Origin of the sequence: uncultured Albimonas sp. (assembly GCF_963977235.1) — a bacterium.
Lineage (GTDB): Bacteria > Pseudomonadota > Alphaproteobacteria > Rhodobacterales > Rhodobacteraceae > Albimonas.
On the sequence record NZ_CAXBOD010000003.1, the window covers coordinates 168,245 to 223,925 of the forward strand.

Annotated in this window: 52 protein-coding genes, 1 tRNA gene, 1 pseudogene and 1 riboswitch (2 of these 55 cut by a window edge); of the genes and pseudogenes, 11 read left to right on the forward strand and 43 right to left on the reverse strand. The window is 73.3% G+C overall.

Translation table 11 applies throughout. The features are described from left to right. Window positions 1-188: the start of a hydantoinase/oxoprolinase family protein gene (locus AAC134_RS04405; protein ID WP_339947841.1), read on the reverse strand. 1,945 nt of this gene lie to the left of the window's left edge; the window shows 188 of its 2,133 coding nt (coding positions 1-188); its start codon is at window positions 186-188; its stop codon lies off the left edge, out of view. Window positions 189-398: 210 nt separating this feature from the next. Here AAC134_RS04405 and AAC134_RS04410 point away from each other — a divergent pair, with 210 nt between their 5' ends. Continuing rightward, window positions 399-1,739 carry a PQQ-dependent sugar dehydrogenase gene (locus AAC134_RS04410; protein ID WP_339947842.1) on the forward strand — a complete coding sequence of 447 codons (1,341 nt, stop codon included), beginning with the start codon at window positions 399-401 and terminating at the stop codon, window positions 1,737-1,739. Here AAC134_RS04410 and AAC134_RS04415 read toward each other — a convergent pair. From AAC134_RS04415 to cobU, 8 genes are all read right to left on the reverse strand, one after another. Further along, window positions 1,678-2,457: an SDR family NAD(P)-dependent oxidoreductase gene (locus tag AAC134_RS04415; protein ID WP_339947843.1), complete on the reverse strand. Its 780-nt coding sequence runs from the start codon at window positions 2,455-2,457 to the stop codon at window positions 1,678-1,680. The genes AAC134_RS04410 and AAC134_RS04415 overlap by 62 nt on opposite strands. A 280-nt stretch (window positions 2,458-2,737) precedes the next feature. Beyond that, complete coding sequence (locus AAC134_RS04420; protein ID WP_339947844.1) at window positions 2,738-3,001, reverse strand: nitrilase-related carbon-nitrogen hydrolase; 264 nt, start codon at window positions 2,999-3,001, stop codon at window positions 2,738-2,740. A gap of 226 nt (window positions 3,002-3,227) precedes the next feature. Continuing rightward, window positions 3,228-4,463 (reverse strand): diaminopropionate ammonia-lyase, encoded by a 1,236-nt coding sequence (locus tag AAC134_RS04425; RefSeq protein WP_339947845.1) that lies wholly within the window; start codon window positions 4,461-4,463, stop codon window positions 3,228-3,230. A 102-nt stretch (window positions 4,464-4,565) separates the two neighbouring features. Further along, on the reverse strand, window positions 4,566-4,712 hold the full coding sequence (locus AAC134_RS04430) for a hypothetical protein (RefSeq protein WP_339947846.1): 147 nt from the start codon (window positions 4,710-4,712) through the stop codon (window positions 4,566-4,568). Between the two features lie 199 nt (window positions 4,713-4,911). Continuing rightward, window positions 4,912-5,331, reverse strand: coding sequence for a hypothetical protein (locus AAC134_RS04435; RefSeq protein WP_339947847.1), 420 nt, complete (start codon window positions 5,329-5,331; stop codon window positions 4,912-4,914). Between the two features lie 38 nt (window positions 5,332-5,369). Beyond that, the gene (locus tag AAC134_RS04440) at window positions 5,370-6,086 is read right to left on the reverse strand and encodes a TRAP transporter large permease subunit (RefSeq protein ID WP_339947848.1); all 717 of its coding nucleotides are present in this window, start codon (window positions 6,084-6,086) and stop codon (window positions 5,370-5,372) included. Continuing rightward, window positions 6,083-6,250, reverse strand: coding sequence for a hypothetical protein (locus AAC134_RS04445; RefSeq protein ID WP_339947849.1), 168 nt, complete (start codon window positions 6,248-6,250; stop codon window positions 6,083-6,085). Before AAC134_RS04445 ends, AAC134_RS04440 begins: the two co-directional genes overlap by 4 nt. Before the next feature lie 484 nt (window positions 6,251-6,734). Beyond that, window positions 6,735-7,349, reverse strand: a complete 615-nt coding sequence (gene cobU, locus AAC134_RS04450; protein WP_339947850.1) for a bifunctional adenosylcobinamide kinase/adenosylcobinamide-phosphate guanylyltransferase — start codon at window positions 7,347-7,349, stop codon at window positions 6,735-6,737. 142 nt (window positions 7,350-7,491) lie between these two features. Here cobU and cobT point away from each other — a divergent pair, with 142 nt between their 5' ends. Beyond that, a complete protein-coding gene (gene cobT, locus AAC134_RS04455) occupies window positions 7,492-8,523 on the forward strand; it encodes a nicotinate-nucleotide--dimethylbenzimidazole phosphoribosyltransferase (protein ID WP_339947851.1) in 1,032 nt (343 codons plus the stop codon). A 66-nt stretch (window positions 8,524-8,589) separates the two neighbouring features. Then, on the forward strand, window positions 8,590-9,537 hold the full coding sequence (gene cbiB, locus AAC134_RS04460) for an adenosylcobinamide-phosphate synthase CbiB (protein ID WP_339947852.1): 948 nt from the start codon (window positions 8,590-8,592) through the stop codon (window positions 9,535-9,537). A gap of 25 nt (window positions 9,538-9,562) precedes the next feature. Here the strand turns inward: cbiB and AAC134_RS04465 are convergent, their stop codons facing one another. The 12 genes from AAC134_RS04465 to AAC134_RS04520 form a co-directional block, all read right to left on the reverse strand. Further along, window positions 9,563-11,023, reverse strand: coding sequence for a cobyric acid synthase (locus tag AAC134_RS04465; protein WP_339947853.1), 1,461 nt, complete (start codon window positions 11,021-11,023; stop codon window positions 9,563-9,565). 7 nt (window positions 11,024-11,030) lie between these two features. After that, window positions 11,031-11,576, reverse strand: coding sequence for a hypothetical protein (locus AAC134_RS04470; protein ID WP_339947854.1), 546 nt, complete (start codon window positions 11,574-11,576; stop codon window positions 11,031-11,033). A gap of 52 nt (window positions 11,577-11,628) precedes the next feature. Beyond that, complete coding sequence (gene cobO / locus AAC134_RS04475) at window positions 11,629-12,249, reverse strand: cob(I)yrinic acid a,c-diamide adenosyltransferase (RefSeq protein WP_339947855.1); 621 nt, start codon at window positions 12,247-12,249, stop codon at window positions 11,629-11,631. A 12-nt stretch (window positions 12,250-12,261) separates the two neighbouring features. Next, the gene (locus tag AAC134_RS04480; RefSeq protein WP_339947856.1) at window positions 12,262-12,591 is read right to left on the reverse strand and encodes a phosphotyrosine protein phosphatase; all 330 of its coding nucleotides are present in this window, start codon (window positions 12,589-12,591) and stop codon (window positions 12,262-12,264) included. Beyond that, complete coding sequence (gene cobN, locus AAC134_RS04485; protein ID WP_339947857.1) at window positions 12,588-16,328, reverse strand: cobaltochelatase subunit CobN; 3,741 nt, start codon at window positions 16,326-16,328, stop codon at window positions 12,588-12,590. The genes AAC134_RS04480 and cobN overlap by 4 nt, the downstream gene beginning before the upstream one ends. Continuing rightward, on the reverse strand, window positions 16,328-17,425 hold the full coding sequence (cobW, locus tag AAC134_RS04490; RefSeq protein WP_339947858.1) for a cobalamin biosynthesis protein CobW: 1,098 nt from the start codon (window positions 17,423-17,425) through the stop codon (window positions 16,328-16,330). Before cobW ends, cobN begins: the two co-directional genes overlap by 1 nt. Before the next feature lie 100 nt (window positions 17,426-17,525). Next, window positions 17,526-18,203 carry an energy-coupling factor ABC transporter permease gene (locus tag AAC134_RS04495; RefSeq protein WP_339947859.1) on the reverse strand — a complete coding sequence of 226 codons (678 nt, stop codon included), beginning with the start codon at window positions 18,201-18,203 and terminating at the stop codon, window positions 17,526-17,528. Between the two features lie 36 nt (window positions 18,204-18,239). After that, window positions 18,240-18,472, reverse strand: a riboswitch (cobalamin riboswitch). A 50-nt stretch (window positions 18,473-18,522) separates the two neighbouring features. Continuing rightward, entirely contained in the window at window positions 18,523-19,485 is a 963-nt protein-coding gene (locus AAC134_RS04500) for a DMT family transporter (RefSeq protein WP_339947860.1), read from the reverse strand. 245 nt (window positions 19,486-19,730) lie between these two features. Next, window positions 19,731-20,453: a beta-ketoacyl-ACP reductase gene (locus AAC134_RS04505; protein ID WP_339947861.1), complete on the reverse strand. Its 723-nt coding sequence runs from the start codon at window positions 20,451-20,453 to the stop codon at window positions 19,731-19,733. 201 nt (window positions 20,454-20,654) lie between these two features. Continuing rightward, the gene (locus AAC134_RS04510) at window positions 20,655-21,188 is read right to left on the reverse strand and encodes a hypothetical protein (protein ID WP_339947862.1); all 534 of its coding nucleotides are present in this window, start codon (window positions 21,186-21,188) and stop codon (window positions 20,655-20,657) included. Window positions 21,189-21,283: 95 nt separating this feature from the next. Continuing rightward, window positions 21,284-22,459, reverse strand: a complete 1,176-nt coding sequence (locus AAC134_RS04515) for an acetyl-CoA C-acetyltransferase (RefSeq protein WP_339947863.1) — start codon at window positions 22,457-22,459, stop codon at window positions 21,284-21,286. A 266-nt stretch (window positions 22,460-22,725) separates the two neighbouring features. Continuing rightward, window positions 22,726-23,931, reverse strand: a complete 1,206-nt coding sequence (locus AAC134_RS04520; protein WP_339947864.1) for an alpha/beta fold hydrolase — start codon at window positions 23,929-23,931, stop codon at window positions 22,726-22,728. 639 nt (window positions 23,932-24,570) lie between these two features. On the opposite strand from AAC134_RS04520, the gene phaR reads away from it, so the two are divergent. Next, on the forward strand, window positions 24,571-25,170 hold the full coding sequence (phaR, locus tag AAC134_RS04525; protein ID WP_339947865.1) for a polyhydroxyalkanoate synthesis repressor PhaR: 600 nt from the start codon (window positions 24,571-24,573) through the stop codon (window positions 25,168-25,170). 297 nt (window positions 25,171-25,467) lie between these two features. Here phaR and AAC134_RS04530 read toward each other — a convergent pair whose 3' ends face one another. Continuing rightward, entirely contained in the window at window positions 25,468-26,196 is a 729-nt protein-coding gene (locus AAC134_RS04530; protein ID WP_339947866.1) for an EAL domain-containing protein, read from the reverse strand. A gap of 220 nt (window positions 26,197-26,416) precedes the next feature. On the opposite strand from AAC134_RS04530, the gene AAC134_RS04535 reads away from it, so the two are divergent. From AAC134_RS04535 to AAC134_RS04545, 3 genes are all read left to right on the forward strand, one after another. Further along, complete coding sequence (locus AAC134_RS04535) at window positions 26,417-26,986, forward strand: DNA-3-methyladenine glycosylase I (protein WP_339947867.1); 570 nt, start codon at window positions 26,417-26,419, stop codon at window positions 26,984-26,986. Between the two features lie 67 nt (window positions 26,987-27,053). Further along, the gene (locus tag AAC134_RS04540; RefSeq protein ID WP_339947868.1) at window positions 27,054-28,727 is read left to right on the forward strand and encodes a hypothetical protein; all 1,674 of its coding nucleotides are present in this window, start codon (window positions 27,054-27,056) and stop codon (window positions 28,725-28,727) included. 138 nt (window positions 28,728-28,865) lie between these two features. Beyond that, a complete protein-coding gene (locus AAC134_RS04545) occupies window positions 28,866-30,266 on the forward strand; it encodes a mechanosensitive ion channel family protein (protein ID WP_339947869.1) in 1,401 nt (466 codons plus the stop codon). A 229-nt stretch (window positions 30,267-30,495) separates the two neighbouring features. Here the strand turns inward: AAC134_RS04545 and AAC134_RS04550 are convergent, their stop codons facing one another. From AAC134_RS04550 to AAC134_RS04575, 6 genes are all read right to left on the reverse strand, one after another. Further along, window positions 30,496-32,229: an SLC13 family permease gene (locus AAC134_RS04550; protein WP_339947870.1), complete on the reverse strand. Its 1,734-nt coding sequence runs from the start codon at window positions 32,227-32,229 to the stop codon at window positions 30,496-30,498. A gap of 126 nt (window positions 32,230-32,355) precedes the next feature. Beyond that, the gene (locus AAC134_RS04555) at window positions 32,356-33,825 is read right to left on the reverse strand and encodes an FAD/NAD(P)-binding protein (protein ID WP_339947871.1); all 1,470 of its coding nucleotides are present in this window, start codon (window positions 33,823-33,825) and stop codon (window positions 32,356-32,358) included. After that, window positions 33,818-34,900 carry a sulfate/molybdate ABC transporter ATP-binding protein gene (locus AAC134_RS04560; protein ID WP_339947872.1) on the reverse strand — a complete coding sequence of 361 codons (1,083 nt, stop codon included), beginning with the start codon at window positions 34,898-34,900 and terminating at the stop codon, window positions 33,818-33,820. The genes AAC134_RS04555 and AAC134_RS04560 overlap by 8 nt, the downstream gene beginning before the upstream one ends. 10 nt (window positions 34,901-34,910) lie before the next feature. After that, on the reverse strand, window positions 34,911-35,744 hold the full coding sequence (gene cysW, locus AAC134_RS04565) for a sulfate ABC transporter permease subunit CysW (RefSeq protein ID WP_339947905.1): 834 nt from the start codon (window positions 35,742-35,744) through the stop codon (window positions 34,911-34,913). A gap of 46 nt (window positions 35,745-35,790) precedes the next feature. After that, on the reverse strand, window positions 35,791-36,642 hold the full coding sequence (cysT, locus tag AAC134_RS04570) for a sulfate ABC transporter permease subunit CysT (RefSeq protein ID WP_339947873.1): 852 nt from the start codon (window positions 36,640-36,642) through the stop codon (window positions 35,791-35,793). Window position 36,643: 1 nt separating this feature from the next. Beyond that, a complete protein-coding gene (locus AAC134_RS04575) occupies window positions 36,644-37,654 on the reverse strand; it encodes a sulfate ABC transporter substrate-binding protein (protein WP_339947874.1) in 1,011 nt (336 codons plus the stop codon). 178 nt (window positions 37,655-37,832) lie between these two features. Between AAC134_RS04575 and AAC134_RS04580 the strand changes: the two genes are divergently transcribed. Continuing rightward, entirely contained in the window at window positions 37,833-38,291 is a 459-nt protein-coding gene (locus tag AAC134_RS04580) for an Rrf2 family transcriptional regulator (RefSeq protein WP_339947875.1), read from the forward strand. A gap of 166 nt (window positions 38,292-38,457) precedes the next feature. Here AAC134_RS04580 and AAC134_RS04585 read toward each other — a convergent pair whose 3' ends face one another. From AAC134_RS04585 to AAC134_RS04655, 15 genes and pseudogenes are all read right to left on the reverse strand, one after another. Then, on the reverse strand, window positions 38,458-39,426 hold the full coding sequence (locus AAC134_RS04585) for an alpha/beta hydrolase (RefSeq protein WP_339947876.1): 969 nt from the start codon (window positions 39,424-39,426) through the stop codon (window positions 38,458-38,460). After that, window positions 39,423-40,244 carry an MBL fold metallo-hydrolase gene (locus tag AAC134_RS04590; protein ID WP_339947877.1) on the reverse strand — a complete coding sequence of 274 codons (822 nt, stop codon included), beginning with the start codon at window positions 40,242-40,244 and terminating at the stop codon, window positions 39,423-39,425. Before AAC134_RS04590 ends, AAC134_RS04585 begins: the two co-directional genes overlap by 4 nt. Before the next feature lie 160 nt (window positions 40,245-40,404). Beyond that, complete coding sequence (locus AAC134_RS04595) at window positions 40,405-41,397, reverse strand: alpha/beta hydrolase (protein ID WP_339947878.1); 993 nt, start codon at window positions 41,395-41,397, stop codon at window positions 40,405-40,407. Window positions 41,398-41,654: 257 nt separating this feature from the next. Continuing rightward, window positions 41,655-43,376 carry an ATP-binding protein gene (locus tag AAC134_RS04600; protein WP_339947879.1) on the reverse strand — a complete coding sequence of 574 codons (1,722 nt, stop codon included), beginning with the start codon at window positions 43,374-43,376 and terminating at the stop codon, window positions 41,655-41,657. A 28-nt stretch (window positions 43,377-43,404) separates the two neighbouring features. Continuing rightward, window positions 43,405-43,782, reverse strand: coding sequence for a response regulator (locus AAC134_RS04605; protein WP_339947880.1), 378 nt, complete (start codon window positions 43,780-43,782; stop codon window positions 43,405-43,407). Window positions 43,783-43,857: 75 nt separating this feature from the next. After that, window positions 43,858-44,499 (reverse strand): response regulator transcription factor, encoded by a 642-nt coding sequence (locus AAC134_RS04610; protein WP_339947881.1) that lies wholly within the window; start codon window positions 44,497-44,499, stop codon window positions 43,858-43,860. 8 nt (window positions 44,500-44,507) lie between these two features. Beyond that, a complete protein-coding gene (locus tag AAC134_RS04615; RefSeq protein WP_339947882.1) occupies window positions 44,508-45,218 on the reverse strand; it encodes a TRAP transporter large permease subunit in 711 nt (236 codons plus the stop codon). Between the two features lie 157 nt (window positions 45,219-45,375). After that, a pseudogene (locus tag AAC134_RS04620) lies at window positions 45,376-45,828 on the reverse strand (hypothetical protein); the annotation flags it as partial. Window positions 45,829-46,501: 673 nt separating this feature from the next. Then, window positions 46,502-46,591, reverse strand: a tRNA-Ser gene (locus AAC134_RS04625). A gap of 295 nt (window positions 46,592-46,886) precedes the next feature. Then, window positions 46,887-47,438, reverse strand: a complete 552-nt coding sequence (locus AAC134_RS04630) for a hypothetical protein (protein WP_339947883.1) — start codon at window positions 47,436-47,438, stop codon at window positions 46,887-46,889. A 1-nt stretch (window position 47,439) separates the two neighbouring features. Then, window positions 47,440-48,699: an agmatinase family protein gene (locus tag AAC134_RS04635; protein ID WP_339947884.1), complete on the reverse strand. Its 1,260-nt coding sequence runs from the start codon at window positions 48,697-48,699 to the stop codon at window positions 47,440-47,442. Continuing rightward, window positions 48,683-49,489: an ABC transporter ATP-binding protein gene (locus AAC134_RS04640; RefSeq protein ID WP_339947885.1), complete on the reverse strand. Its 807-nt coding sequence runs from the start codon at window positions 49,487-49,489 to the stop codon at window positions 48,683-48,685. Before AAC134_RS04640 ends, AAC134_RS04635 begins: the two co-directional genes overlap by 17 nt. Further along, window positions 49,486-50,298: an ABC transporter permease subunit gene (locus AAC134_RS04645; RefSeq protein ID WP_339947886.1), complete on the reverse strand. Its 813-nt coding sequence runs from the start codon at window positions 50,296-50,298 to the stop codon at window positions 49,486-49,488. Before AAC134_RS04645 ends, AAC134_RS04640 begins: the two co-directional genes overlap by 4 nt. 144 nt (window positions 50,299-50,442) lie before the next feature. Continuing rightward, entirely contained in the window at window positions 50,443-51,543 is a 1,101-nt protein-coding gene (locus AAC134_RS04650) for a putative urea ABC transporter substrate-binding protein (protein WP_339947887.1), read from the reverse strand. Between the two features lie 380 nt (window positions 51,544-51,923). Next, a complete protein-coding gene (locus AAC134_RS04655) occupies window positions 51,924-53,645 on the reverse strand; it encodes a peroxidase family protein (RefSeq protein WP_339947888.1) in 1,722 nt (573 codons plus the stop codon). Between the two features lie 280 nt (window positions 53,646-53,925). Between AAC134_RS04655 and AAC134_RS04660 the strand changes: the two genes are divergently transcribed. The 3 genes from AAC134_RS04660 to AAC134_RS04670 all read left to right on the forward strand — a co-directional run. Next, window positions 53,926-54,432 (forward strand): hypothetical protein, encoded by a 507-nt coding sequence (locus tag AAC134_RS04660; RefSeq protein WP_339947889.1) that lies wholly within the window; start codon window positions 53,926-53,928, stop codon window positions 54,430-54,432. Window positions 54,433-54,821: 389 nt separating this feature from the next. Further along, complete coding sequence (gene greA, locus AAC134_RS04665; RefSeq protein ID WP_339947890.1) at window positions 54,822-55,292, forward strand: transcription elongation factor GreA; 471 nt, start codon at window positions 54,822-54,824, stop codon at window positions 55,290-55,292. Window positions 55,293-55,384: 92 nt separating this feature from the next. Continuing rightward, a protein-coding gene (locus AAC134_RS04670; protein ID WP_339947891.1) for a hypothetical protein crosses the window boundary here: on the forward strand, window positions 55,385-55,681 show its 5' end (the start). The gene runs 1,095 nt beyond the window's last position; 297 of the gene's 1,392 nt are visible here — the first part of the coding sequence; it begins with the start codon at window positions 55,385-55,387; its stop codon lies beyond the right edge, outside the window.

A 55,681-nucleotide genomic window follows, 5' to 3' on the forward strand; every position in this document is an offset into this window, starting at 1 on the left:
ACCTCCCCCCAGCCGGCGCCGGCGCGGGCGAGCGCCTGCTCGGCCCCCTCCAGCAGCGCGCGCTCGGGCGCGTCGTGGGTGGTGAGCACCTTGGTCGAGATGCGCTGCGGGCCGTTAGGGCCCGCACGCTCGACCACGATGTCGGTGAAGGTGCCGCCGATGTCGGCGGCGAGGCCAAGCGCGGTCACTTCGGCCCCTCCGCCAGGGGCGCGAGGCGCGGGCGGCGGGACGGGCGAGGGGCGGGGCTGCGGGAGGGGCGCGTCATGGCCTCATCCTAGCAAGCCTCGTGCCATGGGGAAGCGCGGCGCCGGGATCGGGCGACAGCAAAAGGCTGGCCCGGCGGGCGCCGCCACGGCATCATGAACGCCGCAAGGGGTGGGCTTGAAAGGGACATCCGCATGAGGGTCGAACTTGCGCGCGCAGCCGCGGTCGCTCTGGCTCTGGTCGCGACGGGCGGCGGAGCGCGGGCGGGGACGCTGGATCTCGCGCCCGTGGCGGGGCTCGACGTCGAGAGCTTCGTGATCGACGCCGTCGCCCTGCCCGGCGCGCCCGACAAGATCGTGATGCTGGAATACTCCGGCCGCGTGGTCGTGGTCGACCGGGCGCTGGGCACCTCTGCGGTGATGCTCGACGCGCTGGTGGTCGAGGGGCAGGACCTGGCCGGCGTGGCGAACGCCGGCGCCTTCTCGATCGCGCTGGCGCCGGATTTCGCAAGCTCGGGCCGGTTCTATGTCTCGGCCAACACCGGCGACCGGCGCAACGTGCTGGTGGAGTTCGCCTCGACCGGGCTGGCGGCGGACCCCGCCTCCCAACGCCGCGTGCTGACGCTCGCGGGGCATCCCGACGGCGAGCTCGGGCTGCACTACGGCGGGGCGATCAGCTTCGACGAGGCGGGCATGCTGTTCATGACCACCGGCGACAGCAACGCGCCCCATGAGGCGGGCCTTGGCAATCCCGCGCAGGACCTGGGCAGCCGGCTCGGGAAGGTGCTGCGCATCGATCCGGGCGGGGACGCCTATCCGGGCGACGCCGACAACAACTACGCGATCCCCGCGGGGAACCCCGACTTCGGCCCCGGGGCGGATCCCGCGCTGTGGGCCATCGGCCTGCGCAACCCGTTCAAGGGCAAGCACGATCCGCTCTCGGGTCTGTTCCCCGTCGCCGACGTCGGCGAGGACTCGCGCGAGGAGGTGAACCTGGTCGCGCCGGGCGCCAACTTCGGCTGGTCGGCGTTCGAGGGCTCGGCCCCCGGCGCGGGCGCCCTGAACCCGGATCTGGCCCCCGTGGATCCGGCGTTCGAGCTGGTCTGGGCCGGCGGCGGCGCGCGCGCCTCGATCACCGGAGGGCTGGTCTACCACGGGCCGCTGGCGGCGCTCGACGGGCGCTACCTGTTCGGCGACTACCTCGGCTGGGGCGCGATCGGGGACGGCCCGCCGGTCTGGTCGTTGGACTTCGACGGGGGCGCGGTCGCCGCCTCGACCCTGTGGGAGACGACCGAGCTGTCGGGCGACCTCGCGCGCACCATGGGTTTCGGGCAGGACGGGGCGGGGCGGCTCTACCTGTTCGACCAGGACGGCGACGTGTTCGAGGTCGCCTCCGCCGCCGCCGCCGCCGCGCCCCTGCCCGCCGCCGGCGCGATGCTGGCCGCGGGCGCGGGGCTGCTGGGGGCCGCCGGCCTCAGGCGAAGGCGGCGGGGCCGAGCAGGGCGCCGGCGTCCATGTTCATCAGCTCCCCCGTGATCGTGCGCGCGTCGAGCGCGAGGTAGACCGCGCCGGCCGCCACATCCTCGGCCGTGCAGACGTCGGCCAGCGCCGAGCCCTTGGCCGCGCGGTCGCGGATCGAGACGGCGGATTTCTCGCCCAGGCTCTGCCGGAACCAGCGGGTGTCGATCATGCCGGGCAGGATCGCGTTGACCCGCACCTTGGGGGCAAGCGCGCGGGCCAGCGACAGGGTCATCGTGTTCAGCGCCCCCTTCGAGGCCGCGTAGGGGATCGAGCTGCCCATCCCGGTGACCGCCGACATCGAGGAGATCGAGACCACCGCCCCCGAGGGCGCCGCCTTGAGCATCTCGGCCGCCGCGCGGGTCATCCAGAACGCCCCCTTCAGGTTGACGTCCATGATCGCGTCGAAATCGTCCTCGGTCACGGTCTCGAGGTCGCCCAGGCTGATGAAGCGCGTCGTGCCCGCGGCGTTGATCAGCACGTCGAGCCGCCCCCAGCGATCGCGCGCCTCGGCCGCCATGCGCCGGCAGTCGGCGTCCGAGCCGACGCTGCCCTGGATCGCGAACGCCTCGACGCCCTTGGCGCGGCAGGCCTCGGCAGTGGCCTCGGCCTCGTCGGCCGAGCGGGAGTAGTTGACCGCGACCGCAAGCCCGCGCGCGGCCAGCATCAGCGCCGTGGCGGCGCCCACGCCGGTGCCGCCGCCGGTGACGAAGGCGACGGGGGTGGAATGGGACATGGGGGATCCTCCTGCAGGCGCGGCTCTGGGTCGGCCGCTCCGGGCGCGCAGGATGGCCGCCCCGAGGCGCGGACGCCAGCCCCCACGGACCGGCCGGCAGGCAGGTGCCCGTTTCCGCCCGCCGCGCGCGCCCCGCTCCGAAAGGCCGCGCGCCCGCGCCCGGCGGGCCGGGGTGGGCGGGCGGGAGGCCTGCCGGGCGCGGGCGCTCGGCCGGCCGCGGGCGCGGACCTCGCCGGCCGTCCCCGACCTCCGGCGCCGCGCCCCTCAGCGACGACGCGCCTCAGCCCTTGCTGGCGGTGATCGCCCCGTAGGCGCCCGGCTCCCGGTGCATCTCGAAGTCGAAGATGTTCGCCCGGATCTCGGCGCAGCGGTCGAGGTCGATCTCGGCCACGATCACCTCGTCGGCCACGGTCTGGGCCTTCGCCACGATCTCCCCCGTTGGCGCCACGATCAGCGAGCCGCCGATCAGCGCCGAGCCCTCCTCGATCCCGGCCTTCGCCACCGCCACCGCCCACATCCCGTTCTGGTAGCAGCCGGCCTGCACCGAGAGCTCGTTGTGGAAATACTGCAGATGGTCGTGCTCGGGCGCCGGGGGTAGTGGGCGGGCGTGTTGTAGCCCAGCACCACCAGCTCCGCCCCGCGGGCATGGGCCCTGCGCATCAGCGCGCACAGGCGGGCGACGGCCGAGGCGCGGCTCTCGTCCCTGGCGACGGGACCCATCTGCGCGCCGGCGACGATCAGTTTGCGGGAAATCGGCGGTCTCCTGCGGGTCAGACGGCGCGCACCTGGTCGGCGCTCAGGCCGACGAGGTCGCGGTAGAGCGCGGGGTCGGTGTCGCCCTCGGTGCCAAACAGCAGCACCCGGCTGTCGGCTCCCAGCCCCAACGCCTGCGCGGCCCGCGGATCGGCCAGCGCGTTCTCCAGCGCCGCGAGCCCGGCCACCGCGCTTTCGCCCGCCACGATCGCGGGATCGTCGCCCGCGGGCCGGGCGAGCCGGTTCATCGCCGCCACCGCCGCCGCGTCGGGCACCGCCATCGCCGCGTCGCCGTGATCCCTCAGCACCTCCCAGGCCAGCGCCGAGACCTCGCCGCACGCAAGCCCCGCCATCAGCGTGTCGAGGTCGCCCTCGACCGCCGTCGGCGCCCCGGCCGCCATCGACTCGAGCCAGCAGGCCGAGCGGTCGGGGTCGGCCAGCACGAGCATCGGCCGCGCCGCCCCCCAGCGGCGCACCGCCTGGGCGGCAACCGCCGCCGCCAGCCCGCCGACGCCGGTCTGGATGAAGACATGGCTGGGCGGCGCCCCAAGCGCCTCATAGGCCTCGGCCGCCATCATCTCGTAGCCCTGCATGACGTCGCGCGGCACGTCCATGTAGCCGGGGTAGGAGGTGTCGGAGACCACGAACCAGCCCTCCGCGTCCGCCGTCGCCTGCGCCTCGCGCACGCTGTCGTCGTAGTTGCCCGCGCAGCGGCGGACCTCGGCGCCATAGGCCTCGATGGCGGCCCTGCGCCCCTCCGAGACGGTGGCGTGGATGAAGATCACGCAGCGCGCCCCGAAGTTGCGCGCCCCCCAGGCGACCGAGCGCCCGTGGTTGCCGTCGGTCGCGCAGCACACGGTGACCCGGGCCGCGGCCTGCGGGTGGGCCACGGCGACGATCTCGTCCATCGAGACCGGGCGGCCGATCTCCCGCGCCACCCGCTTCTGCAGCAGGCGGGCCACCGCATAGGCCCCGCCCAGCGCCTTGAACGAGCCCAGGCCGAAGCGCCCGCTCTCGTCCTTGCAGAGCACCAGCGCCACCCCGAGCGAGGCCGCGAGCGCGGGCAGCGCCACCAGCGGCGAGGGCGCGTAGCCGGGCCAGGAGGCGATGGCGGCCTGCGCCCGCGCGAAGGCCGCGTCCGACAGGATCGCGTCCTGCGCGTCCGTCCACGGCGCCTCGCGGGAGGCCAGCGGGTTCAGGACCAGCGCGAAATCCTTCGCGTCGCCCTCATGGCGGTCGATCACGGCGGTCATGACGGCGCCTCTCGTCTGTGCAGGCCCCTGCGGCAGGAGGGTCTGCGGGTCGGAAACGGGCCGGAGGTCGCTCCCCGACCCGGCATCATCGCATGGCTGCGCTCAGAACGCGCCGTTCTCTTCCTCGACCGAGGCGAGCAGGGTGTCGAGCATCGCGACGCCCGCCTCGCCATATTGCGACTCGATCGGGGCGCGCACGGCGGGCTGGGCTGCCGCGGCGAACTTCGCCTGCTCGGCCGGGGACGCCACGTGGACCTCCATCGTCGCAGACAGCGCGGGCAGGCCCTTTTTCGGAGGCCTCGATCACCCGCGACATGGCGCGGCCGGACTCGGCGGCGACCTCGGCGGCCCAGTTGACCAGATACTGATGCTCGGGGCTCAGGCCGTCGAAGACGTCCCGGTTCATCGTCCAGATGTCGGGCGTTATCACGTGGTTGGTGATCGAGAGCTATGTCTGCACCTCGTCGCACCTGGCGAAGGCGATGATCGGCGCCGGGTTCATCTGCCCGTCGGCGACGCCGATGTCGGGGAGGGCGAAGGGAATGTCGAAGACGCCGACCAGCGGGCAATGCCGGGCCATGCCGCCCGAGGAGGAGATGGTCGACTCGACGATGCCCGCGCGCACCTGGTCGGCGACCTCGTTGTCCTTGCCGAACTGCCCGTTGGGGAACAGCTGCACCTCGATCGCGCCGTTCGAGGAGGACTCGACCGGGCTCTTGAACACCGCGGCCATCGCGCCGGAGTGCGAGGCGAACGGATCCGCGGGGTTCAGGTGGGCGACACGGAGGGTCACGTCGGCCGCGAACGCCTGCGCCCCCAGGCTCGCTGCGGCGAGAGCGCCCAGCAGGGCGGATTTGATCGAGGACATGGCGGACAGCTCCCGGTTTGCTGCAGGTCGGGCCTGGCTCAGAGGCCGAGCAAGCGGGGGATGACGAGCGCGAACAGGCACGCCCCCACGGGCGGCGTCATCGGCGAGATGTCGAGCGCCAGGAAGATCATGATCCCGGCATGGACCGGATCCATGCCGATCTTGACCGTCAGCGGGGCCAGCACGGGGGCGAGGATGATCAGCGTGGCGTTGATGTCCATCAGCAGCCACGGCAGGATCCCCGCCGCGAACAGACCCGCGATCGAGACCCCCATGATCGAGCCGTAGACGATCGCCAGCGTCGAGGGCGGAATCGTCGGCCCGATGATCGAGCCCGCGGCGGTGACCGCGCAGGCGCAGGGCCGCGAATATCCCGCCTTCTGCATCGCGGGAACCGCGTGTCGCCGAACGCCGCCGCGTCGGCGGTGGCCGAGCCGCTGATGCCCGCGAACATCACCGAGGCGACCATATTGGAATGCGCCATCCCCCCTCGCATCCGGCCCGCCAGCGCCTCGAGCCAGCCTCTGGGTGATGCCCGAGCGGTTCATGATCTCGCCCGCCAGGATCAAGGACGGCATGGCGAGGAACGGGAACAGGTCCAGCCCCGCGAGCAGTCGGTCCGGGGCCATGGTCATGAAGCGCGGCCCCATGTCGAGGATGCCGACCATCCCCGCGATGCCGATCGCAAAGCCCACCGGCATGCCGAAGGCGAGGAACCCGAAGAAGGCGAGCGGAACCAGGTAGACGCCCCTCACGCGTCTCCCTTCGGCGCGGCGTCCGGCGTGGCGGCGCCGGCGGTCTCGGGCGCGCGCTCGGCGAATACGTCGTGGACCATCGCCAGCCCCAGCTGCACGCAGGCCATGAACGCCGCCAGCGGCACGCCCGGGCAGGGATAGCCCTTGGGGATCGCGCAGATCATCGTCAGGCGCGAGAAGCCGCGCTCGGCGAAGGGGATGCCGTAACGGAACAGGGGAGGAAGAGGAAGGCGAGGGCGTCGAAGCCCGCCGCCAGCCAGCGCCGCAGGGAGGCGGGGAGGCGGGCGAACACGAACTCGACCCCGATATGCTCGCGATGGGCGACGCCCGAGCTGACGGCCAGCAGCGCCACGCAGACACGCTAGACGGTTCAGTCGACCTTCAGGCTCCAGCGCCTTGCGGCGGCCGAGATCGCGACGGATCGGGCGGGGTCGGGCATCGGCTCCCGGCGGCGGGGGGGGGCCCCGCAAGGGCGCCCCCCAAGGGTAGGCAGGTTTCGGGCCAGTCGAGGAGGATGCGGGGCGCCGGGCTCGGTTCGACCGGTCGCGGACGCGGCGGCGCCCAATCCGAGGGCATAGGTCGTCGCGGGCGGCCCCTGCCAGCCGCGCGCAAGGCAGGCCCGCAGGCCGCAACGCCCTGCGTCCCCGATCAGGCGGGAAGCGCGCCTTTCAGCACCAGCGGCAGGCCGGCCGCGACAAAGACCACGTCGTCCACGGCCGCCGCCGCCGCCTGGTTCAGCCGCCCCTGCGCGTCGCGGAAAGCGCGACCGAGCGGCGTCTCGGGCACCAGACCGAGGCCCAGTTCGTTCGAGACCAGGATCACCGGACACGGCGCGGCGGCGAGGGCCGCCAGCAGGGCCGTGGTCTCGGCCTCGGGCTCGCGCTCATGGTGCATCAGGTTCGACAGCCACAGGGTCAGGCAGTCGACCAGCAGCACGTCGGGCGCGGCGGGGCCAGGGGCGGCGGCGGCCGAGGCGAGCGCGGAGGGCAGGTCCAGCGGGGTCTCGAGCGTCGACCAGCCCTCGCCCCGCTCCTGCCGGTGGCGGGCGATGCGGTCTTCCATCTCGGCGTCGAAGGCCTGCGCGGTGGCGAGGTAGACCCGCGCGGGGCCCAGCGCCTCGGCCCAGCCCTGCGCGCGCGCGCTCTTGCCCGAGCGGGCGCCCCCCAGCACCAGCGCGTGGCGAGGGCGAGGGCGCGGTCCCGGCCCGCCCGCGCCCGCCCCGCCCGAATTCGTCGCTCCCGGGCCTGTCGTCTCCACGCTCATCTCTCCGGCCTCCCGACGCGGTTCCTCTCTCACCCCTAGGCCCTGTGGCGCGCGCAGGCCAGAGGGGCCCGCCCCGCTTGCGCGGGCGCCCGGCCGACCGTAGGGTCCGCGCGCCGCCCCCCAGCCGACGCCGGAGCCCCCGATGCAGGACCTCGCCCCCGCCAACGCCCTCGCCTGCGATCCCCAGCTTGCCGCGGCCATCCGCCGGGCCATCGACGGCAAGACCAAGCCGCTGGGCGCGCTGGGGCGGATCGAGGATCTGGCGGCCCGCATCGCGGCCCTGCAGGGCACGACCGAGCCGGTGGTCGAGACCTGCGCGCTGATCATCTTTGCGGGCGACCACGGCATCGCGGCGCAGGGCGTCTCGGCCTTTCCCCAGGCGGTGACGGCGCAGATGGCGCTGAACTTCCTCGCCGGCGGCGCGGCGGCCAACGTCTTCGCCCGCGCCACCGGGGTTGCGCTGCAGGTGGTCGACGCCGGTATCGCCGAGAAGATCGACCACCCCGACCTCATCGACCGCCGCATGGGTCCGGGGACCGCCGACAGCTCCCAGGGCCCCGCGATGTCGGCCGAGACGATGACCCGGGCGCTGGACGCGGGGCGCGCGCTGGCGCTGGCCTCGGAGGCCCACGCGCTGGCGTTCGGCGAGATGGGCATCGCCAACACCGCCTCGGCCTCGCTGGTGATCCACAAGCTCTCGGGGCTCTCGCTGGACCTGCTGACCGGGCGGGGCACCGGCCTCGACGACGCCGGGCTGACCCGAAAGCTGGCGGTGCTGGAGCAGGCGGCGGCTCGCACCGGAGAGCTTTCGCCCGAGCAGGCGCTCGCCGAATACGGCGGCTTCGAGATCGCGATGATGGCCGGCGCGATGATCGGCGCGGCGCAGGCCCGCAAGGTCGTGCTGGTCGACGGTTTCATCGCCACCGCGGCCGCCATGGCCGTCCGCGCGCTGGAGCCGGGCTGCGAGCCGGCCTTCGTCTATTGCCACCGCTCGGCCGAGCTGGGCCACCGCGCCGCGCTCGACCATCTCGGCGCGCAGGCGCTGCTGGAACTGGACCTGCGGCTGGGCGAGGGCACCGGCGCCCTGCTCGCCTGGCCCCTGGTCAAGTCCGCCGCCGCGATGCTGCGCGAGATGGCGAGCTTCGAGAGCGCCGGGGTCTCCGGCAAGATCTGACCGCGACGCCTCCGCCCCCCGCGCTGCGTCAACCGCTTCTTCGTCCTTTCATGGGAGACACCGGCGATGACCGGCGCCCTTGTCATGCTGATCGCCCTCGGGATCGAAGCCTTCGCCGGCTGGCCGGACCGGCTGCACCGGCGCATCTCGCATCCCGTGGTCTGGATGGGCCGGCTGATCGACCGGCTGGACCGCCGCTGGAACGACGAGGATGCGGACTGGGAGACGCGCCGCGCCGCGGGCCAGCGGGCGACGCTGGTCGTGGTCGGGGTCTCGGCGGGGCTGGCGCTGCTCGCGCCCGGGCTGCTGCCTGGCGGGGTGATCGGGGTGGCGCTCGCCGGCGTGCTGGCCTGGCCCTTTGTCGCCGCCCGCTCGCTGCACGACCACGTGGCCCCGGTGGCCGAGGCGCTGGAGGCCGGCGACATCGCCGCCGCCCGCCTCGCCGTCTCGCGCATCGTGGGCCGCGATCCGAACACGCTCGACGAGGCCGGACTTGCCCGCGCCGCGATGGAGAGCCTGGCCGAGAACGCCTCGGACGGGGTGGTGGCGCCGCTGTTCTGGGGGGCGATCTTCGGGCTGCCGGGGATCGTGGCCTACAAGGCGATCAACACGCTGGATTCGATGATCGGCCATCGCGACACCCGCCACGAGGCCTTCGGCCGCTTCGCCGCCCGGCTGGACGACGTGGCGAACTGGGTACCCGCACGGCTGACCGGGGCGCTGTTCGCGCTGGCCTCGGGCCGGCCCGAGACGCCGCTGCGGGTGATGCGCCGCGACGCCCGCCGCCACCGCTCGCCCAACGCCGGCTGGCCGGAATCGGCGCTGGCGGGCGCGCTGAACATCCGCCTCTCGGGGCCGCGGGTCTATGGCGACCACGTCTCGCACGAGCCCTGGCTGAACGCCGAGGCGCCCGATCCCGGCGCCGCCGACCTGCGCCGGTCGCTGGACCTCTACCGCCGCATGGTCTGGCTGACCGCGGCCGTGCTGGCGCTGTTCTGGGCGCTGACCGCCTGAGGACCGCGCCGCCGTCGCAGTCGCCTCAGCGCGCCCCGGCGATCGCCATCATTCCCTCGACGTCGAGATGCGCCTCGAGGTGATCGGCGAGCGCGTCGAGCGTCGCCTCCACCTCCGCCCCGTAGCCAAGGCCCGAGGGGGCCGCGCCCAGCGCCTCGAGCCAGGCGGCGCGGAATCCGTCCTGGGCGAACAGCCCGTGCACATAGGTCCCCGCGATGCGCCCGCAGGCCGAGGCCGCTCCCTCGGGCCGGGGGCCGTCGGGGCCGGCGATCTCGAGCACCGGGCGGGCGCGGTCGGGCCCCTCCGTGACGCCGATGTGCATCTCGTAGCCCTCGACCTCGCGCCCCGTTTCGAGATGGCGGGCGACGACCCGCTCGAGCCGCTTGGCGGGGGTCATGTGCGTGACGACATCGAGCAGGCCGAGGCCGGGCGTCTCGCCCGGCTCCCCCTCGAGCCCGTCTTCGTCGATCACCGCGCGGCCCAGCATCTGGTAGCCCCCGCACAGCCCCAGCACCCGCCCCCCGCGGCGCACGTGGCCGGCGAGGTCCACGTCCCAGCCCTGCGCGCGCAGGAAGGTCAGATCCCCGCGCGTGGACTTCGAGCCGGGCAGGATCACCAGGTCGGCGTCGCCCGGCAGCGGCCGGCCCGGCGGGATCATCTCGACCGCGACGCCGGGCTCCAGCTTCAGGGGATCGAGGTCGTCGAAATTGGCGATGCGCGAGAGCATCGGGCAGACCACCTTCAGCCCGCCCGAGCCGCCCGAGGTCACGTCCAGCGCATCCTCGGCCGGCAGGCGCGCGGCGCCCGCGAACCACGGCGCGACGCCCAGCCCCCGCCAGCCGGTGCGCGCCTCGATCAGGCGGTAGCCGTCGTCGAACAGGCTCGGGTCGCCGCGGAACTTGTTGATCACGAAGCCGCGGATCCGGGCCGCGTCGGCGGGGTCGAGCACCGCCAGCGTGCCGACGAGCTGCGCGATCACGCCGCCGCGGTCGATGTCGCCGACCAGCACGACGGGCACGTCGGCGGCCGTGGCGAAGCCCATGTTCGCGATGTCGCCCGCGCGCAGGTTCACCTCGGCCGGAGAGCCCGCCCCCTCGACCACCACCAGGTCGCAGCCCGCCGACAGCCGGGCGAAACTGTCGAGCACCGCCTCCATCAGCCTGGGCTTCAACCGCGAATACTCGCGCGCCCTGCAGGTGGCGATGCGCCGGCCCTGCACCACGACCTGGGCGCCCACGTCGGTCTCGGGCTTGAGCAGCACGGGATTCATGTCGGTGTGCGGCGCGACCCCGCAGGCCATCGCCTGCAGGGCCTGCGCGCGCCCGATCTCTCCGCCGTCCTGCGTGACGGCGGCGTTGTTGGACATGTTCTGCGGCTTGAACGGCCGCACCGAGAGGCCCCGCCGCGCCGCCGCCCGGCACAGCCCCGCGGTCAGCACCGACTTGCCGACGTTCGAGCCGGCGCCCTGGATCATGATCGCCGGCATCGCGCCCTCAGACGACGCCCAGCCGGGCCCAGGCGCTCAGCGTTTCGGGGCGCAGCGTGTAGTGGAGGCCGTCCCCGCGCTTCTCCCGCAGGATCAGCACGTCCATGAGCCGGTCCTTGGTGCCGCCCTTGGCCGGCAGGAAGGCGCGGAAGAAGGCGCGGCGGATGTGGACGAAATGCGCCATGACCACCTGGAAATGGCCCTTCTCGTACTGGGCCTCGGCCTCGGCGAGCCCGATGCCGGGGGTGGCGTGGAGGATGCGGATCGCCTCGACCTCGTCGATCTGGTTGGGGGGCGCCTCGCCGAAGGCGATGAAGATCGTCTCCTCGAGGTCGCGGCCCTCGGTCATCTTCGCCCAGTCCTCGTAGATCGCCAGGACCTCGGGCGTCTCTTCGGCCAGACCGCGGAGCAGCAGCTCCCGCTCGCAGGCCTCGACCAGCTCGGGGATGTCCTTGCTGCGGCCCCGAGCGCTCCATTCGCGGAGGACGTCGGCGCGAACGAGCGGCACCTGTTCCAGGGCCCGCGCGACGAACTTGTCGGCATATTCCGACATCCGGTATCCTCCTTGCGAGGCGGCCGCCCGGCCCATGCCGGGCGCGCCGTCCTCAGAACTCGACGCCGATCTGGGCCTTGACGCCCGAGCGGAACGGATGCTTCAGCAGCTCCATCTCGGTGGCCAGGTCGGCGATCTCCAGCAGCTCTTCCTTGGCGTTGCGGCCGGTGAGGACGACGTGGGTCATCTCCGGCTTTTCCTCGACCAGGAAGGTCACCACCTCGTCGATGTCGAGGTAGTCGTAGCGCAGCGCGATGTTGATCTCGTCGAGCAGCACCATGCGGTGTTTCGGGTCGCGGATCAGGTCCTTGGCCTTCTCCCAGGCGGCCTGCGCCATCTCGATGTCGCGGGCGCGGTCCTGGGTCTCCCAGGTGAAGCCTTCGCCCATGGCGTGGAACTCGCACAGGTCGGCGAACCTGTCCTGTATCAGGTTGCGCTCCCCTGTGGCCATGCCGCCCTTGATGAATTGCACCACCGCGCAGGGCATTTCATGGGCGATGCAGCGGAAGATCATGCCGAAGGCGGCGGTGGACTTGCCCTTGCCCTTGCCGGTGTGGACGACGATCAGGCCCTTCTGGTCGGTCTTGGTGGCCATGATCTTGTCGCGGGCGGCCTTCTTCTTGGCCATCTTGGCGGCGTGGCGCGCGTCGTCCACGGGCGGTTTCTCGGACATGGTCAGCCTCCCTCAGGCTTTTTTCAGGTCGGGGCCGACGCGGTTCACCAGCAGCTCGATCAGTTCGGGCTGCATGAAGGTGTAGAGGTCGGGCACGTCGAGCGTATAGACGGTGCGCCCCCGCAGATGGCGGCCGTGCAGGGCCGAGATGCGGGTCTTCTGGCGCGGTTCGAAACAGTAGATCCGGTCGGCCCAGTCCAGTTGCTCGGGGCTCAGCCGCGCGTCGGCGCCGGGCTCGATCCCGGCGAAGTCGGCGCGCACGCCGGGCCAGTCGCCGAAGACCTGGGCGGCGGTGGGGCCGCGGGTGCGGGCGAGGCCGCTCACGAACAGGGCGCGGATCATGCGGGGCTCCGCTCGGTCAGGCTGTCCAGAAGCGCGCGGGCGGAGTTGGAGCGCGGCCGCCACAGGCCGCGGTCGATCGCCTCCTGCAGGCGCTGGGCGATCTCGCGCAGGGCGGCGGGGTTGGCGTCCTCGATGAAGCTGCGGACGTCGTCGTCCTCCAGATAGGCGGCGTGGACCAGGTCGAAATGGTGGTCGCGCACCGCGTGGGTGGTGGCGGCGAAGGCGAACAGGTAGTCGACCGTCGCCGCGATCTCGAAGGCGCCCTTGTAGCCGTGGCGCTTCACGCCCGCGATCCACTTGGGGTTCACGGCGCGGGCGCGGACCACGCGGCCGATCTCCTCGTCCAGCGTGCGGATCACCGGCCGCTCGGGGCGGGAGTGGTCGGTGTGGTAGCTGACCGGCGCCTGGCCGCGCAGGGTCTCGACCGCCGCGGCGATGCCGCCCTCGAACTGGTAGTAGTCGTCGCTGTCGAGCAGGTCGTGCTCGCGGTTGTCCTGGTTCTGGACGGTGGCCTCGACCTGGGAGAGGCGGGTTTCGAGGTCCTGCCGGGCCGAGGCGCCCTCCTCCCCCGCGCCATAGGCATAGCCGCCCCACTCGAGATAGGCCTCGGCGAGGTCGGCGCGGGTCTTCCACAGCCGCTCGTCGATCATCGCCTGCAGGCCCGCGCCATAGGCGCCGGGCTTCGAGCCGAAGACGCGGCGGGCGGCGCGGGTCTCGCCGATCTCCTGCGCTTCGCGGCGGAAGCGGGCGGCGGCGGGGTTTTCGGCCTCCGGCTCGTCGAGGCGCATGACGGCGGCGGCCGCCGAGGCCACCAGGTCCACCTGCGCGGGAAAGGCGTCGCGGAAGAAGCCCGAGACGCGAAGGGTCACGTCCACCCGCGGCCGGCCGAGCGCGGTGGCCGGGATGATCTCGAACCCCGTCACCCGGCGCGAGGCGTCGTCCCACTGCGGCCGCACGCCCATCAGCGCCAGCGCCTGGGCGATGTCGTCGCCCCCGGTGCGCATGTTGGCCGTGCCCCAGGCGGTGACGGCCATGGTCCGGGGCCAGTCGCCCTGCTCCTGCACATGCCGGTCGATCAGCTCGCTTGCCGAGCGCCAGCCCAGCGCCCAGGCGGTGCGGGTGGGCACCGCGCGGCTGTCGACCGAGAAGAAGTTGCGCCCCGTGGGCAGCACATCGAGCCGTCCGCGGGTCGGCGCCCCCGAGGGCCCCGGCGCCACGAACCGCCCCGAGAGCCCGGTCAGCAGCGCCCCCATCTCAGCCGGCCCGCAGGCGTCGAGCGTCGGCAGGATGCTCCCGCGCATCGCCTCCATCACGGCGCCCGAGGCGGATCCCGGCGCCTGCGCGCCCTCCAGCAGGGCGATGGCGAGCAGTTCCAGCCGCTCCACCGCGTCGCCCTGGGTGCGCCAGGGGTCCTCGGTGAGGGCGGCGAGGATCTCGGGGCGCGGGCCGTCCCACGGGGCCCCCATCGGACAATCGAGCGGGTCGAACCCCAGCCCCAGGTCGCCCGCCAGCGCCCGGATCAGCGAGGCGTCGGCCCCCTTGCCGTCACCCCTCGGCACGCGGGCGAGCGCGATGGCGAGGTCGCGGCGCAGGCGGCCCGTGGGGCTTTCGCCAAACACGTGGAGGCCGTCGCGGATCTGGCTCTCCTTCAGCTCGCACAGGTAGGCGTCGAGCTTCTGCAGACGGCTGTCGGCGTCGTCTCCCTCGGCCCCCACGTCGACGTCCAGCCCGGTGGCCGACATCAGCGACAGGATCTCGGTCCTGAGGTGGTCGATGCGGCGGGGGTCGACGCCGGCGGCCTCGTAGTACTCGTCCACCAGCGCTTCCAGCGCCCGCAGGTCGCCGTAGGTCTCGGCGCGGGTCAGGGGCGGGGTCAGGTGGTCGACGATCACCGCCTGGGCGCGCCGCTTGGCCTGCGTGCCCTCGCCGGGGTCGTTGACGATGAACGGGTAGAGGTGGGGGAGGGGGCCCAGCGCCGCCTCGGGGAAGTCCTCCGCCGCCAGCGCCACGGCCTTGCCGGGCAGCCACTCGAGGTTGCCGTGCTTGCCGAAGTGGACCAGCGCATGGGCGCCGAAGGCCTCGCGCAGCCAGATGTAGAAGGCGAGGTAGTTGTGCGGGGGCGCAAGGTCCGGGGCGTGGTAGGTCTCGTCGGGGTCGATGTTGTAGCCGCGGGCGGGCTGCACGCCGACGACGACGTTGCCGTAGCGCAGGATCGACAGGGCGAAGGCCGGTTCGGGGCTCGAAGCGGGGTCCGCGGCGCCGGCGTCGCGCGGGGCCGTCGAAGGGGAGGCGCCAGGGATCAGGAACGGGTCGGACTCGGGCGGGCCCCAGCGGGATTCGACCGCGCGCCGGGCGGCTTCGGGCAGGCGGGCGTAGGCCGCGCGGTAGGCGCTCAGCGACAGGCGCTCGCCCCCCTGCCGCTCGGCCCGGTCGGTCAGCCAGTTGGTGGGGCCGGCGAGGATCCGGGCCATCAGCGCCTCGCCGTCCGCGGGGGCGTCTTCGACCGCGTAGCCCTCGGCCGCCAGCGCCCGCAGCGCCCCCACCGTGCCGGCGGGGGTGTCGAGGCCGACGCCGTTGGCCAGCCGGCCGTCCTTGTTGGGGTAGTTGGCCAGCACCAGCGCCACGCGGCGGTCCCCGGCCTCGGCCCGGCGCAGGCGGGCCCAGTTGGCGGCGAGCGTCGCGACGAAGTCGATGCGATCCGCCTTGGGGCGGAAGGCGGCGATGGGGCACTGGGTGTCGGGGTCGAACCAGGTTTCGCCCTTGAAGGCGATGGCGCGGGTCAGGATGCGGCCGTCGATCTCCGGCAGCGCCACGTTCATGGCGATGTCGCGGGCCGAGAGGCCGCGCGCCGCCTCTGCCCAGGCCGCCTCGGAGCCCGCCGAGAGCACCGCCTGCAACACCGGCGCGCCGCTGCGGTCCAGCACGGTGCCCGCGCCCGGAGCATCGGGAGAGCCGACGGCGAAGCTGGTGCAGTTGATCACCACGTCGGGGGGCGTCTGCGCGAAGATCGCCTCGACCGTCGCGGCCGAGACCGGGTCCTTGAGGGACGCCACGAAGATCGGCAGCGGGTTGAGCCCGCGCGCCGAGAGCGCTTCGCACAGCGCCTCGACGGGCGCGAGGCCGGCGCCCTGAACCAGCGCGCGGTAGACGGTGACGGCCGCCACCGGCGCCCCGGCCCGCCACGCCGCCCGCGGCGCCCCGATCAGGCCCGCGCGCAACAGCGGACGGGCGGCCTCGGGGCGCTCGGTCCCCTCGAGCATGGCGCGGGTCAGGGCGAGGAAGCCGCGCGCGTTTTCCGGCCCGCCTTCGACGCAATAGGACCACAGGGCGGCGTAGTCCTCCTCGTCGACCGTAGAGAGGCGGGCCAGAGTCTCGTCGGGCTTGTCGTCGCCGGGCAGCGCCGCGAAGGGCACGCCCGCGGCATGCAGGCGGGCGGCGAACTGCTCGAGCCCGTAGCGCCAGTAGGCGGCGCCCCCCAGCACGCGCGCCACCACCAGTCGCGAGCGCGTCGCCGTGCGGTCGAGGTAAAGATCGACCGAGTAGGGATGCGCCAGCCAGTTGAGATGCGCCAGCCGCAGCGAGGGCGCGTCGACCCCCAGCCCCCGCCGCGCCTCCGACAGCGCCGCCAGCTCGGTGTCGGCGGCGCTGACGAAGATGAGGTCCGCGGGATCCTGGGCGGGGTCGACCGGCTCGGTCCCGTCGGAGATCTCTCCCGGCGTCGCGGCGAGCAGGTGCATCAGGCGGCCGGCGCCGTCTCGGGCGTGGCGGCCGCGGTCAGCGCGCTCGAGACCGCCCCGCGGTCGATCCCCGCAAGGCCGATCACCACCAGCCGGGTCGCGCGCGCCTCGCCGGCCGCGAAGGGCCGGTCGAAATGCGCGTCCACCCGCGGGCCGACCGCCTGGATCAGCAGCCGCATCGGCTTGCCGGAGACGGCGGCGAAGCCCTTCACCCGCAGCAGGTCGTGGGCGGCGATGATCTCCGAGACCGCGGCCTGGAAGGCGGCGGGGTCGGGGATCTCGGGCAGGTCGACGTGGAAGCTCTCGAACTCGTCGTGGCCGTGCTCGTGCTCATGATCGTGGTCGTCGTGGTCGTCATCGTCGTCGTGATGGTGGTGGTGGTGCAGCTCGTGGCGCGCCTCCATGTCGGACTCGGCGCCGACGCCCAGGCCCAGCAGAACGGCAGGATCGACGGCGCCCATGGCGGCCTCGATCACCTGCACGCCGCGACGGGCCCGCGCGCGCAGGGCGGCGGCGGTGGCAGCGGCGCCCCCGTCCATCAGGTCGGCCTTGTTCACGACGATCATGTCCGCGCAGGCGAGCTGATCCTCGAACAGCTCCGAGAGCGGCGTCTCGTGGTCGATCGAATCGTCGGCGGCGCGCTGGGCGTCCACCGCCGCCTCGTCGGCGGCGAAGCGGCCGGCCGCCACGGCCGGCCCGTCGACCACCGTCACCACCCCGTCCACGGTCACCCGCGCGCGCACTTCGGGCCAGTTGAAGGCGCGCACCAGCGGCTGCGGCAGGGCGAGGCCCGAGGTTTCGATCACGATGTGCTCGGGCGGGTTGGGCCGGTCGAGCAGCGCGGTCATGGCGGGCAGGAAATCCTCGGCCACGGTGCAGCAGATGCAGCCGTTGGCGAGCTCGACCACATCGTCGTCCGAGCAGCCCTCGATCCCGCAGGAGCGCAGGATCTCGCCGTCGACGCCGAGCTCTCCGAACTCGTTGACGATCAGGGCGATGCGGCGGCCGTGGGCGTGGGTCAGCAGGTGGCGGACCAGCGTGGTCTTGCCGGCGCCGAGAAAGCCGGTGACGACGGTGGCGGGGATCTTGGCGGGCATGGGGGTCTCCCGTAAGCGAAGCGGCGCGGCGGGTGCAGGGCCCGCCGCGCGCGTCATGGGGTCAGGAGGGCGGCCCGGGGGCCGCGGCAGCGAGGCGGGGTCAGGCGGCCGAGTACAGGCGCGGCGTGACCAGGCCGGACTGCGCCAGCCCGCGCGCGCCCTTGGCCGCGCCCAGCACCGCGAGATCGACCAGCGGCTCGATCAGCACCACCAGCAGGTAGGCCCCGCCAAAGGTGGCGACCGCCGTCAGGTTGGTCGCGGCGAACCCGTCGCCATACAGCGCCCAGAACGCCACCCAGGCCACCACGCCGCCCTGGAAGGCCAGCGACAGCGCGAAGGCCTGGCTGTAGCGCAGGTCGACATAGGCGGTGCCGGGCGCGATCAGCTTCTTCGCGGCGTAGCTCAGCACGAACAGAGGCGCGAGCAGCGAGGTCACGTTCATGCCGTACTGCGGCAGGTCGAATGGCGCGAACAGCAGCCCCTGGATGGCGAGGCCGGCGGCGAGCCCGATGGCGGTCGGCGCGGCGCCCAGCACCAGGAACAGGGTCGAGCCCAGAATGAAATGCACCTCCGAGACGCCCACCGGGTAGTGCGGCAGAACCTCGAAGAACACGAACACCAGCGCGGTGGCGATGACCGAGCGCAGGGCCAGCGAGACAAGCCCGCGCTCGCGCAGGGTCTCCCAGGCCATCTTGGCGCCGACGACGGCGCAGCCGGCCGCGGTGACGTAGGAAAGGGCGAGCTTCGCGCCGGTGACGACGCCGGGTTCGATATGCATGGTCGGTCCTCCTGTCCCGTCACACCCGACGGGCTGGGGTTTCAACGGACGCGTGGCAGGTCTCCTGGCTCGCGGCTTCGGGAGGTCTCCCTCCCACGCCCGCCCCGCCTTCCCGTCTCCGGTGGCCGTGGGGCGCGCTCGCCGCATACAGTCGCGGGGGCGGCTGCGGCTTCGGGCCCCCGACGTGGGTCGGCCCTGTCCGCATTCCCGTTTTCATCCCGGGCCGCCCTGGAGGGCCGCCCATCGGAACCATGCGCTTGCTGCAGGTTTCGTCTCCCGCCGTCCCGCTGTCAAGCAAAGCGGGGGGCAAGGCGGGGGCTCAGGTCTTGGTGGCGATGGCGGGGGGGAGGGTGGCGCGCTTTGCGGCCAGCCGCTCGCGGTGGGCGATGTAGGTGGCCGAGGCCACGACGATGCCCCCGCCCAGGATCACCCAGGGGTCGATCGGCTCGCCGAAGGCGACGATGCCGAGCAGGGTCGCCCAGACCAGCTGCAGGAACTGCACCGGCTGGGTGACGGTGATCGGCGCGCACTGGAAGGCCTTGGTCATGGTCCAGTGACCGGCGGTGGCGAAGACCGCGCACAGGCTCAGCCAGGCGATCATGTTCCAGCTGGGCGGGACCCAGACCGCGAAGGCGGCCGGGGCCAGCGCGATGGTGGTGAACAGCGACAGCATGCCCACGATCACGGTCGGATCCTGGGCCCGCGTCAGCCCCTTGGCGATCAGGAACGAGGCCGCAAAGCACGGCGCCGCGCCCAGCTGCGCGAGCTGGCCCAGCTTGATCTCCTCGAACCCCGGCCGCAGGATCACCAGCGCGCCCAGGATGCCGGCGCCGATGGCCAGCATCCGGTGCAGCTGCAGCTTCTCGCCCAGGAACACCGCCGCGCCCACGGCCACGAAGATCGGCGCCACGTAGCTCAGCGCCGTGACCTCGGCCATGGGGATGTGGGCCATGGCGTAGAACCACAGCATCACGCCGACCGAGTGCACCACCCCGCGCGAGGCGAAGAACGCCCAGGCCCGGCGGGTGGGCGGCTTGCGCAGCATCGGGCGCAGCAGCGGCAGGATCAGCAGCACGCCCACGCCATAGCGGATGAAGGCGGTCTCGACCGCGGGGGCGGCGGCGCCGACATGGCGCACGATGCCGGTGACGCAGACGAACAGCAGCGTTGTGACCACCATCCAGCCGATGCCGGACAAGACCTTGCGCCGTTCCGCCTCGGCCGCCTCGGCCTCCTCGGCCAGAGCTCGGGCCTGCGCGGTCTCCGCGAGGGCATGCGCCATGGAGCGGTCGAACCTCCCTTGTGGTCCCGCCTCTCGCGGTCGATCCACGGGGACCGACGGGCGGGTTCGCCTCCCTTGATAATTCGGAACCCTTGCTTTTTCCAAGGGTCGATGACCGGTCGGCCGGAAAGTATCGGAGCGCGGCGCGCCTCCGGCACGCGAACGCCCGGCCGCGTCCCCGCGGCCGGGCGTGTCCGTTGCCGGATCGCGGAGCGGCGCCGGCGGGGCGCCCGCTCCGCGGCGCGTCAGCTCATGAACTGGCCGCCGTTGGCCGAGATCGTCGAGCCGGTGACGAAGCCCGCGTCGTCGGAGGCGAGGAAGGCCACGCAGCGCGCGATCTCCTCGGGCTCGCCGAGGCGGCCGACGGGGATCTGGGCGATGATCGATTCGCGCACCTTCTCGGGCACCGCCATCACCATGTCGGTGCCGATGTAGCCCGGGCAGACCGTGTTCACGGTGATGCCGGCGCGCGCGCCCTCCTGCGCCAGCGCCTTGGTGAAGCCCAGGTCGCCGGCCTTGGCGGCCGAGTAGTTGGCCTGGCCCGCCTGGCCCTTCTGGCCGTTGATCGAAGAGATGTTGATCACCCGGCCGAACTTGCGCTCGCGCATGCCGGGCCAGACCTGGTGGGTCATGTTGAACAGGCCCGTCAGGTTGGTGTCGATCACCGCCTTCCACATGTCGGGCGTCATGCGGTGGAACATGCCGTCGCGGGTGATGCCGGCGTTGTTGACCAGCACGTCGACGGGGCCGAGGTCGGCCTCGATCTTCTCGATCCCCGCCTTGCAGTCGTCGTAGTCGGCCACCGACCATTTGTAGACCGGGATCCCGGTCTCCTTCTTGAACGCCTCGGCCGCCTCGTCGTTGCCGGCGTAGTTCGCCGCAACCGAGTAGCCCGCCGCCTTCAGCGCGATCGAGATCGCCGCGCCGATGCCGCGGCTGCCGCCGGTGACCACCGCCACACGTGCCATGGGATTTTCCTCCAGTCCGTCCTGTCCATCCGCGGCGGTCTGCGCCGACGCGGAACCCGGGCGTATCCCGGGGCGCTCGCCCCGCCCGACGCTTCGGCCGCCGGGGCGCTCACCTAGACCCCAATGCGCAACATTCTTCAAGGCGCAGGGGATGAAAGCGCAGGAATATTTCGCCGCACGCAGCGCTGCGGCGCTCCTGCCTCAGTAGCGTCCCAGCCGCGCCGCGCCGGTGGCCAGCGCCTTGCCGTCGGGGCCCAGAGCCGTGAGCTCGGCCGAATAGATGTTGCCCCGCCGGTTCGAGCAGGGGCCGATGTAGCCCGGCTGGTCGAAGACGCCGGTGGCGCGCGTGTCCTTCACGACCCGCGCCCCCTCGACGCCCAGCGCACGGACGCCGCCGGGGACCGAAGCGAGCGTCGCCGTCGCGCCCCCGTCATGGGCGTAGCCGATCACGCCGTGGCCGCCGTCGTAGGACAGGGGCCGGTAGCTCTCGTCGTTGAACTCGACCTGGATCTCGGCCGTGCCCTCGGGGATGCCCGAGACGACCATCGCGGGCGTCGCGCCCCGCCCGCCCTGCTGGGTGCAGATGCCGGCTTCCGGCACCGCGCCGCCGGTCCAGGCGGGGTCGGCGAAGGCGACCTCCAGCTTCGGCAGCGCGGCGGTGGCGTCGTTCGCGCCCTGGCACCCTGCGAGCAGCATCAGGCCCGCGCCCGCGGCGATGAGTTTCCCCGTCTTCATGTCCCCTCCCGGTCATGTCGTCTCTGGATCGTGGCGGCGCGCCGCGCGGGGGAGGCTCCCTCCCCCCGCGCGGCCGCCTGTTCAGGTCGTGGAGCTCAGTCCCGCTCGACGCAGACCGCGACGCCCATGCCGCCGCCGATGCACAGCGTGGCGAGGCCCTTCTTCACGCCGCGCTTCTCCATCTCGTAGAGCAGCGTGGTCAGGACCCGGGCGCCCGAGGCGCCGATCGGGTGGCCGATGGCGATCGCGCCGCCGTTGACGTTCACGATCGAGGGATCCCAGCCCATGTCCTTGTTCACGGCGCAGGCCTGGGCGGCGAACGCCTCGTTGGCCTCGATCAGCTCCAGGTCCTCGACCTTCCAGCCGGCCTTGGCCAGCGCCTTGCGCGAGGCGTGGACCGGGCCCATGCCCATGATCTTGGGATCGAGGCCGGCGGTCGCGTAGCCCGCGATCCGCGCCAGCGGCTTCACGCCCTTGGAGGAGGCCGCGGCCGCCTTCATCAGCACGATCGCCGCCGCGCCGTCGTTGATGCCGCTCGCGTTCGCCGCCGTCACCGAGCCGTCCTTCTTGAAGGCCGGGCGCAGCTTGCTCATCGCCTCCATCGAGGCGCCGTGGCGGATGTACTCGTCGGCGTCGACCACCACCTCGCCCTTGCGGGTCTTGATGGTGACGGGCGTGATCTCGTCGGCGAAGCGGCCGGCCTTCTGCGCCGCCTCGGCCTTGTTCTGCGAGGCGACGGCGAACTCGTCCTGCATGTCGCGGCTGATCTGCCAGCCCTCGGCCACGTTCTCGGCGGTGATGCCCATGTGGTAGCCGTTGAAGGCGTCCCAGAGCCCGTCCTTGATCATCAGATCGACGAACTGCATGTCGCCCATCTTCTTGCCCGAGCGCAGGTGGGCGGCGTGGGGGGAGAGGCTCATGCTCTCCTGCCCGCCGGCCACCACCACGTCGGCGTCGCCCAGGAGGATGTGCTGCGCGCCCAGCGCCACCGTGCGCAGGCCCGAGCCGCAGACCTGGTTGACGACCCAGGCCGCGCTCTCCTGCGGGAGGCCGGCGGCGATATGGGCCTGGCGGGCGGGGTTCATGCCCTGTCCGGCGGTCAGCACCTGGCCCAGGATGGTCTCGGAGACCTCCGAGGCCTCGACCCCGGCGCGCGACAGCGCCGCCTTGATGGCCGTCGCGCCCAGCTCATGAGCGGGAACGTCGGCGAAGGCGCCGTTGAAGGCGCCCACGGCCGTGCGGGCCGCGCCCGCGATCACCACGTCCGTCATAGAAGTCTTCCTCCGCGTCTGGGTCCGCGCCGAGGCGCGGGCCGGATGTCCGGGCTTGCGCGCGCCCAGGGCGCGGCGAACCCGCCGATCTCTTGTTGCAGCGCAACATATCCGCGCGCGCCGAGAAGTCGACCTTGCGATTGACGCTGCGGCGACTTGCCCGCTCGGTTTCCCTCGCAACGTAGTGCCTCGGGCGCGGCCGCGAAAGCGTCGTGGCATGGGGCGCCCCCACGGAACCGCCTTGCCGGCGCGGGCTGGCCCCGACCTCAGTCCTCTTCGAGGAAGCGGGCGAGCGGGGCCCAGACGTCGGCCTCCGCGCGCGAGCCGATGATCATGCCCACATGACCGGTGCGCGGGCGGCGCAGGCGGGCGCCGGGGATGGCGCGGGGCAGCGCCTCGGCGCAACCGGGCGGGGCGATCCGGTCGGAGGGGGCGCAGAAGGCCAGCGTCGGGGCCTCGACCGCCTCGGGCACCACCGGCTCGGCGTCCAGGATCCACTCGCCCGTCGCGGTGCGGTTGCGCATGTACCAGTCGACCGCAATCTCGGCCGCAGCCGGGGCGGCCAGCGTCACCCCGTCGTTCAGCCAGTCCTCGGTCGCCACGAACAGCTCGGCCGACAGCCCCTCCGGCTGACGGGCGAAGCGGCGAAACTTGCGCAGCGCCAGCGTCGGGTCGAGCGCGGCGAACAGCGTCTGCAGGGCGTCCACCGGCACCGCGCCCAGCGCCTCGCCCACCGCCAGCACCCGCGCCCGGACCGAGGCCGCATCCTCGCGCGCGGCCAGCGAGGCGATCACCTCTCCAAGCCCCTGCAGGCGCGAGAAATCCCAGGGCGAGCCGATCAGCGCCAGCCGTCCGCACAGATCCGGCCGCCGGGCCGCGAGCGCGGTCGCGAAGGCGCCCCCCATGCAATAGCCGAGCTGCGCCGGCGGGCCCTGCCCGGCCTCCTTCGCCAGCGCCGCGGCCGCCTCCGCCGCCGGCAGCATCCGGGCGCGGAAATAGTCGGAGAGGTCGAACCGCGCCTCCCCCGGTCCCGGCAGCCCCCAGTCGAGCAGCAGCGGCCGCATGCCCTGCGTCGCAAGCCAGCGCATCAGCGAGCGGGCGGGATGCAGGTCGAGGATATAGGCGCGGTTGACGAGCGAGGGCGTGGCCACCACCACCGGCCCCCGGGCGCCCGGGGCCCCATAGTCCAGAAGCCGCGCGGCGCCGTCGCTCCACACCACGGGCGGATCGGGCAGCGTGCGGCGCAGGGGATGGGCCTGGTAGCGCTCGATCCCCTCGATCATCTCGCGCAGGCGACGGCCGGCCTCGGCCGCGACGGCGAAGGGGGCCGCGTCGCCGGCCTCGGACAGGCCCTTGCCCGAGGCGCGCCCCTCGGGCCGCAGCTCAGGCATCCAGGGAAAGCGCGCGTCCTCGGCCAGCGCCTGCAGCGAGATCGCCTGGCTGTAGTTCGCCGCCGCCGCCGCGAGGTGCATCAGCAGGGGCGAGGGGTGGCCGCGTCGGTCGGGGGGGGCGGACGATTCGGCCTCGGGCGGCCGCGTCGTCTCAGCGTCCGAAGCCGGGGAAGCCCGGCAGGACCTGCGGCCCGAGGCGCGAGACTTCCGACTGGTTCGCGTCCCACACGTCAAGATAGCGCGACGCCGCGCGATCCGGAGCCCCGCCCGTCGCGTCCTGCGCCGCGCGCCCCTGCCCCGCGTGCGGCCCCGTGCGGTGGGCCTGCGGGCCTGCGCCATCGCCGTCCATCTCCCTGCGCGCCACGGTCGACTCCCAACCTCCGAGCGCGATCAGCCTAGCGGGCGCGCGCCACGGCCACAACGCGCCGCGGCGCCGAACCGCGGGCGCCGCGACGCCGAAGCGCAACCGCTGGGCGCGGCCGCAGGTTCACGCAGCGGATGACACGACTTGCGCAACGCTCGCGCCAGGCGTGCGGAAACGACTCCGGGACCGGCGGGCCGGTCGTCGCCATTCCCGCTTCGCGCCTGCGGAAATGGCGTTTGCGGCGCCGCGCCAAGCGCGATAGGGTCGCGCACTATTCATGCGCCGGTCTGCAGGACTCTCCACCGACGGAGACCGCGGCGACGGCGGAGCGGGAGGGTTGCGGTTTGGCGAAAGACATGCCGAAGGGCGACACGCCGATCACCATCAAGAAATACGCCAACCGGCGTCTCTACAACACGGCCAAGAGCAGCTACGTCACGCTCGATCACCTGGCCCAGATGGTGCGCGACGGGCAGGACTTCGTCGTCTACGACGCCAAGACCGGAGATGACATCACCCGTTCGGTGCTGACCCAGATCATCTTCGAGGAAGAGGCGAAGGGGCAGAACATGCTGCCGATCAGCTTCCTGCGGCAGCTGATCCGGCTTTACGGCGACACGCTGCAGGGCGTGGTTCCGGGGTATCTGGAGGCCTCGATGGAGACCTTCACCCGCAACCAGGAGCAGCTTCGCGAGCAGGTGACCGCGGCGTTCGGCGCCAATCCGGCGCTGTCCAACTTCGAGACGATGGCCAAGTCGAACATGGAGTTCTTCGAGAACGCCATGCGGATGTTCGCGCCCTTTGCGGCCGGGCGCCCCGGCGACGCGCCCAAACCGCCCCAGGCGCCGGTCGAGCCGCCGGTGCCGCGCACGACCGGCGACCTCGCCTCGCTCAAGGAGCAGCTCGAGGCGATGCAGGAGCGGCTCGACGCGCTGGCCCGCGACAAGGGCGAGTAGGACGGCCGGGCGCCCGCCCGGTTCGGAGTCTGGCGGGCGGGCCCTCGGGCTCGCCCGGTGTCGTTCCGGAGCCGCGGGCGTGCTCCGACCTGCCTTCAAGGAGCCGGCGGCGGGCCTCTGCCCGTCCGAAAGGCCGGCCGGCGATTTAGCGTCAGCCTGTGGCGAATCCCCTCTCACAGCGCCTCCCCCCTTGCGAACGCGGGTTTCGGCGGCCGCGAGGGGGCCCGCACTCAGGCTGCCGCGGCCGGCCGACGTGTCGCCCGGCCTGGCGAGTCGACCCCTAGACCCGACCGGCCATCAGGCGGCCTCGCAGACCGGTTCGCCGGTCAGGCGGCCCTGCAGGGCGTCGACCCCCAGCGAGGCGAGGCGGCGGGCGTCGGGGCGCCGCTCGACCCCCTCGGCGACCGTCAGCGCCTCGAAATCGGCGGCGAGCGCCACGGCTTCGGCCACGCGGGCGTCGTCGTCGCACAGGCTCGCGTCCAGCTTCAGGATGTCGGGGCGCAGCGCCCGCGCGGTCTCGGCGTCCGCGTGACCGGCCCCGAAATCGTCGAGCGCGAACGACGCGCCGCGAGCCGCGATCCGGTCGCGGAAGACCAGCGCCGCGGCGGGATCGGCGCGCGCGGTCTCGGTCAGTTCGACGATCAGGCGGCGCGCGACGTCGGCGTCGGCCTCGGCGGCCGCATCCAGCAGCAGGCCCCAGCGGCGGTCGCCCACCGTCGTCGCCGACACGTTCACCGAAATCCTCGCGCCTCGGTCCCGGCGCAGCAGGCCCAGCGCCAGCGCCAGCGCCGCGCGGTCCAGCGCCGGGGCCAGGCCCTGACGCTCCAGCGTCTCGGCGAAGCGGGCGGCCGACAGCAGGGCGCCGTCCGGCGTCTCGACCCGCGCCAGCGCCTCGTGGAAGCACAAAAGGTCGGGACGGAGCGCCGGGCGCACCGGCTGCAGCGCCAGCCGCAGGCGCCCCGCGCTGAGCGCAGCGGCGGCCACCGCCGCGTCGCGAGCCGGATCGGGCGCCGGCTGAGCGGCCATCGCCTCGCCCGAACCCTTGCCCGTGTGTCGCGGCGTTCCACGGCCCCGCGGGTCACGTCGCCGCCCCCCGGCCGGCGGCCTTCCGGGCGCGCCGTCGCGATGTCGATCCGCCATTCCGGATCCTCCCCTGCCCGGCCGTCGCATGCCCCAGCGTGTTCTGGCGGCCGGCTGAATCATGTTCTACTTTTGTCCCGATTCGAGTCAAGCGGGAGTTCGCCTTATGGTTGATCGCTGCCCCTGGTGCGGGACCGACCCGCTCTATGTCGCCTATCACGACACCGAATGGGGCGTGCCGGAACGCGACGGCCGCGCCCTCTACGAAAAGCTGATGCTGGACGGGTTCCAGGCCGGGCTCGCCTGGATCACCATCCTGCGCAAGCGCGACGCCTTCCGCGCCCGTTTCGAGGGATTCGAGCCCCACCGCCTGGCCCGCTGGGGCGAGGCCGAGGTGACCGCCGCCCTCGCCGACGCCGGCATCGTGCGCCACCGGGGCAAGATCGAGGCCGCCATCGGCAACGCCCGCGCCTGGCTGGACATCGAGGCCGACCAGGGGTTCTCGCGCTTCCTGTGGGACTATGTCGACGGCCGCCCCCTGCAGAACGACTTCGCCTCGATGGGCGAGGTGCCGGCCGAGACCCCCCTCTCGCGCGAGGTCTCCAAGGCCCTGAAGGCGAAGGGCTTCCGCTTCTGCGGACCGACCATCGTCTACGCCTTCATGCAGGCGACGGGTCTGGTGAACGACCACCTGACCGACTGCCCCCGTCACAAGGCCGTGGCCGCGATGGGCTGAGGCGGTTTCGCCCCTTCGCCCGCCGCGCGCGGGTGCTATCGTGCCCGCCAAGGACAGGAGGGGCCCCATGGACGCCTATTTCGACATCGACGTCTACTCGCGCACGGTCTCGACGACCTCGGCCGAGGCGCAGCTGTGGTTCGACCGGGGCCTCGTGTGGACCTACGGCTACAGCCACGAGGAGGCGGCCGAGTGCTTCCGCAAGGCGCTGGCCGCCGACCCCGACTGCGCGATGGCCTGGTGGGGCCTCGCCTACGCGCTGGGCCCCAACTACAACATGCCCTGGGCGAAGATGGACGCCACGATGCGCGCCGCCCGCTTGGCCGAGGCCCATGACGCGACGCAGCGGGCGCTGGCCCTGCGCGGCGGCCTGACCCCGCCCGAGCGCGCCCTGGTCGAGGCTCTGCCCGCCCGCTATCCCCGGCGCGAGCCGCCCCACGGGGACCCGCAGCCGGACCTGCGCCCCTGGAACGACGCCTTCGCCGAGGCGATGCGCGCGGCCCACGCCGCCCTGCCCGACGACCTGGAAATCACGACGGTCTTCGTCGAGGCGATCATGAACCGCACGCCCTGGAAGATGTGGGATCTCGCCTCGGGCGAGCCGGCCCCGCGCTCCGGCGCGCTCGAGGCGCAGGCGGTGCTGGAGCGCGCCTTCGACGCGCAGCCCGAAGCCTGGGCGCATCCGGGCGCCCTGCACCTCTATGTTCACCTGATGGAGATGTCGGCGACCCCCGAGCGCGCCCTCAAGCAGGGCGACCGGCTGCGCGAGCTGGTTCCCGACGCCGGCCACCTGATCCACATGCCGACCCATATCGACGTGCTGTGCGGTCACTATCGCGACGTGCTGCACTGGAACCTGAAGGCGATCGAGCGGGATCGGCTGTATTACGAGCGGCTCGGCCCCTACAACATCTACGCCGGCTACCGGCTGCACAATTACCACTTCGCCATCTACGGGGCGATGTTCCTGGGCCAGATGCAGCCCGCGCTCGACGCCTGCGCCGAGATGGTCGCGATCACGCCGTCAGACCTGCTCGACATCCCCTCGCCGCCGATGGCCGACTATTTCGAGAGCTATCTCGGGATGCGCCCCCACATCCTGGTCCGCTTCGGCCGCTGGGCCGAGATCGTCGCCGAGCCGATGCCCGAGGATCCCGACACCTGGCGCAACCTCACCGCCCTGTGGCGCTACGCCAAGGGCGTGGCCCACGCGGCGCTGGGCGAGGTCGCGGCGGCCGAACGCGAGCAGGCGCTGTTCGTCGAGGCCAAGGCCCGGGTTCCCGCCTCGCGCCTGCTGCACAACAACCGCTGCGTCGACCTGCTGGCGATCGCCGAGGCGATGCTGGAGGGCGAGATCGAGTATCGCAAAGGCAACTACGACGCCGCCTTCGCCGCCCTGCGCCTGTCGGTGGAGCGGGACGACTCGCTGCCCTACGACGAGCCCTGGGGCTGGATGCAGCCCGCCCGCCACGCGCTGGGCGCCCTGCTGCTGGAGCAGGGCCGGGTCGAGGAGGCCGAGGCCGCCTACCGCGAGGACCTGGGCCTGGGCCGCAGGCTCAGCCGCGCCTGCGTGCATCCCGACAACGTCTGGAGCCTGCGCGGACTGATGCAGTGCCTCGAGGCGCGCGGGGCCGCCGACACCGCCGAGGGCCTCCTGATCCGCCAGCGTCTGGACCTCGCCGCGGCCAGGGCCGACGTGCCGGTCAACGCCTCGTGCTTCTGCGCCCGCGCGGCGGCCTGAACGCGGCGGCGGTCCGTCTGCGCGGCGGCGGTCCGTCTGCGCGGCGGAAAAGGTTGCGGCGCGCGACGCCGTAAGGTCAAAATTCCCCCTGTCGGCGAGTGCCGGACCTGCCATATCGCGAGAGAGGGGTTTTTCGCCGTGACGCACGGATTTTTCGCCGCCGCCGGGCGCGTCTCGCGGCTTCGCCCGGCGCTGCTCGCGCTGCTGGCCGCCGCACTGCTTCTGGCCGCGCCCGCCGGCCCCCGCGCCCAGGACGCCGAGGAGGCCCCCGCGGTCCCCGCCGCGGTGCTGGCGCCCGACGTTCCGCTCGAGACGCTGGTGCTGCGCCTGCTGCCGCTGACCGAGGCCGAGCTCGCCGCCGCCGCCGCCACCTGGCAGACCCAGGTCCAGGCCAAGACCGCCGAGGCTTCGGAGGCCCAGATCGCCGTGGTCGAGGGCGCCGACCCCGAGACCGTGCGCCTCTCGGAGCTGAAGGCCGAGCGCAAGGCCCTGTTCGACCGCTACGCCGCGGTCATCGACGCCTGGGAAAAGAAGGGCGGCGACCCCGACGCGATCCAGAAGCTGCGCGACTACCGCACCGCGATCCTGGTCGACGAGACCCGGACCGCCACCCCCGAGATGCTGGCCCGCGAGGCGCTGGACTGGCTGCTGGCCGCCGACGGCGGGCTCGAGGTCGCCAAGGACGTGGCGGTGATCGTCGCCGCCTTCGCGGCGCTGGTGATCGTGGCCCGCTTCGTGCGCGGGCTGGTGCGGCGCTGGATCGGGCGGGTGCCGAACCTCTCGAAGCTGATGCAGGCCTTCATCGTGGTGGCGATGTACTGGGTGGTGATGGCCATCGGCCTGATGGTGGTGCTCTCGGCGCTGGGGGTCGACATCTCGCCGGTCTTCGCGCTGATCGGCGGCGCCTCCTTCATCCTGGCCTTCGCGCTGCAGAGCACGCTGGGCAACCTCGCCGCCGGCCTGATGATCATGATCAACCGTCCCTTCGACGAGGGCGACTACGTCGACGTCGGCGGGGTGGCGGGCACGGTGCGCTCGGTCTCGATCATGTCGACGACGGTGGTCACGCCCGACAACCAGGTGATCGTGATCCCCAACTCCAACGTCTGGGGCAACGTGATCACCAACGTCACCATCTCGCCGACCCGGCGCGTGGACCTGACCTTCGGCATCGCCTACGAGGATTCGATCGAGAAGGCGCAGGGCGTGCTCGAGCGGGTGGTCGCCGCCCATCCCCTGGTGATGGACGAGCCCGCCCCGGTGATCCGGGTGGGGGCGCTGGGCGCGAGCTCGGTCGACTTCATCGTCCGGCCCTGGGTGAAGGGGGCCGACTACTGGACCGTCTACTGGGACCTGACCCGCCAGGTGAAGGAGGCGTTCGACGCCGCCGGCATCTCGATTCCCTATCCCCAGCAGGACCTGCATGTGAAGAGCGCCGCCGCCCCGGCCGCGGTCCCCGGCATGATCTCGCCCCCCTCGCAACGCAAGGGCGCTCTGACCGACGCCCCCGCCGAGGACGGCGACGCCGAAACCACCTGACGCCCCGCCCCGCCCCGGGGCCGGGTCCGGCCCGGCCCCGGGGACCGCGCGGAATGCCCTCGTGCGCCGGCTCGTCTGGCGGCGCCCTCCCCCGCATCCCGGGGCGGGGGGCCGGAGCCGGGCGAAGGCGCGGGCGGGAAGGACTGAAGCGGGGCGGCGGCCTCGCTGCGCCGGCCTTGCGGACATGGTCGCCCGCGCGGCTGTCTAGGGGACGCGCCGCCGGCCGCGCCTAGATCCACACCACCAGGATCGAGACCCAGGCCGCGGCCGCCGAGGCCAGCAGGACCGGCCAGCCGGTGCGGGGACAGTCGGCGAAGCGATAGCCTCCCAGGCCCAGCGCCAGCGTGTTGTTGTGGTGGCCGAAGGGCGTCAGGAAATCCAGCGAGGCGCCGACCGCGAGCGCGATCAGGAACGCCTCGGGCGGGGTCTGCGCGACATGGGCGAGCTCGACCGCGACGGGCGCCAGCGCGACCACCAGCGCGGCGTTGTTGACCAGCGGCGTCAGCGCGATCGCCAGCAGCAGCATCGCCCCGATCGAGAGGGCCGGCGTCGCCGGCGGCAGGAGCGCGGCGATCCCGCCCGCAAGGCTCGCCGCGGCGCCGGTGGCCGCGATCGCCTCGCCCAGCGGGATCATCGCGGCGAGCATCACGATCACCCCCCAGTCGAGCGCGGCGAGCCCCGCGCGCAGCCGCAACGCCCCGCCCAGCGCCAGCGCCAGGGCGACGGCGCCGAACACCGCCGCGGGCTCGGCCAGCCCGAACCCCGTCGCAAGCACGCCCAGCGCGAAGGCGGCCAGCGGCCAGAGCGGCGGCAGGGGGCCGACCTCGGCCTCCTCGGCGGCCAGCAGCGGCGCGTCGAGGTCGCGCAGCGCCCGGCGCAGGGCCTCAGGCGGCCCCTCGAGGTGCAGGACGTCGCCCACCGCCAGGCGCAGATCGGCAAGCCACCCCTCCAGCCGGCGCGGACGCTGGCCGAGGCCGACCGCGACCAGCCGCGCGCCCGCATCCTCGACAAAGGCGAGCGCCCCGACGGGCGAGCCGACCAGCGGCGAGGCGGGCGAGATCACCGCCCGCACCGGCTCGGAGCCGCGCGCGGGGGGCGGGAGGGCGAGGGCCGCGTCCCCCTCGGCCAGCAGCCGGTCGAGGCGCTCGAAGTCCGTCTCGACCAGGAGCACGTCCCCCGGCTCGATCGCGGTGCGCGGCCACAGGGGCGAGAGCGCGCGGCCCTCGCGGCGCAGGGCCCGGACCTCGAAGCGCGCGGCCAGCTCGCCCAGCGTGCGGCCGGCGAGCGCCGAGCCCGGGGGCGCGGTCAGCTCGGCGGCGACGGGGCGGTCCGCGGTTTCGGCCGGGGCGTCAGCCTCGTCGTCGAGCGCCCGCGGCGCCCAGAGCAGCAGCGCCGCGAGCCCCGCCAGCGCCGCCGGCACGCCCACCCAGGCGAAGTCGAGAAAGCCGAAGCCGGTTCCCGTGGCCGCGGCCAGCGCGTCGCTCGCCAGCAGGTTGGGCGGGGTGCCGATCAGCGTGCACAGCCCGCCCAGGAGGGTTGCGTAGGAGAGCGGGATCAGGATCGCCCGCGGCGTCGAGCGGGCCCGGCGCGCGGCGGCATGGGCCACCGGCAGCATCAGCGCGAAGGCCCCCACGTTGTTCATCGCGCTCGAGAGCGCGGCGGCCAGCGCCACCAGCCCCGCCCGCGCCCGCGAGGGCCCCTCGAGCCGCGCCAGCAGCCGGTCGGCCAGCGCCTCGAGCAGGCGCGCGCGGGAGAGGACGCGCACGATCAGCAGGATCTCGACCACCGTGACCACCGCCGGGTTGGCGAACCCCGAGAACAGGCGGTCGAGCGGCACCAGCCCGAGGCCCGCGCCGAGCGCCAGCCCCGTCAGCGCCACGAGCTCGATCCGGAAGCGCCCCGAGGCGAAGGCCGCCAGCAGCCCGCCGAGCAGGCACAGGATCGCGATCTGGTCGGAAGTCATCGGGGGGGCCTCGGCCGCGCCGGCCCGGGTCCGGGACGGTCCGGGAGAGGGCGGGCGCAGCGAAGCATGGAAGCCGGTCCGGGGGAAGGGCCCCGCGCATGCGCCCTCCCCCCTCGGCCGCGACGCTCAGCCGCCGCCCTGCGCCGCGCAGGCGGGCGCGGCGCCCCGCATCGAGAGCAGGTCGCGAAGGGTCTGCGCGGCAAGCGCGGCCTGGCGTGCGATCTCGGGGACGGCGGTGATCTCGAACAGGCTGCCCTGCCCCAGGGGGCCGAGCGCGAACAGCCCGCTGACGTCGCCGCCCTCGGGGCGCCAGAGCCGCCCGTCCGCCGAAACGCGCAGGCCGACGCCGGCGGGATCGGGCGCGGCGAGTCGCTGCTCGATCAGGCTCGCCAGCAGGGGCGACGAGAGGTCCGGGCGGTGGCCCGAACAGTCGATGGCCAGATCGACGTCGAGCGAGGCGATCCCCCTCTCCCCCCGCCAGGCGACGCGCAGGCGGCAGGGGGCCTCGCCGCTCGCCGACAGGATCCGGCCGGCGCGCAGGCGGGTGCGGGGACGGGCGAGCTCGGCGGTCAGCCGCTCGTGCTGGGCGGGCGGCAGGCGGTGGCGATGCGCGTCCCAGAACGGGCGCAGGTGGCGCATGAAACGGGCGCGGTCCTCCTCGGTCAGCCCGTGCCAGATGTGCTGGGCGTGGGGGCGCAGGCGGTTGACCTCGCCCTGCCAGGGGCGCCCCGCGGCCTCCGCCGCCCGGGTTGCGGCGCGCAGGTCGCGCAGCAGGTCCGCAAGACGAACGCCGGCGGGGGTCCGCAGGGCCGGCGGGCGGGCCGCCGTCTCGGCATGGGCGCGGGGCGCGAGCGCCCGGCGGGAGATCACCTCGACCTGCGCCTCGCAGCCGTCGGCGCGCAGGCGCAGCAGCACGTCGGCCATGGTCAGGCCCGCGCCGATCAGCGCGACGCGGCGCAGCCCGGCAAGGTCGCGCGGCGCGATCGGCTCGTGGGGCGAGCGGCCGAAACGGGGCTGTGGATCGCCGTAGCCGGTGGCCAGCGCCACCGCATCGGCGTGCAGCTCCGGCCCCTCGTTCAGCGTCACGGAAAAGCCGCCGCCGGGGGCGGGCGAGATCCGGCGCGCCTCCCGCTCCAGCGTCTCGAGCGTGACATGGGGATGGGCGGCGACGGTCTGCGCCAGGCGGCGGCGGACATAGTTGGCGAACATGGCGCGGGGCGCGAAACTGTCGGCGATGGTCGCGAGGTCGGCGCCCGCCGCGCCGCTTGGCCCCAGGCCGGGGGCGCCGCAGGCGTCGTCGCCCAGCAGGCTCGCCATCCACTCGGCGAAGTCGCCCGGGCGGTCGTGGAAGATCGAGAGGTCGCGGGCCCGCACGTTCATCCGTTCGCCCGCCCGCGCCCGCCCGTAGGCGATCCCGCCCCCGCGGGAACGGTCGCGGTCCACGATCACCAGGCGAAGGCGGCCCTCGGCGGCCTCGATCAACGCAATGGCGGCCGCGGCGCCGGTGAAGCCGCAGCCCAGGATCGCGACGCACGGCGGCCCGCGCCGGGCCACCAGGCCGCGCACCCGCGCGAGGGTGTCGCGACGCTCAGCCATGGGCCGCCTGCCGGGCCGCCTGCGGTCGCGTCGCAACGCCGAGGCCGTCGAGCGGATAGAGGCGGAAGGCGAGCGGCCGGAACGCGACCTGCGCCCCCGGGGTTGCAGGATGGGCCAGCGGCAGGTCCAGCTCGACCCGCCGACGCGCCGCGCCCAGCTCCAGCTCCACCCGCCGCACGCCGGCGATGCGCCGCCCGCCCACGATCCGGCCCGAGAGCCCCGCCGCCCCGTCGCCCGCCAGCGTCTGGTGGGGGCGGAAGAACAGCTCGGCCGGCCCCTCCCAGTCGGCGCGCAGGCCGGTGGGGCGATCGTCCAGCAGCACCTCCCCGCCGATGACCCGCACCGGCAGGCGCGAGCTTTCGCCGATGAACCCGTGCACGAAGGCCGAGGCGGGACGGTCGTAGACCTCGTCCGGAGCGGCCGCCTGCTCGATCCGGCCCTGGCTCATCACCACCACGCGGTCGGCCAGCTCCAGCGCCTCCTCCTGGTCGTGGGTGACGAAGACGGTGGTGTGGCCGGTCCGGTCGTGCAGCTCGCGCAGCCAGCGGCGCAGGTCGCGGCGCACCTGGGCGTCGAGCGCGCCGAAGGGTTCGTCCAGAAGCAGCACCCGCGGCTCGATCGCCAGCGCCCGGGCGAGCGCCACCCGCTGGCGCTGGCCGCCGGAAAGCTGGGGCGGATAGCGTTTCTCGAGCCCGCCGAGCTGCACAAGCTCCAGCAGCTCGCGGGCGCGTCGGTCGATCTCGGCGCGCGCCGGGCGCAGGGCGCGCGGGCGGACCGAGAGGCCGAAGCCCACGTTCTCGAGCACCGTCATGTGGCGGAACAGGGCGTAGTGCTGGAACACGAAGCCCACCCGCCGGTCCTGCACCGACAGGCGCGAGGCGTCCTCGGCCCCGAACAGCACCCGGCCCGCGCAAGGCGCCTCGAGCCCCGCGATCAGCCGCAGAAGGGTGGTCTTGCCGGAGCCCGAGGGCCCCACCAGCGCCGCCAGCTCGCCCGAGGCGATGGCGAGCGAGACCTCATGCAGGGCCGGATGACGATCGAAGGCCTTGCGGACGTTTTCGACGCGGACTTCCATGAACGCCTCCTCAGCGCACGCGGCCGGGGGCGCCGCCGAGGCGGGCCTCCAGAACCGTCTTGAGAACCAGGGTGACCAGCGCCAGCAGCGCCAGCAGGGAGGCCACCGCGAAGGCGGCCTGGAAGTTGTATTCGTTGTAAAGAATCTCGACATGCAGCGGCATGGTGTTGGTCAGGCCGCGGATGTGTCCCGAGACGACCGAGACGGCCCCGAACTCGCCCATCGCGCGGGCGTTGCACAGCAGCACGCCGTAGAGCAGGCCCCATCTGGCGTTGGGCAGCGTCACCCGCAGGAAGGTCCGCCAACCCGAGGCGCCCAGCGACAGCGCCGCCTCCTCCTCGGTCACGCCCTGCGCCTGCATCAGGGGGATCAGCTCGCGCGCCACGAAGGGGACGGTGACGAAGACCGTGGCCAGCACGATGCCGGGGACCGCAAACAGGATCTGCACCCCGTGCGCGGCCAGCCACGGCCCCAACGCCGAGCCCGCGCCGAACAGCAGCACGTAGATCAGCCCCGCCACCACCGGCGAGACCGAGAACGGCAGGTCGATCAGCGAGGTCAGCAGCGCCTTGCCGCGGAACTCGTGCTTGGCCACCGCCCAGGCGGCGGCGAGCCCGAAGACGCAGTTCAGCGGCACCGCGACCGCGGCGACCAGCAGCGTCAGCCTTGTCGCCGAGACCGCGTCCGGCTCGACCAGCGCTGCGGCCCAGGCGCCCAGGCCCGCCGACAGCGCCTGCGCGAAGACCGCCGCCAGCGGCGCCAGCAGGAACAGCAGCAGGAAGGCCAGCGCCGTCGCGATCAGCGCCGCGCGCACGGGCCGGGATTCCGTGGCGGCGTCCTGCATCGGGCCCTCGGGGAGCGTCTGCGGAAACCCCGCGGCGGGGGCAAGTTCAGCCATGACCGTATCTCCGACGGCTCCAGGCCTGGAGCGAGTTGATCGAGAGCAGCATCGCAAACGAGATCGCCAGCATCAGCGCGGCGATGGCGGTGGCCGCGGCGTAGTTGAACTCCTCGAGCCGGATCACGATCAGCAGGGGCGCGATCTCGGACCGGTAAGGCAGGTTGCCGGCGATGAAGATGATCGAGCCGTACTCCCCCACCCCCCGCGCGAAGGCGAGCGCGAAGCCCGTCAGCAGGGCGGGCGAGAGCGCGGGCGCCAGGACCCCGAACACCGTCTGCCGGCGGGAGGCGCCCAGCGTGGCCGAGGCCTCCTCGATCTCGCGCTCGATCTCCTCCATCACCGGCTGCACGGTGCGCACCACGAAGGGCAGGCCCACGAAGACCAGCGCCACGACGATGCCGAGCGGCGTGTAGGCGACCTTCAGCCCCAGCGCGGCCAGCGGCGCCCCGATCCAGCCGTCGGCGGCATAGAGCGCGGTCAGCGCGATGCCGGCCACCGCGGTGGGCAGCGCGAAGGGCAGGTCCACGGCCGCGTTCAGCAGCGGCCGGCCGGGGAAGCGGTAGCGCACCAGCACCCAGGCGACGAGCGCCCCGAACACCACGTTCACCGCCGCCGCAGCCAGCGCGCAGCCAAAGCTGACCCGCAGGGCGGCGAGCGTGCGCTCGTCGCTCGCCAGGCGCCAGAATTCCGCCCAGCCCAGGTCCGCCGAGCGCCAGACCACGCCCGACAACGGGATCAGCACCACCAGCGAGAGGTAGAGGAGGGTGAACCCGAGCGTCGGCCCGAAGCCCGGGATCACGCTCGGTCGCCGGAGGGCCGGCAGGGTCAGGGCGCGGGCCATCTCAGCGCGCCGGACGATAGAGGCGGTCGAAGACCCCGCCCTCGGCAAAATGGGTCGCCTGCGCCTCGGCCCAGGAGCCGAAGACGTCCTCGACCCGCACCCGCGTCACCTCGGGGAACAGGCGCATGTGCTCGGGGTCGGCAAGCTCCGGCCGGGCGGGTCGGTAGTGGTGCTTGGCCGCCAGCTTCTGGCCCGTCTCCGAATAGAGGAAATCGAGATAGGCCTGCGCCGTCTGCGTCGTGCCGTTGGCCTCGGCGTTGGCCGCGACCAGCGCCACCGGCGGCTCGGCCAGGATCGAGACCGAAGGGACCACGATCTCGAACCCATCCGTCCCGAGTTCGTCGAGCGAGAGATACGCCTCGTTCTCCCAGGCCAGCAGCACGTCGCCGATGCCCCGCCGGGTGAAGGTCAGGGTCGAGCCGCGCGCGCCAGTGTCGAGCACCGGAACGTTGGCGTAGAGCGAGGCGACGAAAGCCTCGACCTTCGCCTCGTCCCCGTCATAGGCCCCCAGCGCCCAGATCCAGGCCGCGAGGTAGTTCCACCGCGCCCCGCCCGAGGTCTTGGGATTGGGCGTGATCACCTGCACGTCGTCGCGCGCCAGGTCGTCCCAGTCCTCGATCCCCAGGGGGTTCCCCTTCCGCACCAGGAACACGATGGTCGAGGTGTAGGGCGAGGCGGCGTCGGGCAGTCGGCTCTGCCAGTCGGCGGGGAGCTTGCCGCTCAGCGCCGCGATCTGGTCGATGTCCACCGAGATCGCCAGCGAGACGATGTCCGCCGGCAGCCCGTCGATCACCGAGCGGGCCTGTTTTCCCGACCCGCCATGGGACATTCTAATCTCGACCTCTTCGCCGGTCTTTTGCTTCCAGAAGGCGGTGAAGGCGGGGTTGATCTCGGCATAGAGCTCCCGCGTGGGATCGTAGCTGACGTTGAGCAGAGTGATCTGCGCCAGCGCGGATCCAGTCCCCATGACAAGGGCCAGGGCGACCAGGCGAACGGTTCGGGCGAGGGCCATCGGGCGTCTCCTTGCGACTCGATACCCCTTAATCTCTACCTTGTCTGTCTAGTTAAGCAAGATATTAGTGCCAAGGCCGCGATCCACGCCGGCTGTGCCTTGTGGGCGGGGCGGTTCCGGGCTATCGGGAACCCTCCCCGCCGTTGTCGAGGAAGGCCGCTCCGGCCGCCGCAGCAGGATGATCTCCCAGAAGGCCCAGTATGCGCTCCGCGCCCTGATCGAGCTCGCCAAGGCCGAGGCCGGCGAAGCGCGCCAGATCGGCGAGATCGCCGACGCCCAGGGCATCCCCAAGAAGTTCCTCGAGCAGATCCTGCTGGACCTCAAGCACCACGGCATCGTGCTGAGCAAGCGAGGCAAGGCGGGCGGCTACCTCCTGCTGCGCCCGGCCGACACCATCACCTTCGGGGAAGTGCTGCGGATCGTGGACGGACCGATCGCGCCCCTGCCCTGCCTGAGCCGCATCGCCTACCGCCGCTGCGACGGCTGCCCCGCGGACACCGCCCCGGACAGCGCCTGCGAGATCCGCCAGGTCTTCGCCCGCGTGGCCGACGCCAGCCGCCGGGTGCTCGACGGCGCCACCATCGCCGAAGCCCTTTCCGGGGGCCCCGGCCTCGCTCGGGCCGCAGGCGAAGGCTGAACGGCGACGCGGGGGCGGCAGGCGAGCGCGTCCGCTCAGGGCTGCGTCCCCGGCGGCGACCCGCGGGGCGCGGACGATACGCGGACGATCCGGCGCGCGCCGGGGGGCGCGCGCCGGGGGGCGCGCGCCGGTCGATCGGGGACGGGACGTCCCGCCAGACCCGCCCTCAGGCCCGGAAGAAGGCGAGGAGGTCCGCGTTGATCTCGTCGGGGTGCGTCGTGCACATGCCGTGGTCGAAGCCCGGATAGGTCTTCAGCGTGCCGTTGCGCAGCAGCTTGACCGAGAGCGGGGCCGAGTCCGCATAGGGCACGATCTGGTCGTCGTCGCCGTGCATCACCAGGACAGGGACCGCGATGGCCTTGAGATCCTCGGTGAAGTCGGTCTCCGAGAACGCCTTGATGCCGTCGTACTGGGGCCCGGCCCCGCCCATCATGCCCTGCCGCCACCAGTTCTGGATCACCCCCTGGCTGACCTGCGCGCCGGGGCGGTTGTAGCCATAGAACGGGCCCGCGGCGACGTCCCAGAAGAACTGGGCGCGGTTGGCGGCATGGGCGGCGCGAAAGCCGTCGAAAACCTCGATCGGCAGGCCGCCGGGGTTGGCCGCGGTCTTGACCATGATCGGAGGCACGGCGCCGATCAGCACCGCCTTGCCGACGCGGCCGGGCTCGGCGCGGGCGACATAGCGGGCGACCTCGCCGCCGCCGGTCGAATGGCCCACGTGGATCGCGTCGCGCAGGTCCAGCGCCTTGACCAGCGCGGCAACGTCGGCGGCGTAACCGTCCATGTCGGCGCCCGCGCCGGTCTGGCTCGAGCGGCCGTGCCCGCGCCGGTCATGGGCGATCACCCGGAACCCGTGGGCCCGGAAGAACAGCATCTGCGCGTCCCAGTCATCCGCGCTCAGCGGCCAGCCGTGGTGGAACACGATGGGCCGGGCGTCGCGCGGGCCCCAGTCCTTGTAGAAGATCTCGGCGCCGTCGGCGGCGGTCACATAGCCCATGGTCAGCTCCTGCTGTTCGGGGTCGGAGAAAGAGGCGGCCTGCGCGGCGGGGGCGGCGGCAAGCGCCAGGCCGGCGCCGCCCGCGAGCAGCGCGTCGCGCCGGGAGAGGCCGCGGATCGAAGAAGACGCGGGGGTCATGTCGGGATCCTTTCAGGGAGGGAGGGGAGGAAGCGGTAGGCCGCGCCGCGGCGCTCGACCCGGCCCGGGCCGGAGCGGGTCCAGTGGTATCCGAGCACCTGCATCCGCGCGCTCGCCGCGCGATCGAGCAGGCGCCGGCGGGTCTCGAGCGCGAGGTCGGGGTCCGTGTCGAAGCCGAAGCGCCAGCCCGGATTCTCGAAGAAGATGACGTCGTGGGTGCAGGCGTCGCCGACCAGCAGCAACGGCTCGGGCCCGTCGAGCTCGACCGACATGTGCCCGGGCGTGTGGCCGGGGGTGGAGACCAGCCGCACGCCGGGCGCGACCTCGTCGCCGCAGACGTGGCGGCGCACGCGATCCTCGACCGCCAGAAGGTCGCGCCGGGCGCCGCGGGCGAAGGCGTGCAGGGCGGGGGCGCGTCGCGCCTCGAAGCGGGGATCGGTCCAGAAATCCCATTCCTCGCGGCCGACGTGCCAGGTCGCCTCGGGGAACAGGAGGGTCCCGTCGGGCTGGAGGGCGCCGCCGGAGTGGTCGGGATGGGCGTGGGTGAGGATCACCCGCGTGACCGCGCGCCGGTCGATGCCGGCGGCGGCGAGATTGCCCGCCAGGCGACCGAGGCTGGCCTGGAAGGCGTCGCCGGCGCCGACGTCGACGACGATCAGCTCCTCGCCCGCCCGGATCACCGGCACGTTCGCGCGCACCTGCGCGCCGGCCGCGTCGCCGCCGAGCCGGCGCAGCATGGCAAGGCGGGGACCCTCCTGCGCCTCGGGCATCAGGATCTCGGCGCCGAGGGTCAGCGCGCCGTCGCTGAGGATCGTCACCTCGAAGCGGCCGTGCCGGAAGACGGGGGGCGCGGAGCGAGGCGGGGGGGCGGCGTCTCGATCGGGGGGGCGAGGGTCATGGCGGCCTCCGTGAGGGTCAGGGCGGCGGCGAGGCGGGCCTGCCTCGCCGCCGGAGCTGGCGGGGTCAGAAGGGACGGGGTCAGAGGGGGGTGGCGCGGACGAAGCCCGCGATCAGGCCCGCGACGAATTCGGGCATCTGGTGCTGGGGCGCGTGGCCGGCCTGGGGGATGGTGACCAGGTGCAGGCTGGGCCAGACGCGGTTCAGCGCGTGCCAGTTCTGCACCGGGAAGACGACCTCGTGATCGCCCGAGATCACCAGGACCGGCACGCCGCCGCCGCGAAAGAAGGCCTCGTGCCGGCCGTCGGGATCAGGGAACACGGCGGCGGGGTCATGGGACTCCTGCAACAGGCGCAGGAAGGTCTCGGGCGGGACCGGCGGGCTGACGTCGCCCTCCCGCGCGGCGATCCGGGCGTGGGACGCCTCGGCGGCGGCGCGGCTGGAGGGCGAGGCCGGCTCGAAGAACAGGATCGTCTCGTCCTCGAGGTCGTTGACCGGCTTCAGCGCGGTCTGAAGGAAGATCGGCTCGGCGTCGTGGGGCTGGGGACCGGGCGGAGTCGTGCCGATCAGCACCAGCTGGCGCACCCGCTCGGGGTGGGCGGCGGCGAAGATCTGGGCCGCCACGCCCCCCAGCGACCAGCCGCCAAGCACGAAGCGCCCCAGCCCCAGCCCGTCGGCGAGATCGAGGATGTCCCGCGCCATTCGCTCGCGCCCATACGACGGGGCGCCGGTCGACTGGCCGAGGCCGGTGTAGTCGAAGATCACCACAGTGAAGCTGGCCGCGAGCGCGTCGAGGAAGGCGGGATCCCAGCTGTCCATCACGCCGCGAAAGCGCAGGGCGAGCACCAGCGTCGGGCCTTCGCCGAACCTCCGGTAGGCGAGACGTCGGCCGCGGATCTCGATGAGCTGCGAAGGCGCGGTCCGGGCGCCCTGCCGGCCGGACGCCCGGACCGGCGCGCCGGTCGAGAGCGTGACCGGCCGCTCTCCGGCCTGGGTGCGGCCGGCGCGGGCCATGGCCGAGATCACCGAGGACAGCGGCGGCGCGAGACTGATGCGAGTGGCGTAGAAGTCCATGACAACTCTCCCTTCTGACATGTCGCCGGCGCGATGGGCCGCGGCGAGACGAGGCGCAGGGGGAGCGTTCCTCGACCGTCCCGCCGGCGGGCGGGCGCGTCGGACCCTTTCGGGGCGAGCGGTCTTCGGATCGGGCTGGGCGCGCTCGCCTGAGCGAGGGTCGCCGCGTCTCCCCGCGGCGTCCCGGTCCGGGGCGCCGTGGGGTCAGAATGTCGGGATCACAGCCATCGGCCTATTCTACGGCGGGTCGGTCGCGATCAGACGATGGTATGAGCGGGATCATCCGGCCCCGCGCCGGAGGCGCCATCGCGGCCCCCGCCGGAGGCGCCATCGCGGCCCCCGCGGGAGGCGCCATTGCGGCCCGCGCCGGGGGCGCCGGTGTGGGCGGCGACGCCGGCGGGCCGGGGCTCGACGGGGCGGGCCAGCGGCAGCTCGACCGTGAAGCAGGCGCCGCCGCCGGGGCGGTTGGCGGCGCGCACGCTGCCCTCGAAGGTCTCGATGATGCTGCGCACGATGGCCAGGCCCATGCCCATGCCCTCGGTGCGGGTGGTGAAGAAGCTGTCGAAGAGCCGGGGCAGATGCTCGGCCGCGATCCCCGGCCCGGCGTCGGCGATCTCGATCGCGATCCGGTCGCCGGCGCGGCGGACGCCAAGGTCGAGCCGCGGCGAGGGCCGACCCGCCATCGCCTGCAAAGCGTTCAGCGCGAGGTTCACCGTCACCTGCTGAAGCTGCACCCGGTCGGCGGCGACCATCGGCTCGTCAGGGTCGAGATGCAGCGCCAGCCGGGCGCCCTGCTGGCGGATCTCGGCCTCGAGGAAGGCGGCCGCGTCGCGCAGCGCCGCGTTGGCCGAGGACGGCCCGCCCGAGGGCGCCTCGCCCGCCACCATCCCCCGGATCCGGTCGATCACCTCCGAGGCGCGGCGCGCGTCGGCGGCGATGCGCCCGGTCAGCAGCCGGGCCTCGGCCACCTCGGGCGCCGGCCGGTCCAGCCAGCGCATTCCCGCGGCCGCGTTGGCGGCGATGGCCGCGAGCGGCTGATTGACCTCATGCGCGATCGAGGCGGTCAGCTCGCCCAGCATCGAGACCCGCGCCGCCCGCGCCAGCTCGGCGCGCATCCCCGCCAGGGCCTGCTCGGCCGCGACCCGCGCGCTCAGGTCGATCACCCCGACCAGCAGCGTGCCCTTGTTCATCGTGTCGGGCGGGAAACAGGCGGTGAACAGGGCCGGGAACTCCCGCCCGTCTATGGCGCGCAGCCGCGTTTCGGAGGCGTAGCTGGGCGCCCCGGTCACCGCCGCGACCACCGAGGCGGCATAGACCCCCGAACTCGCCTCGGGCCAGAACGGCTCGACGCTGGTCAGCAGTTCGGCCTTCGGGTCGGGCGCTCCGGGGCGGCCGAACAGCGCCACAGTCTTCTCGTTCACGTCGATCACCCGGGTCGCGCGCATCATCTCGCGCACGAACTCGGGGTGGGCGGCGAAATAGGCGGCGTAGTCGGCGATCTCGCCCGATTTGCGCAGGGCGTGGAGCCGCGCGCCGACGGGGAAGAAATCCAGCTCCCAGAAGCTGGCGGCCATCGCCTGGAAGAGGTTGCGGTAGCGGTGCTCGGACTTGCGCAGGGCGGCCTCGTCCCGGCGGGCGTCGGTGACGTCGCGCCCGGTCTCGAGGATCGCCTCCCCGCCCTCCGCCAGGCGCAGACGCCAGGCCAGCGCCACCCGGCGCGGCTCGCCCCCGGCGCCCCGGCGCAGACGCTCGCCCTGCCAGGCGCCCTGCGCGCGCAGGATCGCAAGGGCGGCCGCGTCCTCGTCCGGCCCCGCCTCCCCGAACAGCTCGGCGGCGGGGCGGCCGGCGGCGCGCGCGGGCTGGGGACCGTAGAGCGTCTCGGCCGCCGCGTTCCACCACAGGATGCGGCCGTCCGGGCTGCGCAGCACGACGCTTTCCTGCACCAGGTCGAGCACGCCCGCCTCGGCCGCGCTCAGCATCGCGCGCCCCGGCCCGCAAGGCTGCGGCTCAGACCGGCCGCGCCGCAAGCGCGCGGGCGATGCAGTCGATCAGCTCGCCCGGCTCCACCGGCTTGCGCAGCAGGCGCAGGGCGCCGCCGGCAAGCGCCTCGGCCGCAAGCCGCGGCTCGGACCGCGCGGTGACCAGGATCACCGGAGGCCGCGCGCCCTGCGCCCTCAGCGCCGCCAGCAGCGCGAGCCCGCCCATCCCCGGCATCTGCAGGTCCGAGACGACGCACGCGGCCTCCCTCCGCTCGGCCGAGGCCAGGAACCGCTCGGCCGAGTCGAAGCCCGCCGCGCGCCAACCCAGCGCGCGCACCAGGCTTTCCATCGCCCGCAGGAACGGGGCGTCGTCGTCGACGATGGCGATCAGGGGAAGCGAGGTCACCAGGGATCCTTGCGCGGCGCGCCGGCGGGGCCGAGGCCGGATCGTCCCTTTCGCACGGATGGGCGGGGGCGGGTATCATACCAACGTGTCATCGGCGGGCCGCGCGGGCGCGGCGGCGATCGCGTCCTGCATCCGCACCAGGTCCGGCAGGGTTCGCGCGTCCATCTTCCGCATCGCCGCGCCGCGGTGGATCTTCACCGTGATCTCGCTGATCCCCAGTTCGCCCGCCACCTGCTTGTTGAGCAGCCCCGCGGCGACCCGCGCCATCACCTGCCGCTCCCGCGGCGAGAGGGTCGCGTAGCGCGCACGCAGCGCCTCGAGCCCGTGCCGCTCCGCCCGCCGGGCGCGGTCGATCGCCAGCGCCCGCGCCACCGCGTCCAGCAGGTCCTGTTCGCGAAACGGCTTCGAGAGGAAGTCGACCGCCCCGGCCTTCATTCCCCGCACGCTCATCGGGATGTCGCCATGGCCAGTGACCAGGATCACCGGCAGCTCCACCCCGCGTTCGGCCAGCAGTTCCTGCAGGTCGAGCCCGCTGGTCCCCGGCAGCCGCACGTCCAGCACCAGGCAGCTTTCGACGTCGGGCCGCTCGGCTTCGAGGAACGCCTGGGTCGAGCCATGGGTCCTGCTCTCGAGCCCGACGGACTGCAGCAGGCTGGCGATGGCCAGCCTGACGGCTTCGTCGTCGTCCAGAACATGCACCACGGGCCTCGTCGTCATGGCGCGAACTATTCCCGCCCCACGGCCGTCTGGCAATCGAGATGTGCGCGGGCAAGCGACTCCGCCGGCGTCGGCGGACGACAAGGCGAACCGCCTCGCGCGTCGACGAGACGCCTGCCCTGTTCGGCCGTCCTGCAGCGGATCCCGGACGACCCGATGGCGCAGATCGCAGTCGCCCGCCTCATCGACAGCGTCAGGGCGCCCGATCGATGGGCCCCTGGCTCGCGCCGAACCGGGTCGCGCTCGACCCGCCGGAGCCTCCGCTCCGCTTCGGCCGACCCTCGATCGAGATCTCGCTCGTGGGGTCTCGATCGAGGGTCACGGCGGACGCCGGGGACATCAGCGCGAAGACCCCGCGCGCCCCGCCGCCGAAGGACGCGAGCGCGCGGACGGTCGCCCCGATGCTCGCCCCCGAAAGCGCCGAGGAGATGGACGGCGCCCTCCCTGGGCGGCGTGCAGGGCCCGGTCGCCAGGTTCCCCACCATCATCAGGCCGAGCTGGACAAGGTCCAGTCCGATCGCCTGGCCGATCGCGGCGAACAGGGCCCCGAGCAGCAGGATCGCCGCCGGAAGGTCGAGAAGCGCGTCCACGTTCAGCGTGATCATGTCGAGCGCGAGGACCACCATCCACGGTTCGTCGAAGGCCGCCTGCGCCCGCTCCTCCGGGTCCTGGGCCACGCGCTCGGCCCTCAGCACCCGCTGGATGGTCGAGGACGCCATGATGATGCTCCTCACCGCGCGTCATCCGGCCCATGTCGACCGCCGCGACCCCGCCCGTCAACGGCGAGCGCGGCAGGTCGCGCATGTAAGCCACGACCGCGACGGCGGCGACCGTCGCCGAGCCGATGACCGAGACCTGTCCGAGCCCGCTCTTGAAGTGGCCGACCATGAAGCGGGCGGTCTTGCCGAGACAGATCCCGAGCTTGCTCGACAGCATCAGGGCGCCCGCGAGAAGGAAGAACGGGATCGCGAGCATCGGGAAGCTCTGCGTCGGCGTGCAGGCGAGCAACGCGCCTTCGGAAGGCGCCGCGTTCATGCGGGTTTCGTCGCCACGATCGCCCGCGTGGCGCGCTTCGGGCAGCTGGCGCTCGAACCGGACCTCAAGCCCATGAAGATGCTCCGGGCCGCGCGTCGCGTGAGCCTCGAGCGCCAGACCGCCCGCCGGATCGCGCCCTGGCCAGCCGACCGTACCGGCCCGCGTCGACAGCACATCCCGGACTTCGGCCCAGAACTCGCGCCATTTTCTGATGGAGGGGTCCCGATCGGCGATGTCGCTCTCGACCCTCATGGCAAGCCCACCGAGCAGGCGGTCGTGCGCCACGGCTCGCATGCGAGGGTCGCTGATCTCTTCGAGGTGGGCCACGCGCTCGCGACGTTCGATGCCGTCGCGGTCCTCGACACACGGCACGGCCCGTCGAAGGATGTCGAGGTCGTCGCGCTGATCCACGGCCGACAGGTGACGCGAGGCCCAGTCGCTTCAGGACGGCGGCAGGCGCCATGTCCGACAGCGGCTTGCAAGACGTCGGGGAGGGCAAGACCAGCGCCTCGAGACCGACGTCGCGCCATTCCACCTTCCCGACCTCGCCAGAGCGGCCTGCGGTCAGAGCACGGCGAGGGCGCCCATGCCGCTAGCCCCGGCGAGGCGTGGCCAGAGGCTCTGGCCGCTCCGCCCAGGGCAAGTCTGCCGAGTGCTTCGCCCCGCTCCGATCGGCGACGAGATAGAGGCCCCTGCCATCGCAATGGCGGCCGGGCCCGTTCATTCGCGCCGCGATCGCGGCGAGCTGCTCCTCCCGATGTCGACCGCGGCGCGTGCCCATCGTGTCGCGGATCGGCGAATGCGCCTGCCTGGCAGTCATCTGGCGCTCGCCAACATCCCACATCTCATCCCGCAATTGCGGTGAGAGGCTGGGAGTTCGCATGACAGAATGTGAGACGGCCGCCCAGCCGTTCCCCTTGCGACCAAGGGAACTCCGTCCGGCGTGAGACTCTCCGGGTGGGGGCTGTGGCGGAGAGACCGGGATTCGAACCCGGGATAGAGTTGCCCCTATACACGCTTTCCAGGCGTGCGCCTTCGACCGCTCGGCCACCTCTCCGTGCGGGTGCGTCTAGCCGAGGGCGGGAGATGTTTCAAGGCGGCAATGGCGGATCGCGACGGCAGGCTGTTGTCGCGAGGAACGGGGCGGACGCTCGACCCATCGTCGCCCGCGCGGCGACGGGCGGGAGGAGTTGGCGGAGAGCGCTTGACGGAGGGGCGAGCCGGAAAACGCGCGGCGCGAGTCCGGCGCAAGGGGGGGCGAGGCGAGGGCGGGAGGCGGGCGCCTCGCCCGATGGCGCTGGCCGCCGCGCTCGCCGGACGGGCGCGGCGGGGAACGTCATCGCCCCCGCGCGTCAGGGGGCCTCGCGGGCCGCCAGGAAGCCGCGGAGGTCGACCACGCGCTTGGCGTCGAGGGAGACGTAGACGAACCCGAGGTTGGTGCGCTCGGCGATCATCTCGCCGGGGAACGGGAGGTAGGACAGCTCCCGGCTGCCGAAGGAGGGGCTGGCGGTGCCGACCTGCCACTCGGTCGTCAGGGTCACGTCCACCAGCTTCAGGGGGGGGCCGCCGGCCTCGTCGGGGACCTCGAGCGGGACGCCGGCGATGCGCAGGTAGGCGGCCTTGTCGCGCGCCTCGCGGAAGCCGTCGATGAACTGGGCGGTCAGGACCTGCAGGTCGGCGGCCTCGTCGGCGGGGTCCATGTGGCTGTGCAGGTGGGTGGCGTGGGCGTGGTTGTGGCCATGGCCCGGAGCATGCCCGTGGCCGGAAGCGTGGCCGTGACCGTTGCCGTGGCCAGAGGCGTGGTCATGGCCGTGAGCGTGTGAATGACCCCGGGCGTGGCCATGTGCATGGGGATGGGCGTGCGCGGGGTCGCGGCCGGGGTTGTGGGGATGATCGTGGGGCATGTCAGCGGCTCCCGGCCGGACGGCCCCAGCGCTTGCCGTGGGTGGCCTCGGACCACTCGCCCATCGGCAGGGTCACGGGCTTGTCGATGTGCCGCTTGTGGGCCCCCATCTTGCCCGCCGCCACCATCGAGCCGAGCACGTCCACGATCACCCGCGTGCCCATCAGCGCGGTGATGTCGGAGGTGTCGTAGGGGGGGCTGACCTCGACCAGCTCCATCCCGCACAGGCCCTCGGCCGCGACCTTGGAGGCGAGCGCGAGCGCCTCGCGCGGCAGGAAGCCGCCCGGCTCGGGCCAGCCGGTGCCCGGCACGAACCCACAGTCGATGCTGTCGATGTCGAAGGACATGTAGACCATGTCGACGCCGTCCCAGGCCATCTCGAGCGCCATCTCGGCGGTGCGGTCGACGCCCATCTTCTCCATGTCGCCCATGGTGATGATGTTGGTCTCCCGCTCGCGGGCGACCTTCACCGCCTCGCGCGGGACCTGCCAGCCGCCGATGCCCACCTGCACCAGGTTCTTGGCCGGCACGTTGGGCATGTTGGTGGCGTGAAACCAGGGCGTGGTGTGCATCCGCTCGTCGAGGTCCTTCTCCTGGATGTCGGCGTGGCGGTCGAAATGCACGATGCCGATCTTCTTGGAGGTGACGTCGGCGATCCCCTTCACGCAGGGGTAGCCGATCGAGTGGTCGCCCCCGATCATGATCGGGAACGACCCCGACGAGGCGACATGGCTGACCGCGCGGGAGATCTGGTCGAAGCTCTTCTCGATGTTGGCGGGGATGGTGAACACGTCGCCCGCGTCGCACAGCGTCATCTGCTCGCGCAGGTCGACGGCCATCTCGTAGTTGTAGGGCGTGTAGAGGGCCGAGATCCGGCGCAGCGCCTGGGGTCCGAAGCGGGTGCCGGGGCGGTAGGTGGCGCCGCCGTCGAAGGGGATGCCCAGGACGGTGGCGTCGTACTGGCCGACCTCGGTCACGTCCTCGGTGTAGGGGGCCTTCAGGAAGGTGTTGATGCCGGCGTAGTGGGGCAGTTCGCCCCGCGCGAAGGTGGGGATCGAGCGGTCCTCGATGCTGTCGGCGCCGGTCAGGCCCATGCGCAGGGCCCAGGCCTTCTCGTTCTCCCACTCGCCGCCGGGGATGTCGGCCTCGGCGCGCATCGCCTTCCAGCCGCGCAGCTTGGTCAGGTCGGGGTGGTGGGCGCGCCGAGCCTCGGGGAACAGGGCGGCGGGGACGCGGCGGCGGGGTTCAGACCTGGGGAACATGGTCGTCCTCTTGGGCTTGCGAGGTCGGGGGCGCGGCGAAGGGGCGGTTCTGGAAGGGGATGCCGCCGTCCCGCGCGTCGAAGTCGTAGGTGATCGTGGCGCCGTAGGCCTCGGGTTCGATGGGATCCCATCGGGGCTTGTCGAAGACCAGCACGCGGTCGCCCAGCTTGAAGGCTTCCTCGAGGTCGTGGCTGACCATGAAAACCGTCATGTTGGTCTCGGCCCGCAGGTCCTGGAGGAAGGCGTGCATCGCCACTCTTGTGCCGGGATCGAGGGCGCCGAAGGGCTCGTCCAGCAGCAGGACGCGGGGGCGCCCGGCCAGCGCCTGGGCGATGGCGAGCCGCTGCTGCATGCCGCCCGACAGCGCGGCGGGCCAGGCGTCGGCGACATGGGCGAGGCCGATCCGCTCGAGCGCCGCGTCGGCGCGTTTGGCGGCCTCGCGGCGGCGGGCGCCGAAGAAGCGCGGCAGGCGGCCGGCGCGGGCGCCGCCCAGCTCCTCGGCCGCGATCAGGTTGCCGCGCACGGTCATGTGCGGGAACACCGAATAGCGCTGGAAGACCACGCCGCGGTCGCGGTCGGGCTCCCGCGCCGGCGGGCGGCCGTCGATGGAGATCTCGCCGCGGGTGGGGCGTTCCTGGGCCAGCAGCAGGCGCAGGAAGGTGGACTTGCCGCAGCCCGAGGCGCCGACGATGGAGACGAATTCGCCCTCGACGACCTCGAGGTTCACGCGCTCCAGGATCGGGCGTCGGCCATAGGAGAGGAAGATGTCGGAGACATTCACAAAGCTCATGTGGCCGGTCCCGCCCAGGGGAAGGCGCGCCGGTGGAGCTGGCGCAGGCCGAGGTCCATCAGGAAGGCGAGCAGGGTGATCCAGATCACATAGGGGATGATCACGTCCATCGCGAAATAGCGGCGCACGAGGAAGATGCGGTAGCCCAGCCCCTCGGTCGAGGCGATGGCCTCGGCCGCGATCAGGAACAGCCAGGCGGGCCCGAGGGAGAGCCGCAGCGCCCCGATCAGGCGCGGCAACACCTGGGGCAGCGCCACCCGGGCCAGGATCGCCCAGGTCGAGGCGCCCAGCGTCTGCGCCTTGACGATCATCTCCTCGGGGATCTCGGCGGTGCGCTGGGCGATGTCGCGGATCAGGACGGGCGCGATGCCGATGGCGATCAGCGCGACCTTGGAGACCTCGCCCAGCCCGAAGACGATGAACAGCACCGGCAGGATCGCCAGCGGCGGGATCAGCGAGATCACCGACACGAACGGCGCCAGCGTGGTGCGGATGCCCGGGATCAGCCCGATCAGCAGCCCGAAGCCCAGCCCCATGGCCGCCGAGATCCCCGCCCCCTGCGCCAGCCGGATCAGCGAGGCGGAGGTGTCGACCCACAACAGCACGTCGCCCGAACGCCGGTCCGCCTCGGTCGCGAGACTGATGGCGGTGTCGAGGATCTGCGTCGGCGCCGGCAGCAGCTTGTCGGCCGGGTTGGCGGCGCGGCGGATGTCGGAGGCGATCACATAGCCCAGGATCGCCAGCGCGAAGGGCAAGGCGGCGAGGCCGAAGGCCAGAAGCCGCCCGGGACGTCGGTTGATCCAGCGCATCGGTTCAGCCCTCCGCCGACAGGGTCGCGGGGCGGACTGGCGGACCGGGGCGGCGCGTCGGGGTCGGCGACAGGCGATTGCTCATGGACGGCTCCCGCAGCGGGCGGCAGGGGAGGGGAGGCCGCGGGGGCCTCCCCGGCGGCGTCACAGCAGACCGTCGGCGGCCATCTTCATGTATTCGACCGAGTAGCGGAACTTCACGTTGGCCTCGTCCCCGGTGACCTCGCCCGAGGGATAAACCACGCCCACGAAGTCGGGCGAGGGCGCGCCGGTCCCCAGGATGCCCTTGTCGAACAGGAACTGGGCCACGTAGGTCATCGTCTCGGCCAGTCTGGGATCCTCGACGAAGGCCACGGCCTCGGCGGGGGTGTAGAACATCGCCGTCGAGTCGAGCTGAGCCTCGTAGCCGGCCTGGTCGGTGCCCGAGGCCTCGCCCATCGCGGCGCGGGCGGCGGCGCCCTCGGGGCTGTCGTCGGACATCAGGGCCATGGTCTCGTACCAGGCGCCCACGACCGCCTTGCCGAAGGCGGGGTTGGCCTCGAGCACCTCGGTGTTGACCGCCAGCAGGTCGATGATCTCGCCGGGGATGTCGGAGCTGTCGGCGACGTTGGTCGCGTCCCCCATCTCGAGGATGGTCGAGACCAGCGGGTTCCAGGTGACCACCGCCTCGACGTCCGAGGTCTGCCAGGCTGCCACCATGTCCGCGTCCGAGGTGTTGATCACCGCGCCGAGATCCCGCTCGGCCAGCTCGGCCTTCTCCAGCGCGCGGGCGAGCAGGTAGTGGGAGACCGACAGCTCGACCAGGTTCACCGGCTTGCCCGCGAGGTCGGCGACGCTCGCGCCCTCGCCCTTGACCAGGATCGCGTCGTTGCCGTTCGAGTAGTCGCCCACGATCAGCGCGGTGGTGTCCACGCCGCCCCCCGCGGGGATCGAGAGCGTGTCCATGTTGGTGGCCGAGACGCCGTCAAAGCCCCCGGCCGTGTACTGGTTGATCGACTCGATATAATCGTTGATCTGCACGATCTCGACGCTGATGCCGTATTTCTCGGCCCATTTGTCCATGATGCCGTGGTCGGCCATGTAGCCCCAGGGCATCCAGCCCACGTAGATCGACCAGGCGATCGAGAACTCGGTCTTCTCCTGCGCGCGCGCCGGGGGGGCGGCGGAGAGGGCCAGCGCGCCGGCCGCGGCGAGCGCGAGGGCCTTGGCGCCGCGACGCGGGGCGGTCTTGCGGAATTGGGTCATCTCGGGTCCTTCCGGCGGTCCCGTCCACGGAGGCTGCGATCCGCCCGCGCGGACGGGACCCAGCGCACGCGTAGCGGACCGTCGCAGTGGCCTCCCGGGCTTTTCTCCCGCCGTGTACCACCCCCGCTGCCGCGAAGGGGCGACGCCTCTCGGACCAGCGCCGCCCTGCGTCCGTCCCTGGCGGGGCGGGCGCGCGGCGGCCGGAACCCTAGGCGTCCTGCGCAGATCCGTTCATGCAGGGGACGTGCCAGAGGCGGCCCAGTCCAGCAGTTTCGACCCTCCGGCGCCGCGACGCCGGACGAAAGCGCCGGACTGGCGTCGACTTAGGCGCCAGACTGCCCACGAATGCAGCGCATCCGCGCACGGCGCCCTTGTCCTGATCACAGCAGTTCCGCGGCCTCCAGCAGGGCGTCGAACCCGTCGACCACCAGCCCGCCGGGGCGGATGCCGTCCTCGGGCGACCAGGGCAGGCCGTGGCGCCCGCGGCTGCGCCAGATCGAGTCGGGGTCCGTGGCGATCATCCCGATCACCGACTCCGCCAGAATCGCGCTGCCCAGCTGCCCCAGACCGCGACCCTCGCGCTGCACCTCCGCCTCGCGCAGAATGTAGAACCACAGGGGCGTCCGCTCCTCGAAGCCGTCTCGGATCGCCTCGCCGGTGTGGCCGCCGCACAGCGCCTCGCGCGAGAGGGGGCGGACGAGGTCGGCGTAGACCCTGTTCAGCTCGCCCGCGCAGGCCTGCGCCGGGGGCAGGTTCAGCGCGTGGCCCTTGCGCAGGGTCGCCAGGGCGAGGTCCTGGAAGGGGCGGGCGAGACGCTCGTCCGGGGCGATGTGACTGCCGATGGCGCGGGCGCCGCGCAGGCCGCCGGGCTGCGGCTCGGCGGCCAGCAGCGACCAGTCGGCCACGAGGTCGGCAGGCAGACGCCCTGACGGGAGCCCCGCGCCGGCGGCGCGCAGTTGCAGGCCGAGACCCGCGCGCGGATGGAAGCGGTTCAGCGGCGCCTCGCGCGGGACCATCGGCAGGCGGAAGCGCGCGGCGGCGGCCCACCACTCCAGCGGCGCGGGCTGCCGGCGGCGGCCGGCCTCGTGCACGCCGTTGCGCATCTCGGTGCAGAACGGCGCGCCGGCGCGGCGCACCCGGGCCAGCACCGCGGGATCGCACAGCCGCGGCAGCCAGCGGTTCAGCGCCAGCCACTGCACGTGGCGGCGCACCTCGCGCCGGGCGTCGTCGAACAGCGCCTCGGGCGGGCGCCCGCCCCGGTCGACCAGCTCGTCCACGATGCGGTTGTGGAACCGCGCCAGCGCCACCTGAAGCTGCGCGAGCAGCAGATGCCCGTCGTTGCGCAGGTCCCCGATCAGCGCCCGGGCGGGGTTCGGCGCCCCGTCGCGCAGGAAGCTGCGGCGCAGGCGCGGCGGCAGGGCCATGATCTCGGCCGTCGTGATCCCCGCCTCGGGATCCTCGGACAGCGCCCGCCCCAGCCGCGGCAGGTCGGCCCCCCGGTCGGCCGGCCGCGCCGTGCGCCCGAGTTCCGAGGGCCCGGGCACGTCCAGCCGCAGCCGCGCCGGGGCCCCCGGCTCGCGCATCAGGCGGGCGATCTTGTCGGCGAGCGGCCCCTCGCCCGCGTCGACGCCGTAGAGACTTTCGAGGTCCAGCGTCCCGTCGCGCAGGTTGGCCAGCGAGCGCTCGACCTCGTCCCGCGCGCGGGGGCGCAGGCGCGCGCTCTCGGGCGAGCGGCCGGCGGTGGTGCGCACGTCGACCATCGCGGTCAGGTCGTGTTCGAGGAACTGGCCGAACAGCGGGTAGATCAGCGGCATGCCGGAGTCCGCGCGGTCGGGCGCGCACTCGTCCTCCGACATCGCCTGGGCGAGGGCCGCGAGGCGCGCGTCCGCATCCGGGGCGTCGGCGACGTCCTCCGCCCAGCGGAACAGGTAGCCGAACGAGGCGCCCGGCGCCTCGCGCGCCCGGCGCAGGCAGCGCCGCGTGTCCTGCGCCGCGGCCATGCGCCCGTCGGGAGCGGCCTCGGCGAGCAGGTCCGGCGCGTTCCCGCCCCCGGCGGCCGCCCAGGGAGCGGCGCGTTGCCCCCGGCCCATCGAATAGATCACCTCGCCCCCCTCCCGCGCCCGCGTCGCCGGCCGTCTCGCGCGAAGACGGCGACGGCGCGAATCCCTCGCGCGCTCCGATTGCTGAAAATCCTGAACCCAGACTTAACGGGTCGGCGCGAATTCTTCGTGAATCGGGTTCCGCGATTCGGCGCCAAGTGCGCGCGCCCCCTCGCCGATCGTCGATTCACGAACGCTTCGCGCCGCGCGGCGGAGCCTTGCGGTGCGGGCGATCGAGGTCCGCGCAGCGGCCAAGGCCGCGTAGATGCAGGGAAATTTCGACATGACCAACGCCGTGTCCACGATCCGCGTTCCGGGCCAGTTCGCCACCGGCGCCGCCCTTTCCGCCTGGTCGCGCAAGCCCTCCGGCCTCGCCCCCGCGCCGGTTGCGCCGGACCACATGTTCACCATCGCCCCCCACGCGATGGAGGCGTTCGGCGCGCTGGTGAAGTCCTGGGCCAAGTCGCCCGAGACCGCGCCCGTCGGCAAGCACTCGGTCGAGAGCTTCGCGGCGATCCTCGAGGCCCACGGCATCGACTACACCCTGCCCACCCGCGCCGGCTGCGAGCTGCGCGAGGTCAACGTCTCGCTGGCCGAGGCGGGGGTGCTGGAGCTGCGGGTGCCGGCCCGGGCGATGATCGAGGCCTCCGAGCGGATGCTGGCCGAGAGCGAGTATCCCCTGCCCTCCTACTGCGCCGACGTGTTCCCCGGCGCCACGCCCGAGATCGACGACAACCTCGAGCTGCACCGCAAGCGCGTCGCCGACTACTGCATCCTCAACTGCGCCTGAGGCTGCGCCGCGGACGGGGGCCCCGGGCCCCCGTCGCCAGCGGCCCGGCGCGCCCGTCGCCAGCGGCGCCTCTTCGACCAGCGTCGCCAGCGGCGCCTCTTCGACCAGCGCGGGCGGCGCCGCTCGCCAGCGCCTGCGACGCCCCCGGTCCGGCGCCGGCGGCCCCCTCTGCCGGCCCGCTTCGCCCGCCCTCGCCCGGCGCCGCGACGTCCGGGCCATGGGCCTCGCGCACGGCATCTTGAAACCCCGTTCGCGCGCCCATAGTCTTCCCCCTCAGCAGCCGCGCCGCTCACTGGCGCGGCTGTGTCGCGTTTCGGGGGCGTCGGGGAATTGGGTCCCGGACCTCCGGGAGGCCAATTCGCAAGTCCCGACCCGGAGGAGGGCGAGGCATGGACAAGGTGCCGATGACAGCCCGCGGCTTCGCCGCGCTGGATGCCGAACTGAAGACGCTCAAGAGCCAGGAGCGCCCGGCCGTGATCCGGGCGATCGCCGAGGCGCGCGAGCATGGCGACCTGTCCGAAAACGCCGAATATCATTCGGCCCGCGAACGCCAGTCGTTCATCGAGGGCCGGATCCAGGAGATCGAGGGCCTGATCTCGCGCGCCGAGGTCATCGACCCGGGCAAGCTTTCGGGCTCGATCAAGTTCGGCGCCACCGTGACCCTCGTCGACGAGGACACGGAGGAGGAGCGGACCTACCAGATCGTCGGCGAGACCGAGGCGGACATCGCCAACGGCCTGCTGAACCTGAAGTCGCCCCTCGCCCGCGCCCTGATCGGCAAGGAGGAGGGCGACTCCGTCGAGGTGATGACCCCCGGCGGCGGCAAGGCCTACGAGGTCCTCAAGGTCGCGTTCCTCTGACGACCCCGCGCCGGGGCGCCCCTGCGCCCGGGCGCCCTGCGGGCGGCGCTCCCGGCCTCCCGCTTCCCCCTGTGGCCGCGGAGGATCCGCGCATGGCCGAAGCCGGCCGCTCCCGAGACGAGGCGGAGACGGGCGACGCCGCCCGCGAGGCCTCCGCGCGCGCCCGTTCGGCCGCCGCGGACGAGGCGCTGGGCCTCTCGCCCGGCGGCGCGGCGCGCCTGCCGCTGGGCGCGGCGCTCGGCGGCGTCGTGGCGTGGCTGGGGGCCGAGACGGGCATCGTCTGGGCGCTGACCCGGCTGGTCCCGCCCTGGGGTCCGGTTGCGCCCGCCCAGGCCGCGGCCGCGGCGCTGGCCATCACCGCGCCGATCGCCGTGGGGCTGGTCTGGGCG

Bases quoted from the DNA above. Each gene is read 5' to 3' on its own strand.
- AAC134_RS04410 (WP_339947842.1), top strand. From the start codon at position 399: ATGAGGGTCGAACTTGCGCGCGCAGCCGCGGTCGCTCTGGCTCTGGTC.
- AAC134_RS04415 (WP_339947843.1), bottom strand. From the start codon at position 2,457: ATGTCCCATTCCACCCCCGTCGCCTTCGTCACCGGCGGCGGCACCGGC.
- AAC134_RS04425 (WP_339947845.1), bottom strand. From the start codon at position 4,463: ATGACCGCCGTGATCGACCGCCATGAGGGCGACGCGAAGGATTTCGCG.
- AAC134_RS04435 (WP_339947847.1), bottom strand. From the start codon at position 5,331: ATGTCCTCGATCAAATCCGCCCTGCTGGGCGCTCTCGCCGCAGCGAGC.
- AAC134_RS04445 (WP_339947849.1), bottom strand. From the start codon at position 6,250: ATGATCTGCGCGATCCCCAAGGGCTATCCCTGCCCGGGCGTGCCGCTG.
- cobU (WP_339947850.1), bottom strand. From the start codon at position 7,349: ATGAGCGTGGAGACGACAGGCCCGGGAGCGACGAATTCGGGCGGGGCG.
- cobT (WP_339947851.1), top strand. From the start codon at position 7,492: ATGCAGGACCTCGCCCCCGCCAACGCCCTCGCCTGCGATCCCCAGCTT.
- cbiB (WP_339947852.1), top strand. From the start codon at position 8,590: ATGACCGGCGCCCTTGTCATGCTGATCGCCCTCGGGATCGAAGCCTTC.
- AAC134_RS04465 (WP_339947853.1), bottom strand. From the start codon at position 11,023: ATGCCGGCGATCATGATCCAGGGCGCCGGCTCGAACGTCGGCAAGTCG.
- AAC134_RS04470 (WP_339947854.1), bottom strand. From the start codon at position 11,576: ATGTCGGAATATGCCGACAAGTTCGTCGCGCGGGCCCTGGAACAGGTG.
- cobO (WP_339947855.1), bottom strand. From the start codon at position 12,249: ATGTCCGAGAAACCGCCCGTGGACGACGCGCGCCACGCCGCCAAGATG.
- AAC134_RS04480 (WP_339947856.1), bottom strand. From the start codon at position 12,591: ATGATCCGCGCCCTGTTCGTGAGCGGCCTCGCCCGCACCCGCGGCCCC.
- cobN (WP_339947857.1), bottom strand. From the start codon at position 16,328: ATGCACCTGCTCGCCGCGACGCCGGGAGAGATCTCCGACGGGACCGAG.
- cobW (WP_339947858.1), bottom strand. From the start codon at position 17,425: ATGCCCGCCAAGATCCCCGCCACCGTCGTCACCGGCTTTCTCGGCGCC.
- AAC134_RS04495 (WP_339947859.1), bottom strand. From the start codon at position 18,203: ATGCATATCGAACCCGGCGTCGTCACCGGCGCGAAGCTCGCCCTTTCC.
- AAC134_RS04500 (WP_339947860.1), bottom strand. From the start codon at position 19,485: ATGGCGCATGCCCTCGCGGAGACCGCGCAGGCCCGAGCTCTGGCCGAG.
- AAC134_RS04505 (WP_339947861.1), bottom strand. From the start codon at position 20,453: ATGGCACGTGTGGCGGTGGTCACCGGCGGCAGCCGCGGCATCGGCGCG.
- AAC134_RS04510 (WP_339947862.1), bottom strand. From the start codon at position 21,188: ATGAAGACGGGGAAACTCATCGCCGCGGGCGCGGGCCTGATGCTGCTC.
- AAC134_RS04515 (WP_339947863.1), bottom strand. From the start codon at position 22,459: ATGACGGACGTGGTGATCGCGGGCGCGGCCCGCACGGCCGTGGGCGCC.
- AAC134_RS04520 (WP_339947864.1), bottom strand. From the start codon at position 23,931: ATGCACCTCGCGGCGGCGGCGGCGAACTACAGCCAGGCGATCTCGCTG.
- phaR (WP_339947865.1), top strand. From the start codon at position 24,571: ATGCCGAAGGGCGACACGCCGATCACCATCAAGAAATACGCCAACCGG.
- AAC134_RS04530 (WP_339947866.1), bottom strand. From the start codon at position 26,196: ATGGCCGCTCAGCCGGCGCCCGATCCGGCTCGCGACGCGGCGGTGGCC.
- AAC134_RS04535 (WP_339947867.1), top strand. From the start codon at position 26,417: ATGGTTGATCGCTGCCCCTGGTGCGGGACCGACCCGCTCTATGTCGCC.
- AAC134_RS04540 (WP_339947868.1), top strand. From the start codon at position 27,054: ATGGACGCCTATTTCGACATCGACGTCTACTCGCGCACGGTCTCGACG.
- AAC134_RS04550 (WP_339947870.1), bottom strand. From the start codon at position 32,229: ATGACTTCCGACCAGATCGCGATCCTGTGCCTGCTCGGCGGGCTGCTG.
- AAC134_RS04555 (WP_339947871.1), bottom strand. From the start codon at position 33,825: ATGGCTGAGCGTCGCGACACCCTCGCGCGGGTGCGCGGCCTGGTGGCC.
- AAC134_RS04560 (WP_339947872.1), bottom strand. From the start codon at position 34,900: ATGGAAGTCCGCGTCGAAAACGTCCGCAAGGCCTTCGATCGTCATCCG.
- cysW (WP_339947905.1), bottom strand. From the start codon at position 35,744: ATGCAGGACGCCGCCACGGAATCCCGGCCCGTGCGCGCGGCGCTGATC.
- cysT (WP_339947873.1), bottom strand. From the start codon at position 36,642: ATGGCCCGCGCCCTGACCCTGCCGGCCCTCCGGCGACCGAGCGTGATC.
- AAC134_RS04575 (WP_339947874.1), bottom strand. From the start codon at position 37,654: ATGGCCCTCGCCCGAACCGTTCGCCTGGTCGCCCTGGCCCTTGTCATG.
- AAC134_RS04580 (WP_339947875.1), top strand. From the start codon at position 37,833: ATGATCTCCCAGAAGGCCCAGTATGCGCTCCGCGCCCTGATCGAGCTC.
- AAC134_RS04585 (WP_339947876.1), bottom strand. From the start codon at position 39,426: ATGACCCCCGCGTCTTCTTCGATCCGCGGCCTCTCCCGGCGCGACGCG.
- AAC134_RS04595 (WP_339947878.1), bottom strand. From the start codon at position 41,397: ATGGACTTCTACGCCACTCGCATCAGTCTCGCGCCGCCGCTGTCCTCG.
- AAC134_RS04600 (WP_339947879.1), bottom strand. From the start codon at position 43,376: ATGCTGAGCGCGGCCGAGGCGGGCGTGCTCGACCTGGTGCAGGAAAGC.
- AAC134_RS04610 (WP_339947881.1), bottom strand. From the start codon at position 44,499: ATGACGACGAGGCCCGTGGTGCATGTTCTGGACGACGACGAAGCCGTC.
- AAC134_RS04615 (WP_339947882.1), bottom strand. From the start codon at position 45,218: ATGGCGTCCTCGACCATCCAGCGGGTGCTGAGGGCCGAGCGCGTGGCC.
- AAC134_RS04630 (WP_339947883.1), bottom strand. From the start codon at position 47,438: ATGCCCCACGATCATCCCCACAACCCCGGCCGCGACCCCGCGCACGCC.
- AAC134_RS04635 (WP_339947884.1), bottom strand. From the start codon at position 48,699: ATGTTCCCCAGGTCTGAACCCCGCCGCCGCGTCCCCGCCGCCCTGTTC.
- AAC134_RS04640 (WP_339947885.1), bottom strand. From the start codon at position 49,489: ATGAGCTTTGTGAATGTCTCCGACATCTTCCTCTCCTATGGCCGACGC.
- AAC134_RS04645 (WP_339947886.1), bottom strand. From the start codon at position 50,298: ATGCGCTGGATCAACCGACGTCCCGGGCGGCTTCTGGCCTTCGGCCTC.
- AAC134_RS04650 (WP_339947887.1), bottom strand. From the start codon at position 51,543: ATGACCCAATTCCGCAAGACCGCCCCGCGTCGCGGCGCCAAGGCCCTC.
- AAC134_RS04660 (WP_339947889.1), top strand. From the start codon at position 53,926: ATGACCAACGCCGTGTCCACGATCCGCGTTCCGGGCCAGTTCGCCACC.
- greA (WP_339947890.1), top strand. From the start codon at position 54,822: ATGGACAAGGTGCCGATGACAGCCCGCGGCTTCGCCGCGCTGGATGCC.